This window comes from Pseudomonas tructae (genome assembly GCF_004214895.1).
GTDB lineage: Bacteria > Pseudomonadota > Gammaproteobacteria > Pseudomonadales > Pseudomonadaceae > Aquipseudomonas > Aquipseudomonas tructae.
In genome coordinates this window covers 968,453-1,026,123 of sequence record NZ_CP035952.1, presented here as the reverse complement: position 1 = coordinate 1,026,123, position 57,671 = coordinate 968,453, and the positions used below count along the sequence as shown (strand labels likewise).

The 57,671-nt window shown below is 63.4% G+C and carries 48 protein-coding genes and 1 pseudogene (2 of these 49 running past the window's edge); 27 read left to right on the top strand and 22 right to left on the bottom strand.

The window, feature by feature from the left end:
• Positions 1-1,030, bottom strand: partial view of an acetyl-CoA C-acetyltransferase gene (locus tag EXN22_RS04650; protein ID WP_130262967.1) — the 5' portion only. 248 nt of this gene lie to the left of the window's left edge; the window shows 1,030 of its 1,278 coding nt (coding positions 1-1,030); its start codon is at positions 1,028-1,030; the stop codon falls past the left edge of the window.
• A 116-nt stretch (positions 1,031-1,146) separates the two neighbouring features.
• Here EXN22_RS04650 and EXN22_RS04645 point away from each other — a divergent pair, with 116 nt between their 5' ends.
• The 7 genes from EXN22_RS04645 to EXN22_RS04615 all read left to right on the top strand — a co-directional run bounded on the left by EXN22_RS04645 (position 1,147) and on the right by EXN22_RS04615 (position 7,535).
• Entirely contained in the window at positions 1,147-2,499 is a 1,353-nt protein-coding gene (locus tag EXN22_RS04645; RefSeq protein ID WP_130262966.1) for a 3-oxoacyl-ACP reductase, read from the top strand.
• 1 nt (position 2,500) lies between these two features.
• Positions 2,501-3,355, top strand: a complete 855-nt coding sequence (locus EXN22_RS04640) for a MaoC family dehydratase (RefSeq protein WP_130262965.1) — start codon at positions 2,501-2,503, stop codon at positions 3,353-3,355.
• A gap of 61 nt (positions 3,356-3,416) precedes the next feature.
• A complete protein-coding gene (locus EXN22_RS04635; RefSeq protein WP_130262964.1) occupies positions 3,417-3,722 on the top strand; it encodes a MazG-like family protein in 306 nt (101 codons plus the stop codon).
• Complete coding sequence (locus tag EXN22_RS04630) at positions 3,719-4,468, top strand: methyltransferase domain-containing protein (RefSeq protein ID WP_130262963.1); 750 nt, start codon at positions 3,719-3,721, stop codon at positions 4,466-4,468. The genes EXN22_RS04635 and EXN22_RS04630 overlap by 4 nt, the downstream gene beginning before the upstream one ends.
• A gap of 23 nt (positions 4,469-4,491) precedes the next feature.
• Positions 4,492-5,127, top strand: a complete 636-nt coding sequence (locus tag EXN22_RS04625) for a DUF4136 domain-containing protein (protein WP_130262962.1) — start codon at positions 4,492-4,494, stop codon at positions 5,125-5,127.
• A 19-nt stretch (positions 5,128-5,146) separates the two neighbouring features.
• Complete coding sequence (locus EXN22_RS04620; RefSeq protein ID WP_130262961.1) at positions 5,147-5,707, top strand: DUF4136 domain-containing protein; 561 nt, start codon at positions 5,147-5,149, stop codon at positions 5,705-5,707.
• A 103-nt stretch (positions 5,708-5,810) separates the two neighbouring features.
• Positions 5,811-7,535: a pilus assembly protein TadG-related protein gene (locus EXN22_RS04615; RefSeq protein WP_130262960.1), complete on the top strand. Its 1,725-nt coding sequence runs from the start codon at positions 5,811-5,813 to the stop codon at positions 7,533-7,535.
• On the opposite strand, the gene EXN22_RS04610 is transcribed toward EXN22_RS04615, so the two are convergent.
• Positions 7,520-10,219: a PAS domain-containing sensor histidine kinase gene (locus EXN22_RS04610; protein WP_130262959.1), complete on the bottom strand. Its 2,700-nt coding sequence runs from the start codon at positions 10,217-10,219 to the stop codon at positions 7,520-7,522. The genes EXN22_RS04615 and EXN22_RS04610 overlap by 16 nt on opposite strands.
• Positions 10,216-10,659, bottom strand: a complete 444-nt coding sequence (locus EXN22_RS04605; RefSeq protein WP_130262958.1) for a TadE/TadG family type IV pilus assembly protein — start codon at positions 10,657-10,659, stop codon at positions 10,216-10,218. Before EXN22_RS04605 ends, EXN22_RS04610 begins: the two co-directional genes overlap by 4 nt.
• Before the next feature lie 75 nt (positions 10,660-10,734).
• Between EXN22_RS04605 and EXN22_RS04600 the strand changes: the two are divergent.
• Positions 10,735-11,204 (top strand): annotated as a pseudogene (locus EXN22_RS04600) (A24 family peptidase).
• Between the two features lie 136 nt (positions 11,205-11,340).
• Positions 11,341-12,123 carry a response regulator transcription factor gene (locus tag EXN22_RS04595; RefSeq protein WP_218567660.1) on the top strand — a complete coding sequence of 261 codons (783 nt, stop codon included), beginning with the start codon at positions 11,341-11,343 and terminating at the stop codon, positions 12,121-12,123.
• 10 nt (positions 12,124-12,133) lie between these two features.
• Here EXN22_RS04595 and EXN22_RS04590 read toward each other — a convergent pair whose 3' ends face one another.
• Genes EXN22_RS04590 through cpaB form a run of 8 tightly spaced genes read right to left on the bottom strand, consistent with a single transcriptional unit; the run spans position 12,134 to position 19,557 of the window.
• Entirely contained in the window at positions 12,134-12,394 is a 261-nt protein-coding gene (locus tag EXN22_RS04590) for a DUF3613 domain-containing protein (protein WP_130262956.1), read from the bottom strand.
• 7 nt (positions 12,395-12,401) lie between these two features.
• Complete coding sequence (locus tag EXN22_RS04585) at positions 12,402-13,118, bottom strand: tetratricopeptide repeat protein (RefSeq protein WP_130262955.1); 717 nt, start codon at positions 13,116-13,118, stop codon at positions 12,402-12,404.
• A gap of 13 nt (positions 13,119-13,131) precedes the next feature.
• Positions 13,132-14,019, bottom strand: a complete 888-nt coding sequence (locus EXN22_RS04580) for a type II secretion system F family protein (RefSeq protein ID WP_130262954.1) — start codon at positions 14,017-14,019, stop codon at positions 13,132-13,134.
• A 1-nt stretch (position 14,020) separates the two neighbouring features.
• Complete coding sequence (locus EXN22_RS04575) at positions 14,021-14,902, bottom strand: type II secretion system F family protein (protein ID WP_130262953.1); 882 nt, start codon at positions 14,900-14,902, stop codon at positions 14,021-14,023.
• Complete coding sequence (locus EXN22_RS04570) at positions 14,899-16,167, bottom strand: CpaF family protein (RefSeq protein ID WP_130266754.1); 1,269 nt, start codon at positions 16,165-16,167, stop codon at positions 14,899-14,901. The genes EXN22_RS04575 and EXN22_RS04570 overlap by 4 nt, the downstream gene beginning before the upstream one ends.
• The gene (locus EXN22_RS04565; protein WP_130262952.1) at positions 16,164-17,354 is read right to left on the bottom strand and encodes a pilus assembly protein; all 1,191 of its coding nucleotides are present in this window, start codon (positions 17,352-17,354) and stop codon (positions 16,164-16,166) included. The genes EXN22_RS04570 and EXN22_RS04565 overlap by 4 nt, the downstream gene beginning before the upstream one ends.
• Positions 17,351-18,607, bottom strand: a complete 1,257-nt coding sequence (locus tag EXN22_RS04560; RefSeq protein WP_130262951.1) for a type II and III secretion system protein family protein — start codon at positions 18,605-18,607, stop codon at positions 17,351-17,353. The genes EXN22_RS04565 and EXN22_RS04560 overlap by 4 nt, the downstream gene beginning before the upstream one ends.
• A 20-nt stretch (positions 18,608-18,627) precedes the next feature.
• Positions 18,628-19,557, bottom strand: a complete 930-nt coding sequence (gene cpaB, locus EXN22_RS04555) for a Flp pilus assembly protein CpaB (protein ID WP_130262950.1) — start codon at positions 19,555-19,557, stop codon at positions 18,628-18,630.
• A 317-nt stretch (positions 19,558-19,874) separates the two neighbouring features.
• Between cpaB and EXN22_RS04550 the strand changes: the two genes are divergently transcribed.
• On the top strand, positions 19,875-20,075 hold the full coding sequence (locus EXN22_RS04550) for a Flp family type IVb pilin (RefSeq protein ID WP_130262949.1): 201 nt from the start codon (positions 19,875-19,877) through the stop codon (positions 20,073-20,075).
• A gap of 63 nt (positions 20,076-20,138) precedes the next feature.
• A complete protein-coding gene (locus tag EXN22_RS04545; RefSeq protein ID WP_130262948.1) occupies positions 20,139-20,546 on the top strand; it encodes a response regulator in 408 nt (135 codons plus the stop codon).
• Between the two features lie 44 nt (positions 20,547-20,590).
• Here EXN22_RS04545 and EXN22_RS04540 read toward each other — a convergent pair whose 3' ends face one another.
• Together EXN22_RS04540 and pbpC are read right to left on the bottom strand one after the other, a co-directional pair.
• Positions 20,591-22,258: a ShlB/FhaC/HecB family hemolysin secretion/activation protein gene (locus EXN22_RS04540; protein WP_130262947.1), complete on the bottom strand. Its 1,668-nt coding sequence runs from the start codon at positions 22,256-22,258 to the stop codon at positions 20,591-20,593.
• A gap of 98 nt (positions 22,259-22,356) precedes the next feature.
• Positions 22,357-24,711 (bottom strand): peptidoglycan glycosyltransferase PbpC, encoded by a 2,355-nt coding sequence (gene pbpC / locus EXN22_RS04535; RefSeq protein WP_130262946.1) that lies wholly within the window; start codon positions 24,709-24,711, stop codon positions 22,357-22,359.
• Between the two features lie 104 nt (positions 24,712-24,815).
• Between pbpC and EXN22_RS04530 the strand changes: the two genes are divergently transcribed.
• Positions 24,816-25,109 (top strand): hypothetical protein, encoded by a 294-nt coding sequence (locus EXN22_RS04530; RefSeq protein WP_038997361.1) that lies wholly within the window; start codon positions 24,816-24,818, stop codon positions 25,107-25,109.
• Between the two features lie 82 nt (positions 25,110-25,191).
• On the opposite strand, the gene EXN22_RS04525 is transcribed toward EXN22_RS04530, so the two are convergent.
• Entirely contained in the window at positions 25,192-30,156 is a 4,965-nt protein-coding gene (locus EXN22_RS04525; RefSeq protein ID WP_130262945.1) for an alpha-2-macroglobulin family protein, read from the bottom strand.
• Between the two features lie 147 nt (positions 30,157-30,303).
• On the opposite strand from EXN22_RS04525, the gene EXN22_RS04520 reads away from it, so the two are divergent.
• Positions 30,304-31,647, top strand: a complete 1,344-nt coding sequence (locus tag EXN22_RS04520) for an MATE family efflux transporter (protein ID WP_130262944.1) — start codon at positions 30,304-30,306, stop codon at positions 31,645-31,647.
• Between the two features lie 64 nt (positions 31,648-31,711).
• Here EXN22_RS04520 and speA read toward each other — a convergent pair whose 3' ends face one another.
• The 4 genes from speA to EXN22_RS04500 form a co-directional block, all read right to left on the bottom strand.
• Positions 31,712-33,625, bottom strand: a complete 1,914-nt coding sequence (gene speA / locus EXN22_RS04515) for an arginine decarboxylase (protein ID WP_130262943.1) — start codon at positions 33,623-33,625, stop codon at positions 31,712-31,714.
• 153 nt (positions 33,626-33,778) lie between these two features.
• Positions 33,779-34,150: a translation initiation factor Sui1 gene (locus EXN22_RS04510; protein ID WP_130262942.1), complete on the bottom strand. Its 372-nt coding sequence runs from the start codon at positions 34,148-34,150 to the stop codon at positions 33,779-33,781.
• A gap of 193 nt (positions 34,151-34,343) precedes the next feature.
• Complete coding sequence (locus EXN22_RS04505; RefSeq protein ID WP_130262941.1) at positions 34,344-34,880, bottom strand: NUDIX hydrolase; 537 nt, start codon at positions 34,878-34,880, stop codon at positions 34,344-34,346.
• Between the two features lie 4 nt (positions 34,881-34,884).
• On the bottom strand, positions 34,885-35,958 hold the full coding sequence (locus EXN22_RS04500; RefSeq protein WP_130262940.1) for a DUF2333 family protein: 1,074 nt from the start codon (positions 35,956-35,958) through the stop codon (positions 34,885-34,887).
• 283 nt (positions 35,959-36,241) lie between these two features.
• On the opposite strand from EXN22_RS04500, the gene EXN22_RS04495 reads away from it, so the two are divergent.
• The 14 genes from EXN22_RS04495 (at position 36,242) to EXN22_RS04430 (ending at position 54,925) form a co-directional block, all read left to right on the top strand.
• Complete coding sequence (locus EXN22_RS04495; protein WP_130262939.1) at positions 36,242-37,858, top strand: response regulator; 1,617 nt, start codon at positions 36,242-36,244, stop codon at positions 37,856-37,858.
• A gap of 109 nt (positions 37,859-37,967) precedes the next feature.
• Positions 37,968-39,929: a methyl-accepting chemotaxis protein gene (locus EXN22_RS04490; protein WP_130262938.1), complete on the top strand. Its 1,962-nt coding sequence runs from the start codon at positions 37,968-37,970 to the stop codon at positions 39,927-39,929.
• Between the two features lie 129 nt (positions 39,930-40,058).
• Entirely contained in the window at positions 40,059-41,837 is a 1,779-nt protein-coding gene (locus EXN22_RS04485; RefSeq protein WP_130266753.1) for a protein-disulfide reductase DsbD, read from the top strand.
• Positions 41,838-42,008: 171 nt separating this feature from the next.
• Positions 42,009-42,461: a type II 3-dehydroquinate dehydratase gene (gene aroQ, locus EXN22_RS04480; protein WP_028945755.1), complete on the top strand. Its 453-nt coding sequence runs from the start codon at positions 42,009-42,011 to the stop codon at positions 42,459-42,461.
• A 99-nt stretch (positions 42,462-42,560) separates the two neighbouring features.
• Positions 42,561-43,019 carry an acetyl-CoA carboxylase biotin carboxyl carrier protein gene (gene accB / locus EXN22_RS04475; RefSeq protein WP_130262937.1) on the top strand — a complete coding sequence of 153 codons (459 nt, stop codon included), beginning with the start codon at positions 42,561-42,563 and terminating at the stop codon, positions 43,017-43,019.
• A gap of 17 nt (positions 43,020-43,036) precedes the next feature.
• Positions 43,037-44,392, top strand: a complete 1,356-nt coding sequence (gene accC / locus EXN22_RS04470; protein WP_130262936.1) for an acetyl-CoA carboxylase biotin carboxylase subunit — start codon at positions 43,037-43,039, stop codon at positions 44,390-44,392.
• A 153-nt stretch (positions 44,393-44,545) separates the two neighbouring features.
• Complete coding sequence (prmA, locus tag EXN22_RS04465) at positions 44,546-45,424, top strand: 50S ribosomal protein L11 methyltransferase (protein ID WP_130262935.1); 879 nt, start codon at positions 44,546-44,548, stop codon at positions 45,422-45,424.
• A gap of 40 nt (positions 45,425-45,464) precedes the next feature.
• Positions 45,465-46,730, top strand: a complete 1,266-nt coding sequence (locus EXN22_RS04460) for a DUF3426 domain-containing protein (RefSeq protein WP_130262934.1) — start codon at positions 45,465-45,467, stop codon at positions 46,728-46,730.
• A gap of 188 nt (positions 46,731-46,918) precedes the next feature.
• A complete protein-coding gene (gene dusB / locus EXN22_RS04455) occupies positions 46,919-47,932 on the top strand; it encodes a tRNA dihydrouridine synthase DusB (RefSeq protein WP_130262933.1) in 1,014 nt (337 codons plus the stop codon).
• Positions 47,929-48,249: a DNA-binding transcriptional regulator Fis gene (gene fis / locus EXN22_RS04450; RefSeq protein ID WP_003186237.1), complete on the top strand. Its 321-nt coding sequence runs from the start codon at positions 47,929-47,931 to the stop codon at positions 48,247-48,249. The genes dusB and fis overlap by 4 nt, the downstream gene beginning before the upstream one ends.
• Before the next feature lie 79 nt (positions 48,250-48,328).
• Positions 48,329-49,936, top strand: coding sequence for a bifunctional phosphoribosylaminoimidazolecarboxamide formyltransferase/IMP cyclohydrolase (purH, locus tag EXN22_RS04445; RefSeq protein WP_130262932.1), 1,608 nt, complete (start codon positions 48,329-48,331; stop codon positions 49,934-49,936).
• 145 nt (positions 49,937-50,081) lie between these two features.
• Positions 50,082-51,377 (top strand): phosphoribosylamine--glycine ligase, encoded by a 1,296-nt coding sequence (gene purD, locus EXN22_RS04440; protein ID WP_130262931.1) that lies wholly within the window; start codon positions 50,082-50,084, stop codon positions 51,375-51,377.
• A gap of 135 nt (positions 51,378-51,512) precedes the next feature.
• Positions 51,513-54,284: a hybrid sensor histidine kinase/response regulator gene (locus tag EXN22_RS04435; protein ID WP_130262930.1), complete on the top strand. Its 2,772-nt coding sequence runs from the start codon at positions 51,513-51,515 to the stop codon at positions 54,282-54,284.
• Between the two features lie 44 nt (positions 54,285-54,328).
• Positions 54,329-54,925 carry a MarC family protein gene (locus tag EXN22_RS04430; RefSeq protein ID WP_130262929.1) on the top strand — a complete coding sequence of 199 codons (597 nt, stop codon included), beginning with the start codon at positions 54,329-54,331 and terminating at the stop codon, positions 54,923-54,925.
• Here EXN22_RS04430 and EXN22_RS04425 read toward each other — a convergent pair.
• The 4 genes from EXN22_RS04425 to cobJ form a co-directional block, all read right to left on the bottom strand.
• Positions 54,922-55,545, bottom strand: coding sequence for a hypothetical protein (locus EXN22_RS04425; protein ID WP_130262928.1), 624 nt, complete (start codon positions 55,543-55,545; stop codon positions 54,922-54,924). The genes EXN22_RS04430 and EXN22_RS04425 overlap by 4 nt on opposite strands.
• Positions 55,538-56,221: a hypothetical protein gene (locus tag EXN22_RS04420; RefSeq protein ID WP_130262927.1), complete on the bottom strand. Its 684-nt coding sequence runs from the start codon at positions 56,219-56,221 to the stop codon at positions 55,538-55,540. Before EXN22_RS04420 ends, EXN22_RS04425 begins: the two co-directional genes overlap by 8 nt.
• A 60-nt stretch (positions 56,222-56,281) precedes the next feature.
• Positions 56,282-56,971 (bottom strand): hypothetical protein, encoded by a 690-nt coding sequence (locus tag EXN22_RS04415; protein WP_130262926.1) that lies wholly within the window; start codon positions 56,969-56,971, stop codon positions 56,282-56,284.
• 103 nt (positions 56,972-57,074) lie between these two features.
• Positions 57,075-57,671, bottom strand: partial view of a precorrin-3B C(17)-methyltransferase gene (gene cobJ, locus EXN22_RS04410; RefSeq protein ID WP_130262925.1) — the 3' end only. It continues 1,104 nt past the right edge of the window; the window shows 597 of its 1,701 coding nt (coding positions 1,105-1,701); its start codon lies beyond the right edge, outside the window — the gene reads right to left on this strand; the stop codon is at positions 57,075-57,077.

Below are 57,671 nucleotides of genomic sequence, written 5' to 3'. Positions count from 1 at the left end.
GGGTGCACAGCACCTGCGCGGCGAAAGCTTCGTGGATCTCGTAATAGTCGAAGTCCTGCAGGGTCAGGCCATTGCGGGCCAACAACCGCGGTACCGCGTAGGCCGGCGCCATCAACAGCCCTTCGTGACCTTTGACGAAATCCACCGCAGCCGTTTCGCCATCGACCAGGTAGGCCAGCACCGGCAAGCCCCGCTCGCGGGCCCAGTCTTCGCTGCCCAGCAGCACCACTGAAGCGCCGTCGGTGAGCGGGGTTGAGTTGCCCGGGGTCAGCGTACCTTTGTCGCTGCGTTCGAACACCGGCTTGAGGCTGGCGAGCTTCTCCAGGGTCAGCTCGGGGCGCAGGTTGTTGTCGCGGGTCAGGCCCATGAAGGGGGTCAGCAGGTCGTCATGCCAGCCGTCGGCAAAGGACGCCGCCAGGTTGTGGTGACTGAGCAGGGCCAGTTGGTCCTGATCCTGTCGCGCGATGTGCCAGGTCTGCGCCATCAGCTCGCAGTGCTGGCCCATGGACAGGCCCGTGCGCGCTTCACCATTGCGCGGCAACTCTGGTTTCAGATGCCCGGGGCGCAGGCGCAAAAAGGCCTTGAGTTTATCGGCGGTGGTGCTCGCCCGGTTGGCCTGGAGCAGGATCTGGCGCAGCCCTTCACTGACCGCGATGGGGGCATCGGAGGTGCTGTCGACACCCCCGGCGATGCCGCTGTCGATCTGCCCCAGGGCAATCTTGTTGGCCACCAGCAGCGCCGTTTCCAGCCCCGTGCCACAGGCCAGTTGCACATCATAGGCCGGTGTTTGCGGGGACAATCGCGAACCGAGCACGCTTTCACGGCTGATGTTCATGTCACGCGAATGCTTGAGCACAGCCCCGCCCACCACTTCGCCCAAGCGCAAGCCGTGCAAACCGTAGCGCTCGATAAGCCCTTCGAGGGCAGCAGTGAACATCACCTGGTTGCTGGCCTTGGCATAGGGGCCGTTGGAGCGGGAGAAAGGAATCCGATTACCGCCGATGATCGCGACCCGGCGCAATGAGCGCATACGTAACTTCCTCTTTCACGAAACGGTCCGCTACAGAGTAGGTGTTTTTTCCCCGGGCGAACGACCAATGGCCAATCATGGTCCACACTTTGAAGCTATTTCAGGGAGAACCGCATATGAGCGACCGCTATATCGACTTCGCCAACTCCGACCTTGGCCGCCGCCTGGTAGGCGCCGTCGGCCTGCCCAGCCCGGCCCGTCTGGAACGCTGGGCGGCCGGTCGCCTGCGGCCGATCGAGGGTGCTCTGTTGCTGGGCGGCGGGCCACTGGCCAGGACCATTGAACGCTTCGCCAAACGCCTCACCGACGAGCTCTACAGCTTTGCCAGCCCAGAGCTTGAAGCCAGCGAGTGGGTGGCCGGGCTTGGGCCGAAACTCAAGGCGGTGGTGTTCGACGCCAGCGAACTGGACGATATCGACCAGCTCAAGCAATTGCGCGAGTTCTTCCAGCCATTGTTGCGCAGCCTGGCCCCGAGCGCGCACCTGGTCATTCTCGGCCGCGCTCCGGAGCAGCTCGACGACCCGCTGGCGCGCGTCGCCCAGCGCGCCCTCGAAGGCTTCAGCCGCTCCCTGGCCAAGGAACTGCGCGCCGGCGGCACCTTGCAACTGCTGTATGTCAGCGAAGCGGCGCAAGACCAGCTCGAAGGCGCCTTGCGTTTCTTTCTGTCGCCTAAAAGTGCCTTCATCTCTGGCCAGGTACTGCGCCTGGAAGCCTGCGGCACCGTGGTCCAGGACTGGAGCCGGCCACTGGCCGGGCGCAAAGCGCTGGTCACCGGTGCGGCCCGGGGCATCGGTGCGGCGATTGCCGAAACCCTGGCCCGCGATGGCGCCGAGGTGATCCTCTTGGATGTGCCCCAGGCCAAGGCCGACCTCGAGGCGCTGGCCGCACGTCTGGGCGGTCGAAGCCTGGCCCTGGACATCTGCGCCGCCGATGCTCCGGCGCAACTGCTCGAAGGCCTGCCCGAAGGTATCGACATCGTCGTGCACAACGCCGGCATCACCCGGGACAAGACCCTCGCCAACATGACCCCGGAGTTCTGGGATTCGGTGCTCGCAGTCAACCTCAAGGCCCCGCAACTCTTGACCCAGGCACTGTTCGACAGCGGCGCCCTGCACGACAACGCACGCATCGTTCTGCTCGCCTCGATCAGCGGCATCGCCGGCAACCGCGGCCAGGCCAACTACGCCGCCAGCAAAGCCGGGCTGATCGGCCTGGCCCAGGCCTGGGCGCCAAAGCTGGCCGAGCGCGGCGCCAGCATCAATGCCGTGGCCCCCGGTTTCATCGAAACCCGCATGACTGCGGCCATCCCCTTCGCCCTGCGCGAAGCCGGCCGGCGCATGAGCTCACTGGGCCAGGGCGGCCTGCCCGAGGACGTCGCCGAAGCGGTGGCCTGGTTGGCGCAACCGGGCAGCGGTGCGGTCAATGGCCAGGTGCTGCGGGTCTGCGGTCAAGCCGTGATGGGGGCATGAGATGACGCGCAAATGGATCGAGGTGAGCCGTACTGCGGCACTCTCCGGGCTGTACCTGCGCGCCGCGCGCAAACGCAAGATCAGTGGCGACAGCCTGCCCAATAGCGGTTTGCGCTGCCAGCTGAGCGTCGATGCGCAGCAGTTGCAGGCATACCGCAAGCTCTGCCATTTCAGCGATGACGCAGCGCTGCCGACGACCTTTCCCCACGTCATGGCCTTCGCCCTGCAGATGCAGTTGCTGACAGCCGCCGACTTTCCCTTCCCGCTGCTGGGGATGGTGCACCTGCACAACCGCATTCGCGTACTGCGCCCGCTGGGCGGCATCAGCCGCCTGCGCTTCAGCGTGCATGTGGATAACCTGCAACCCCATGAAAAAGGCGCCACCTGCGACCTCGTCACCGAAGCCGAAGACGGTCTGGGCCTGCTCTGGTCCGAGACCAGCCGCATGCTCTGCCGGGGCCTGAAACTCGCTGGCGAACCGCCCGCAACCGAAGCGCCTGAAGCCCTGCCCTTGAGCGAACTGACGCGCTGGTACGCCGACAGCGATATCGGCCGGCGGTACGCCAAGGTCTGCGGCGACTACAACCCGATCCACCTGAGCGCCGCCAGCGCCAGGCTGTTCGGCTTCCCCACCGCCATTGCCCATGGCATGTGGAGCAAGGCCATGGCCCTGGCAGCGATGCGCAGCCACCTGCCGGTCAGTGGCTATGAGATCGAGGTGAGCTTCCTTAAACCGGTGCGCCTGCCCAGCGAGGTGATCCTCAATGCAAGCCCAGCTGCGGCCGAGGGCCAGTTGCAGCTCGACGGCCACGGGGAGCTGGTGCACATGCGCGGCGCCTGGCGCCCCTTGAGCTGACAGTGCCCTCTTGCGTTGCGACGGCGCCCGCCTGAAGCTATACCGCTTGAGGAGAGCCCTGATGAACCTGCAAGAACTGACCCAACGCCTGCACCACATCCGCGACAGCAATGACTGGCGCGGATTCCACAGCCCGAAAAACCTGGCCATGGCCGCCAGCGTCGAGATGGCCGAACTGGTGGAAATCTTCCAGTGGCTGAGCGAAGACCAGTCGCGCCAATTGCCACCCGAGCAACTGGAGCACGCCGGCCAGGAAGTCGGCGACATCGTCCTCTACCTGTTGTTGCTGTGCAGCGAACTGGGCCTGGACATGGAGCAGGTGGTGAACAGCAAACTGGCCGACAGCGAAAGGCGTTTTGGCAAATGAACGACCGTCATTTCGATGAACTGGCCACCCGCTTTGCCGAAAAAATCTACGGTGGCGCCAAGGGTGCGATCCGCCTGGCGGTGTTGCAGGCCGACCTCGCCGAAGCCTTGCCCGATCGCCCGCTGCGTGTCCTGGATATCGGCGCCGGCCTGGGCCACATGTCGCTGTGGCTGGCCCAGCGCGGGCACCAGGTGACCCTGGCCGAGCCTGCCGCACCGATGCTCGAAGGCGCCCGCGAGCGCTTTGCCGACGCCGGCCAGCAGGCCACGTTCATCCAGGCGCCCTGGCAGGAGCTGCTCGGCCAGCTGACCGAACCCTACGACCTGGTGCTGTGCCATGCAGTACTGGAATGGCTGGCCGAACCCGAGACCATCCTGCCGGTACTGCATCAGTTGACCCGCACCGACGGCCTGCTTTCGCTGGCGTTCTACAACCGTGACGCGCTGGTGTATCGCAACCTGCTCAAGGGCCATTTCCGCAAGTTGCGCAGCAATGAACTGGCCGGTGAAAAGCAGAGCCTGACCCCGCAAAAACCACTTGATCCACGCACGCTCAAGGCGCAACTTGAAGACTTGTGGCAGGTCGAAAGTGAAAGTGGCGTGCGGGTATTCCACGACTACATGCCGCGTGATTTCCAGGCCAAGGCCGAACTGCACGACCTGCTGGAAATGGAACTGGCACATCGTCGTCACCCAGCCTTTGCCGGGCTGGGCCGCTACCTGCACTGGATCTGTCGACCGCGCTGAACCATGCCCGCCGGGAGGGTGACATGCCGTACCGTTTGACCCTGGGCCTGCTCTGCCTGACCCTGGCCGCCTGCCAGGGCAGCAACCCTTATGTCGCCAGCTCCCGGCCATTGCCAGCGGCGCCGCCACACGCGGCCAACAGCTTCGATGCCAGCGCTTACCCCGCAGCCCCCCGCGACTACGGGCGCTATCGCAGTTGGGCCTGGCGCAACGACCAATTGCCGGCAGGCAGCAGCTATGCCGAACCTGCGCAACTGGCCGACGCGGTGAGCAATGCTCTGGACCAGCGTGGCCTGCGCCCGGCCCGCAACGGCCAGGCAGGCGACCTGCTGGTCAGTGCCGACCTGCGCCTGGAGCGGCGCTTGCGTCAGGTCCGCGAAGACGCTTACCCCTACGACAACTACCCCTACGGCGCGTATGGTGGCTACGGCAGTTACGGTCGTTACCACAACGGCTACGGGGTGTACGGCAGCGTGCCGCTGGTGCGCACCTACGAAGTCGAAGTGATGGTGGTGCGCGTCGACCTGTACGACGCCCGCGACGGCCAACCGGTGTGGAGCGCCAGCGCCGAGACCGCCAGCCAGGACTCCCAGGGCAAGCGCGCCGATGCCCTGCGCGAATCGGTGCAAAAAGCGCTGGCCAGCTATCCTCCCAGCTAAAGGTAAACGGAGAACCACCATGTTGCAGCGTCTCGCTTTACTCTCGCTCCTGTTGTTGCTCGGTGCTTGCCAGAGCAACAACGTCACCCAGGACTTCGATGCCAGCCGCGACTTTGCCGCCTACCGTAGCTGGGTCTGGCAGGAGCCAGGGTTGCAGTACCGTCCGGACGATCCGCGGATCAAGAGCGACCTCACCGAGCAACGCATCCGCCAGGCCGTGGCCAACCAGCTCGATCAACGCGGCCTGCGCCCGGCCCAGGGCAACAGCCGCGGTGACCTGAAGGTCCAGGCCTACCTGATCGTCGAGAATCGCCAGCAACAGGTGACCACCAACTATGGCGGCGCCTGGGGTGGGTACTGGGGCGGCTACTGGGGTGGGCCGATGTACAACGAAACCCGCAGTGTCGACTACAAGGTGGCAACCATTCAGGTCGACCTGTTCGACGGTCGCGACGGCAAGCTGGTGTGGCGCGGCAGCGCCGAACAGATCATGAACAACTACCCGCCAAGCCCGCAGGAACGCAACTCAGCGATCAACGACACCGTCGCCAAACTGATGGCCAACTACCCGCCACGCTAAGCCTCGCGTGCCAGTCGCCATACCGGCGACTGGCCATTATCTTGGCTACACTCCTTGGCACTGCTGCTGCCCCGCGCGGCCAACGGCCGGCAAAGGAGTGCTCGTGTCCTCTCGCTTTCCAGCACGGCAACGTGGCGCCATCGGCTTGATCGCCGCCCTGACCCTGGGCATGGCGTTACTGTTCGTGCTGATGGTGGTCGACAGCGGACGCTTGTTTCTGGAACAACGCAAACTGCAACGGGTAGCCGACATGGCGGCGCTGGAAGCCGTCAACGGCAAGGGCACCTGCCTGCCCAGCGGTCCTGGCGCCCAGGCACTGGCCAGCCGCGCCGCAACGCGCAATGACCACCCGCCCGGCGGCAACCGCAGCCTGCAAGTGGAATGCGGCAGCCTGCAGACCGGCGCAGGTAGCTTGCGGCAATTCAGCGTCGATGCCAGCAAGGCCGATGCGATCCGCGTGACAGCCGGCCTTACCCTGGACACCAGCCTTGCCGCCGGCATCCGCTCGCTGGTGGCCTCTGCCACCTTTGACCCCACCACCCGCCTCAGTGCCCAGGCCACCGCAGCCCAGCCCGGGCCGCCGCTGGCGCGCCTGAACATTCGCAGCACCTTGCTCAATATCGACTCTTCACGCTCGGCGCTGCTCAACTCATTGATGAGCAGCCTGCTCGGCGGCCAGGTCAACTTGAGCCTGGCCCAGTGGCAAGGCTTGTTGCAGGCCAACGTCAACCTGCTCAACTACCTCGACGCCCTGGCGATCAAGGCTCAGGTCAGCGCGGGCAACTACACCGAGCTGCTGAGCAAGACCCTCAATGTCGGCGAGGCCCTCGAGGTCATGGCCAAGGTAGCGGCGCAGAACAATCCGCTGGTGGATGTCAGCGGCCTGGCCCAGCTCAGTGTCCTGGCCCAGAATGCCGGAGGCATCGTCCTCGGCGATTTGCTCGATATCCACAATGGCGGCAGCAGTGCCGGGCTGGATGCAAAGTTGCAGGCCCTGCAACTGGTCCAGGGCATGGTGCAACTGGCCAACAGCGCCCATGGCGCCGAAGTCACCCTGCCGGTCAGCCTGCTGGGCCTGGCCAACATCTCGACCCGAATCAAGATCATCGAACCGCCGCAGTTTTCCGCAGTGGGCAATCCGGCCAAAGCCACGGCAAACCCGAAAGATCCCGAACAGATCTATGTACGCACTGCCCAGACACGCATCCTGATCAAGCTCGACCTGGGCCCGTTGCTGGGTGGTCTGAACCTGGGGATCATCCAGGTTTTGCCAAACCCCAGCCTCGATCTGGGCCTGGAAGTCGCCAGCGCCAGCAGTCACGTCACCGGCTACAACTGCGCCTCGGCCGCCAGCAAGAGCCTGACCGTGCGCAACGAGGCCGCGGCGGTCAAGGTGCTGATCGGCACGATCAACAGCAACAACTTCTTCTCTTCAAAAAGCCCGGTCGATGCCAGCCCGCTGGTGCTGCTCAGCGTGTTGGGCATCGACATAGGCCTGGGCGCCAACTCACCCGTGTTCAGCCAGAACGAGTCCTTCACCTACCTCAAGCCGCCGGAGCTGGAACAGGACTCGGCCAATCACCTGCTCAGCTCGAAAAACATCGTTGCCAGTGTCCGCGCCACCCTTGAAGGCCTGGAGCTGACGCCGCAGATTCCGCTGGTCAGCCTGCTGCTCAATACCGTTTCAGGGCTGATCGGCAGTTTGCTCGGTTCCCTGCTCGACCCGATCATCAACAACCTGCTGACCTTGCTGGGCATCGACCTGAACCAGGTGGAGATTGGCGCCAACCTCAGCTGTCACAGCGGGCGCGCTCAGCTGATGATCTGAGCCAGCGGCAAGGCGATGCAGAACCGCGCGCCCTGCTCGCCATTCTCGACACTCAGACAACCGCCCATGCTCTCGATGATGCCGTAGCTCACCGACAGCCCAAGGCCGGTACCAACACCTACTGGCTTGGTGGTGAAGAACGGCTCGAAGATGCGCTCGAGCAACCGCGGCTCGATACCGCCGCCGTTGTCCTCGATCAACAGGCGCACTTGCTGCGCATCCTGCTCCTGGCGCAGGGCGATCCAGGGCTGCAGTTCGCGCGAGTGCTCGCGGCGGGCCAGCAAGGCATCGCGGGCATTGACCATGAGGTTGATCAACACCTGCTCCAGCTGGTCCTGATGCCCGAATACCGGCACGCCTTGCTCCGGCGCCTGCACGCGTAGCTCCACACCCTTGCCGCGCAAGCCGTCAGCCAGCAACGACAAGGCGCCGTCCACCGCCTGCCAGGGTTCGAACAACTGCTGTTCAAGCTCCGAGCGTCGGCCGAACACACGCATGTGATCGACCACCCGGGAGGCGCGTAGTACCTGGGCATCGATACGTTTGAGCTTGTCTTGCAGGTAGTCGGCCTGAACATCACCGTTTTCCAGGCGCTTGAGCGTATTGACCACGGCCATGCGCATGACGTTGAGCGGCTGGTTGATCTCATGGGCAAGGCCGGTGGCCATTTCCCCGAGCGTGGCCATTTTCGCGCTCTGCAGCAGTTGCTGCTGGGTACGCCGGACTTGCGTGTTGTCGCGGCCCACCGCCTGGATTTCCTGCAGTTGCCCCTGCTCGTCGAACAATCCGCGATCAGACCACACCCACCAGGCATGCTCACGCCCCGGCAGCTGCAGGCAGATTTCGGCGCTGCTGACCGGCTGCTGCGGGGTCAAGCCTGCCAGACGCTCGACGAAGGCCTGGCGCTGGGCCTCGGACAACCACTGGCCAAGGTTCAGGCCGGCCAGTTGCGCCGCCGTACATTCCAGGTAATCGGCCAATGGCTGGTTGCCGAACACCAGGCTAAGGTCCGGTCGGTAGCGACAGATCATCGCTGGCGAATCCTCGACCAGCACACGGTAGCGCTCCTCGCTGCGGCGCACTTTCTCACTCGCTTCGGTCGCCTCGCTGATGTCCAGCCAGATCCCCACCACCTCGACCGGCAAGCCCAGGTCGTCACGCAGCAAACGCGCTTCATCGAGTACCCAGTGATAGCCCCCGTGCTGATCACGCAGGCGGTAGCGACTGCGGCTCTGACCTTCGCGCAGCAGCGTGCGGGTACGCTCCAGCCACAGCGGCTGGTCATCGGAGTGCAGCCACTGGCCAGGCTGCAGTGCCTCGTCCGCCAAAGGCGGCCAGCCGAGCATCGGTTGCAGGCTGGCGCTGAAGAACTCGGCCAGCAACGCGCCCTCGTGGTAGCGCTGGATATAGATCACGGCCGGTGAACTGGCGATCAGGTTTTCCAGGCGCGCCTGGGCGGCGCTGGCCTGCAGCTGTTGCACCTTGATATCGCTGATGTCGAGCATGAAGCCCTGGACCCGCCGCTGGCCACCACTGCCATGTACTTGGCCACACACGCGGTACCAGCGCGGCGACGCACTGCTGCTGTGATCCAGCAGGCGCAGGCTCAACTGCAAGGCACAGCCCTGGCGCTGCAGCTCGCCAAAGGCCAGTTGCGCCGCCTCGCGGTCGGCCGGGTGCACGCGGCTCAGCCATTGATTGACGGTCAGCGCGCAGGGTATGCCCAGGCTGCTGGCCAGTGCCGGGTCCAGGTGCACGTGCGGATCATCCAGACGCCATTGCCACCAGCCGGCCCCCAATTGCAGTTGCAGGCTGTCCAGTCGCTCGCTCTGTTGCTGTAGCTGATGAGCGACCAGGCGAGCGAGCAGCGGCTCGATGAACGCTGCCGCAACCAACAGGGCATCGGCAGGTTGCAGCACCTCCTGCGCTTCGATACAGATCAGCCAGGCCTGGTTGACCTGCCCTTGGGCATAGCCCAGCAGGTGCACAGACAATCCCGGCAACAGGGATTGCAACCCAGGCTCGGCGTCACTGCAAAGCATGCTGGCGGGCAGTTGGCGGTCCAGCAACGGGGCAAACTGCTCATCCCCCAGCCATTGCAAAGCATCGCCGCTGCTGGCGTAGGTCTGCCAGCCCTGCTCGGTTTGCACCAGCAAGCGCGCGCCCCTGGCACGCCAATGGCGTTGCAACCAGTTGAGCTGTTCTTCGGCCACCGCAGGCAAGTGTTCGATGCTGCACCCACGCAAGGCACACGCCAGGTGCGCGGTCAGGTGCTGCTGACGCTCGGCGGCCAGAGCCTGCTGGCGATGCTGCAGCAGGTCGCCGATATCGAACAACTGCAGCAACCAGCCTCCCTGTTGCGCCAGAAGCCAGCCGCGAGTATGCAAGGTATGGCCGCCAGCTGCCTTGAAGTCCAGCTCCAGCAGTTGCCCCTGCCAATCCGCCGGCTCGCCTTCAAGGGCCAGCAGGCTATAGGGCTGTACATAATCGTGCAGGCGCACGCCGGTCTGGGGCACCAGCGCCAGCGCCGCCCGCAAGGGACCGGCCAGGCGCAGCACTCGGCCGGCATCATCGAGCCACAGTTGCAGGCCCACCGCTGGCACGTCGGCCGCTGGCAGCAGGGGCACCTCGGCTGGCGTGGCACGCCCACGCCAGCGCTCGAACAGGCCCTGACCGCCGCTCACAGCTGCAGGCTCGCTTCGGCCTTGAGGCTCTCGGGCAAGCGCGGGACCTCACCGATACCCGGCAGGTCCAGCACCGGTAATACCGAGGTCAACTTGGCCTTGGCGTAATCGATCTTCACCGTCAGCAGTTTGCCGGGGCTGAGCGTGACACTGGCATCGCTGTTGACCTGGAAGTTCAACGACGCGGGCATCCACGCCAGCTGCTCACCGAGCACGCGCTTGGCCAGGGTGTTGACGTCAGCGTTGTAGGTTGCGCTGGCGGGGTCCAGGGCCACGCAACGGCGCACCGCTTCGCTGCTGGCCTGGTTGAACGATTGCAGCATCAGCATGGGCAAGCCGTAGCTGAGTACCCCGTAGAACACCGCGAAGAAGATCACGAAGACCATGACAAACTCGAGGGCTGCCGCGCCTTTTTGCTGCTTGCACAGGCTTGCTTTCATGATCGCGTCTACCCTGACAGTGACACCTGAAAGACAGCATAGAATCATTCACCACAAAGGGATGGCCTTTCGCCAATGCAAAGCATTGTTCTGTTGCTGTGGCTTGCCTTGTGCTCTGAACAAGATCTGCGCGAACGCCAGATCGCCAATACCCTGACCCTCGGCGCTGCCGCCTGCGCCCTGGCCTATCTGTTCGTTACCGGGCACACCTGGATAGGCGCCGACGCCAGTGAAGGTGGCTGGGCGCTGGCTTTGGTCATGCTGCTGACCCTGCCCGGCTATTTGCTCGGTCGTCTGGGCGCCGGCGACGTGAAACTGCTCGGGGCCCTGGCCCTGGCCACGGATCGCATGCACCTGCTGGGCACCTTTATCGGCGCCGGGGTGGCCGTCGTGGCCTGGCTGCTCAGCCGTCGTTGGTTGTGGTCCCTGTTAAGTCAGAAGGTTAAGAACCGTCTGAAGCAGTTGAGCGAAGAGTCGTCAAAAAAACAGCCCTTTGCCCCTTCCTGTTAGTCGGCTTCTTGTTGGCGGCCGTCTGGATTCATTAGTGGAATGACGTGAATAAAAGGGTGTACAAACCTTGTACATAGTCAAAAAGTGCGGCTATTTTCTAGGGTGCCGGGAATGGATCCAGGCTCAGCCTGGTACCGGTTACCTGAAGGCGAACAGAACAGGGAGTTGCGAGTGAACAAGCCAGTCAGTGAGCTCAAGGTGCTGGTCGTGGACGACCAGCCATTGATCGTCGAAGAGTTATGCGAGTTTCTCCAGAACAGTGGTTACCAGTGCGTGCCCTGCCAGTCCAGTACCCAGGCCATTGAACAGTTCAGCGCCGATCAGGAGATCGCCCTGGTGGTGTGCGACCTGCACATGCCCGACTGCGATGGCATCGAGTTGATGCGAGCGCTCAAGGCCATTGCCGGGTCACATCGGCTGTTCGAGGCCATCATGCTCACCGGGCGCGCCGACAAGCAGGATGTGATCCGCGCACTGCGCGAGGGTTTTGCCGACTACTACCAGAAACCCGTCGACCTGCAAGAGCTGCTCGAAGGCGTGCAACGCCAGGAAGTCGCTGTGCTTGAACGTCGCAAGAGCTACCAGCACCTGGGTGACCTGAACCAGAAGCTGCAGTTTCTCGCCGAATCGATCGACGACCTTTACCAGGACCTGGACAAAGCCCGCGGGCTCGGCGCACATCGGCGTGCTACCGACGTCGAGCCCGAAGCGCCCGACGATCAGATACCAGCCCTGTTCGACAAGCTTTCACCGCGCCAACTGGACGTAGCGCGGCTGGTCAGCAAGGGTAAGACCAACTACCAGATTGCCTGCGAGCTGGGCATCACCGAGAACACCGTCAAGCTTTACGTGTCGCAGGTGCTGCGCCTGACCCACATGCACAACCGCACCCAACTGGCCCTGGCGCTGTCCCCCGGCGCCTCTGTCCTGCACCAGCGAATCACGGCGCACTGAGTGCGCCTTGTCATTTGTTGGAAGAGCTGACCTTCTCCCAGCGGTAGAAGTCCGGGATCACATACTTGTAGCTGTCCAGCCAGCGCTGCATGCTCTGGTCACGCTCTTTGGGCGTGGCCGTCTGCGGGATCTTCGACGCCTCCAGGTTACGTGCCTGCAACTGCAGCCAGGCCTCGGTGGTCTGCTGGGCCTTGGACGAAGGCCCGGCTTCCAATGCCAGGGCCGTTAACGGCAGTACACTTAAAGCAAGCAGAAGCAGTGATCTGTGCATGGCGACCTCACTGTTGGCGGACGTTGGTATCCATGGGCTTCACCACAGCAACCTGGGCCGTTCTGCCGGCAGGTTGCTTCAACTGCTCGGCACGTGCCCGGGCTTCGCTGAACTGCGCCGGGGTCAGGTGCAAGCGGCTGACCAGGTCGGCGGCCTGTTGAAACCTGTCCTGGTACAGCAACAGGCTCACCAGGTTGACGGCCGCCAGGGTGTTGTTGTCCTTGAGTTCGATGGCGGTGAGGAACTCGAAGCGCGCCTGTTCGACATTACCGAGGTTGAGGTAAACCACGCCCAGGTCGTTACGCACCTTTTCATCGGTCGGCGCCAGGCGTACCGCCCGCAGCAGGTGGCGTTGAGCCTGGATATTGTCACCGCGAGCCGCCGCCAATTGCCCTAGCCCGTGCTCACCCTCGGCGGCCAGGCAGCCACCGAGCAGGCTGCGGTACAGCGGCTCGGCCTCGCTGCGCCCCAACAGGCGCGACACTTTTGCCTTGCGCAAGCGTACTTCGGCCATGTTCGCCGGCAAGGCTTCAAGATGCGCCAGGCTCGCATGCGGACGCCCCTCGGCGAGCATTTCGTCGGCCATGCTCAGGGCCAGTTGCTGGGTCGAGTCGGGCTTGGCACAACTGGCCGACACGCCGGGCAAGGCCAACCAGGGTCCCTCCCCTGGCGTCGCACAACCGCCGAGCAGCATCAGACCCATGACCACCATGACTGCTTTCATGCATTGCCTCCCTTCATGAACCCAATGCCCTGCCCAAGGCACTCAGGCCGGGACCGGCCAGCACAATCAGCAAGGCCGGAAACAGAAACACCATCATCACCATCGACATCTTCCCGGACATCTTCGAGATTCGCTCCTGCAGGTGTGTCAGGCGACGGTCATCGAGCAGTTGCTTGAGCGCCAGCAGCGACTTCATCGCGCCCCCGCCCTGGGTCAGCAGTTGCTGAAGAATCACGCAGGTGTCGCTGAACTCATCGACACCCAGCCGTTGCGCGGTTTTCTCAAGCTCCGGGGCCAAGGCCAGGCCCGAGTCAACCCGCACCAGGATGGTCCGCAATTCCTCACTCAACACCGGCAACAATTTTCGCGACTCCTGGCTCAGTACCCGCAGGGCCTGCTCAACCGCAAGGCCCGACTCGAAGAGAATCCGCAGCAAGGGGATGAAGGTCGAGACTTCGCGAGCGATCTGTTGCTGCCGACGCCCGGCGGCCAGCGCCAGCAGGCGTTTGGGCAACAGATAGCCCGCGCCCATGGCGCATATAGGCAACACCAGCCAGGGCACCTGGCTGGTGTGATACAGCGTCTGCTGCATCGCCACGCCCAAACCAAGGGCCAGCAATGGCACGCCGATCTGACAGGTGGCGAACACCGCGCGTTGCCGGCTGCGCCGCCAGCCAATGCGATCGAGCAGCAGGCGGGTCTCGCCGTCCAGGTTCAGCGCACGCTGGCCCAGACGGCTGCTGCCGACCTGCTGCAGCCAGTTGCCCAGGCGATTTTCATCGCCCAACCGGCCCTGCAGGCGCAAGGCAACCAGGCGCTGACGACGACGCTCGCGCAGCAACTGGCCGACCAACAAGGCAAAGGCGGCGAACAACAACAGGGCACAGAGCAGCAAGGCCATTTCAGATACTCCGCAACATGCGCCACAACACCAGACAGCCCACCATCTGCAGGACAAACGCCCCGAGCAGCAGGAACTGACCGTTACTGTCCTGCCACATCGCCAACAAATAGTTGGGGTTGCTGATCAGAAAGTAGCCGGCCATGCCCACCGGCAACAGGCCCAGAACGGTCGCGGTCATGCGTGTCTCACCGGTCATGGCGCGCAACTGGCGGCTACCCTGTTCGCGCTCGCGGATCAGCTTGATCAGGTTCTCCAGCAACTCGCTGGCGTTGCCGCCATAGCGATGATTGATACGCAGGCCCAAGGCGAACAGGCGCAGTTCGTCCTGTTCGTACAACTCGGCCAGGTCGCTCATTGCATCGTCCAGGCTGATGCCCATCTGCACATTGCGCCGCACCCGCTGCAATGCCCCGTGCAACGGGTCACGCGCAGCATCGATGGCACCAAGCACGGCGTCGCTCAAGGTTCGTCCGGCCTTGAGGCTGCGCACACTGTGATCAAGCAAGACCGGCAACTGCTCGATCATCCGCTGCACCCTGCGACGATAACGCCAGCCCAGGTACAGCCAGGTCAGCACAGGCGCCAGCAGCAACAACCCGAGGCCCGCCGCCCAGCCCAGAAGCCGGCCACCGAGCAGCGCGATCAGGGCACTGCCCAGCATCCACACCAGCAGCACATCCTTGCCCCGCTCGATACCGGCACGCTGCAGCCGGCGCTCCAGCCAGTCGCGGCCAGCGGGCGACAGCACCGGGCTGTCCTGGATCTGGCCAAGACGCTGGAGCACGCGCTCTTCGCCTGACTTGCGCATACCGCTGTAGAACAAGCCCGCCGACACCCCCAGCAACGCCAGGCAGACCAGGCCCAACACTACGGCGATCACGACTGCGGCTCCGAATGGTCCCGGCGCAATTTGTCCCCGGCCGGGTTCGGCGCCTCACGCAGAAAACCATCGCCGTTGCGCCGGTCAAGGCGAAACAGGGTGTTGGTGACATACACGTCATCACGCACCCCAACCACCTCCAGCACTTCACTGACACAGCGGCGGCCATCGGCCAGGCGGGTCAGTTGTATGACCACGTCCAGCGCCGCGCAGATCATCTGCCGCAGGGTTTTCTCGGCCACCTGGCGGCCGGTCAGGCCCACCAGGGTTTCCAGGCGCAGCAAGGCATCCTGGGCGGTGTTGGCATGCACGGTACTCATCGAGCCGTCATGACCGGTGTTCATCGCGGTGAGCACATCGAGCACTTCGACGCCACGAATCTCGCCGAGCAGGATGCGGTCGGGGCGCATCCGCAAGGCGTTGCGAATCAGCTCGCTGGCCTTGATCTCGCCATGCCCTTCGGCGTTCGGCGGGCGGGTCTCCAGGCGTACCACATGCGGGTGGTCGAGTTGCAGTTCGGCCACATCCTCGATGGTCACCAGCCGCTCATGGGGGGTGATCAACTGGCTGAGAATATTCAGCATCGTGGTCTTGCCAGTGCCGGTACCGCCACTGACGAGAATGTTGCAGCGCCGGGCGACAGCCAGCTGGATGAAATCGAGCATGCCTTGGTCGATGGTGCGAGTGGCCAGCAGGTCGGCACTCTTGAGCATGTCCTTGCGAAACTTGCGGATCGACAGGCACGGCCCGTCCAGCGCCACCGGCGGGATGATGGCATTGACCCGGCTGCCGTCAGGCATGCGCGCATCGACCATCGGCGAGGACTCATCCAGGCGCCTGCCCAGGGGCGCAAGAATCCGCTGCATGACCCGCTCGACATGGTGGGCATCGATAAAGCGCAAGTCGGTTTGTTGCAGCAGGCCGGCCCGCTCGATGAACACCCGGTGCGGGCCGTTGACCAGGATTTCGGTGACGCTGGCATCGCGCAGCAACACCTCCAGCGGGCCAAACCCGGTCAGTTCGTCGACGATTTCCTCGGCCAGGCGCTCCATCTCGTAACGCGACAGGGCCAGGTGCAGTCGAGCGATATAGTCACCCACCTGCTCCACCACAAACTGCGCCAGCGCCGGGCGCGAGCCTTCGAGCAGGTTGCGCCCGCTGTCTTCGATGGCATCGATGATATAGCGATGCAGGGCGCGCTTGAGCCCCTGCGGATCAGCGCCCAGGTTATGCCGGGGGCCGCCGAACAGCTCGTCGCCGCTCACTTGTGCGCCCACAGGCGGTTGAACCAGTTGGCGCTGGCTGGCGGCTTGTTCTCGGAGCGCCGTGCCAGGCGTTCACCCAGTGCCTTGAGGTGTTGAGTGAGCTCTTCGCGTGGAGCCAGTTCGAACAGGGTCAGGCCTTGGTTCTTGGCGTTCATGCGCACCTGCGGGCTGTAAGGCAGCACCCGCAAAACAGGTAAGGCGTAACGCTTGCCCAGGGCTTCGGAATCCGGTGCAACGCCACGCAGGTAACGGTCCACCAACAGGCTCGCGTGCTCGAGTTTCATGCCCTTCTCGCGCCACTGGGTCAGCACTTCAAGGTTACGCCGGCAATCGAGCACGTTCTGGTCGGTGTACCAGATCAGCTTGTCGCAGTGGCTGACGAACGTCCGCAAGGCTTCGCTGTCAGCCTGCCCGGTAAGGTTCACGACAATGTGCTGAAAATGCTGGCGCAGGGCGCTGAGCAGCATGTACAGCTCGGCGGCGCTGGTACGCTCCAGAGGCTCGTCGCTCTCGGCGTACGCCAGCAAGCGCAGGCCCGAACCTTCACGGGTGAAAGCACTGTCGATCAGGGTGTTATCCAGGCGACGCAGGTGGCGCAGGGCGTCACCGAAATGAAACGAGGCCTCCAGGCCAAGCAAGGCCAGACTGTCACCGCGCGGCAGGCCAAGGTCCAACAGCAAGGTTTGCTGGCCACTGGTCTGCACCACCCGCGCCATATGCGTGGTCAACAAGGCGCCATCGGCGGCCGACTGCGCCCCATACAGTACGGTAAGCCCGCCCAGGCTGGGGTTGCTGGCCACCGGTGGCAGGCGCTTGCTCAAACGCCGCACCAGGCCGGCAACTTCGCTTGAGCGTGAACCATAAGCCACGAAATCCCGCGCGCCGGCGCGCATGGCATTGAGCACCAACTGGTTGTCCATCCCGTCGCCCAGGGCAACGATGGCCAGCATCGGTTTGGCTTCCAGCACGCCCTCGATCAGAGCGCACTGATTGATCACCTGCTCGCGGTCCAGGCCGACGAACACCAGGTTGGCAAAGGTGACATCGACCAGCGCAAGCAATTCGTCGAGGCTGCCATTGCCGGCGCCGACCACCTGCCCCAGGGGCGCCAACGCCCCTTGCAACCACTGCAGGTCAGCGGTGTCGCGGGTGATGGCGAGGAAGGTCTGGCTCAGGCTTTCACTCATTGGGATAACCCGCTGCGACCTTCGAAGTCGCCGTTCTCCAGGAAAAACAAGCGCCCCCAGCTCGGGTCGAAGGTGCGTAAGCCTTCACCCGGCAGCGACGGCAACTGGGCATCGGCAGCCAGTGGCTGAACCAGATGCGGTGTGACGATCATCAGCAGTTCGGTTTCATCACGCACCAATGCCGACTGGCGAAAGAACGCACCAAGCACCGGAATGTTGCCCAGGCCCGGAAACTTGTCGACCGCCGAACGTGTCTGGCTGCTGATCAAGCCGCTGATGACGAAGCTTTCGCCATCGGCCAGGGAAATACTCGTATCGGTGCGCCGAACGGTCAGGCCCGGCACCAAGGTCCCGGCGATGTTCACCGCCTTGTTGTAGTCCAGTTCGCTGACTTCCGGAGCGACCTTGAGGGTAATGCGATTACGGCTGACCACGGTCGGCGATAGCGCCAAGCGAATACCGAACTCCTTGTACTCGATCGAGACGTTGTCGCTGCCACTGCTGGGTACCGGAATGGGGATCTCGCCACCGGCCAGAAAGCTGGCCGTCAGGCCACTGAGCACCACCAGGCTGGGGCGCGCCAGGGTGTAGGCAAAACCGCTGTTCTCCAGGGCATTGATCGCCGCCAGAAAGCGACTGCTACCGCCGCCCCAGATGATGTTGAACACACCGTTGTCCAGGGGAATGTTCGGCATGCCAGGCAAGGTAGGCACCTGGCCCGGGCTTACGGAGGTGTTCGGGACCGCGCCAGGGGAGCCGATCAAGGTGTTGTTCGAGCCCTTGAAGAACAACCGCGCCCCTGCCTCCTTGTACTTGGTGCGATTGACTTCAACGAAACGGATATCGGCCTGCACCTGGCTGGGCAGCAGTGGGTCCTCGGACGGCGGCCGCGCACTTTCAGCCATCTCGGTGCTGGCCACGCCCTTGATAAATAACATCGCCTGGCGCGGTGCCTGGGCGCAGGCGGTCCAGAGCATCAGGCTGGTGGCACCGGGGCCGACCGCCGTGAGTATCACGCCGTCATCACCACTGGCGTGCACATCGGCAATCTTCGGGTCGCCAATGGCTACCCGGGTGATCGCCACCGGCAAACGCAGCTCTTGCTGCAGGCCTTGATCGATTTCGATCACCGCAGGCATTTGCCCAAGCGTCGCGCAGCCCTTGGGCGCTGCCAGCGCCTTGGGCAGCAGCGGTGCACAGCACAACAGGACACAGAGTACCTGCTTGATCACCCGCTCGGAACGACTGCTCATTGAAGGGCATCCTTGCTTGGTCAGGGGGTTGGCGGGTTGGCTTGACTGCCGCGAATAATCTCCATGCCACGCGGCTGCGCGGCGCTGGCCAATGGTTGAACGGTGGGGGCCTGGGCCAATTGGCTGAAACGATAGAGTTGGCGATTGGCGCTTTCGATTTCCTTGCCACTGCTATTGGGGTCAGCCCAGTAGCGGGCCAGGCGCTGCTCTTCGGCACTGCGTACTGCCAGGCGCAAACTGCCGGCTCCAGCGGCAAGCAGCAAGCGGCTGGCCAATGCTTCGGGCACCGCAAGCACGACCGTACGCAGGGTGTTGGCCGGTTGTGGCGAGCGGTTTTTTTCATCCACCGGCGCCTGCACCGGCTGGCCGTCATTGCTCAGCCCCAACTGCTCGCCGACACTGAGCAGACGCAATGCGGGGAGCACCACTTGGGCTGAAGCTTGCGGATTACTGATGGTTTCGCGCAAAAACAGCAAGACATCCACATAGTCCCCCGGGCTCAGCTGCCCGGCAGCACCAATAACCTCGTCCACCGCCACCGCCACCGCCCGTTCATGGGGGTGGATCATCCGTGCCAGCGGGCCACCTGCTTCGAAGCTGTTCTGCGCAAGCCAGGTACCAGCACTCAAGGCCCGCCAACTGCTGCGGCCGATCACTTGGTCGAGGCTCTGGAAACTGCCGGCCGGAGCCACCTGCAAACGCTCGAGCAGCAGATCTTCGGCGGTAAGTGGCACCGCGGCGGCAACATCGCGACGCAGCACCACCACCGGCGTGCGCAACTCGTCAACCGCCTCTGCCGCGACGTGGCTGACCGGCGAGAGTGCGGGAGCGGCAATAGGTGTGGCGGGCGGCTCGCTCGGTGGCTGGCTCAGGACCAGGCCCCAGTAGCCGGCCAGCACTGCACCGAGCAGAAAGAAGCCCGCGAGGATGATGGTAATGCGACTGCTCATGCCGGCCCTCCCTCTCCCCACGCTGTCCTTCGGCCCTTTTGTGAGAGGGCCCACAGCACTGCAGTCGGAAACAACTATTTCGCTATTTGACGGTAGCGCAGCTAAGACAAAATGCCATTACCCGTCAGATTTTTTTCCGTCGCAAAGCCGTCACCCCCCTAAAACAGCTACTTATTGGCGTCGGTTTTCGACTTATCACTTTAGTATTAATGCTTTCTTACATTTGCCGAGTTTTGCCCTCTTGACGATGCTGTGATGGCAAAGGGGAATCATCCATAACCCCTGCCACCTGCGCCCCGAGCGCAAGGAGAAATGCCATGCGTCTTTCCCACGTCCTCAAAAGCTGCAAAGAGTTCTTCTACCGCAAGGATGGCGCCTCCGGCATCGAGTATGCGATTGCCGCGGCGATGGTAGCGGTAGTACTGACGGCCTTCATCACGCCCATTTCCGGTAGTGTGTCGTCCGTCATGACCAAGGTTCAGGGGGCCATGACCAAAGCGCAAAGCACCACGCCTTGAGGCGCCAGGCACTGCAGCGGTTACTCACACTTTCCCCAGTCAAGCCGTCTAAAGGACTACCCGATGCCGACCTCTTCCCCCCGGCAACAGCTACTTCTGGTAGATGACGAAGAGGACGCCTTGCTCGAACTTGCCGAACTGCTCGAGGGCGAGGGCTTTTGTTGCCACACGGCCACCTCGGTCAAACTCGCCCTGCAACAGCTCACTCGCCACCCGGACGTGGCACTGGTCATCACCGACCTGCGCATGCCGGAGGAAAGCGGTATTTCTCTGATCAGGCGCCTGCGCGAGCACACCGCCAGGCAACACCTGCCAGTGATCGTCACCTCCGGGCATGCCGACATGGATGACATCAGCGACCTGCTGCGCCTGCAGGTGCTGGACCTGTTCCGCAAGCCCATCTACCACACCCGCCTGCTGGAAACCCTGGACAACCTGTTCCCCAAGCCACGGATGCAGTTGGTGCAGTAAAGCTCCGTGGGCTTGTGGGAGCGGGCTTGTCCCGCGATAACGACCTACAACTGCACACTGAAACTCAAACTCACCCGCGGCTCCCGGTCAAAGCTGTCGAGGGCAACGTCTGATAGCGGCTTGGCCAGCTCCAGGGCGATGTTGTAGAAGCGCCCATCCCCAATACGCACCCCCAACGCCGCTGAAGACAGGCGCGAATCACGCAGGTCGACCTCATTGAACCAGGTCCGCGCAGTATCCAGTACGGCGTAGGGTTGCAGCAGTCTTACCCAGCGGCCATCGCCGTTGAAGCTGTAGTTGAGCTCATACGCCAGCCCCCAGCCTTTATCGCCCAGGGCCTGGTCTGCGGGATAACCACGGGCAAAGCTTTGCCCGCCAAACACCACCCGCTCACTGTCGGGGAGGCTGTCACCGCTCCAGTACAAGGCCGCCGAGGCCACCCCTTGCCAGTTGCCGAACAGTCGGTCGCTCTGCAACCCGGACAGACGCAAGCGCAGGAAGTCCAGGTCAAAGTCGCTGTTGGTTTTCGCCCCCAGGTAATCGAGGCCCTGGTAGGCACCGCCACTGACAATCCGCAACTGCTCGGCATCCGCCTTGCGCCATTCCCCTTCAAACCCCAGGGCGCGCACATCGGTGCGATTGCTCAGGCGCAAGGGGCCTTCGACTGCGCGGTACAACACGTCGTCATTGACCATGTAGAAGCGCGCGGCAACGTTGAGCGATTCACCGGGTGCCGCCAGCAGCACCTGGCTCAGGCCGGCCGAAAAGCGGTCGTTCTCACGATGGGCCTTGAGCTGGGTGCGGTCAGCGAGCAGCACCTGGGCACTGGGGTCGCTGTCGTAACGTGATGCCGACAGATGCAATTGGCTACCCTGATCGTCCAGGTACTGTGAGTAATCCAGGCGAAAGTAGCTTTCGTGATCCTCCCCGCGCGGCGCCAGGGCCGTAATACTGAATTGTTCGGCAAGCGCTGTCTGCGCGTTGCTGCTCAGGCTGAGCAACGCCTGAGGGTCGTCACGCGTGCCATCGGTAGCGGTCAGGGCGCCGCTGAACGGGCGACGTGTGGCCTCGACGATCAGGCGGCTGGTGCCATGGCCGGCCTGTGCAGGGGACAGTCGCGCCTGCAGGCTGAAGCCCGGCAGGCGACTCATCAAGGCGATATAACGCTCGAAAGTGGCGCGGGTCAGCGGCCGCTCGGCCTTGAGCCTGCCTACCAGCTTTTCCACATAGGCCACCGCCGGGCCCACTTCACCGTGCAGCTCAAGATCATCGATGTAGCCTTCGACCAACACCACCCGCACCCGGCCATCGGCAAAGTCCTGCTCGGGCAGATAGGCATGGGACAGCAGGTAGCCGTCCTGCTGATAGCGCTGGGTCAGCCGCTGGGTCGCATCGATCAGCTCGCCCAGGCTGACGTCGCGGTTGACCAGGCTTTGATAGTTGTCGCGCAGGTCACTCAACGGATAAATGCTGCCGCCTTCGAAACGCACCTTGCGCAGCAGGATCCGTGTGTCCCGTCGCAGCGGTTGGGCCTGGCTGACCGGAACGGGCACCAACACCTGCGGGTTGCTCGGCCGGTAGGCATCGGCCGGCAAATTGGCGGCAGGCAGGTTGCGTTCAATTTCGTGGCTGTCGAGAAAACGCGGCAGGGGTTCGCCAGTGGTCAGGCTCGCCCAGGACACCCCAACTATCGCGACAGCCAGCACACGCATCGGACACTCCATGATCCCGAACAGTACGAAGCCGCCAGGGCAGCGGCCTCGTCAATCCAAGCGTAGGTGCTGGCTCCGGCAACGTCTAATCGGCGCGGTCACTCATTGACCTGGAACTCGACCCGGGCCGTTTCGCCGCTTTCATCCAGGGCGCTCAATTCGAAGCGCCCGGCCTGGTCGAAGCTCGCCGTGAGGTTTTCCTGGCCCGTGGTTTCACCCAGTGGCGCGCCATTGAGGAACCACCAATGACGACCGTTACCGCCAAGGGCCGATACCTTGAATCGCAACGGCTCGCTGCTGGTGGCCGGGCGGCGTAACTGATCGCCCTGGCGCACCCCGACGATCGACAACGGCGGCGCACTGGACGGCACCTGCGGCGGGCACTGCGCATCGACCTTGGGCAGGCGCGCCTCACGGCGCTCCACCCGGGGCAACCAGGGCTCCAGGGGGGACGGCCACAGGGCAATGTCCCGGGCCTGGGCGCCGGCACAGGTGGCATCGACGCGCAAGCCCTGGGCATTGACCCAGACCATTTCGCGCAAGCCGACGCTCAGCGGCTGGTCCTGGGCCAACAAGGTCGGCGGCGTGGTGCCGTCCAGGGTCCAGGCGAAGCGCTGGCGCCGGCAGTTCGGGTCCTGCCGGGCCATGGGCTGCCCCAGCGGCCAGCAGATCGCCGCAACGCCCACGTTGGCCGGCACCGCCGCCACCGGTACAGCGATGCCGCGCTGGCTGTCGCGGTTGCTCAGCACATCATGCACCTGCAGCATCAACGGCGCCGCCGAAGCCAGGCCGAACTGCCCCGGCACCGGCGTGCCATCCGGGCGGCCGATCCAGATACCGATCAGGTAGCGCGGGCCCACACCGATCGACCAGGCATCACGAAAGCCATAGCTGGTGCCGGTCTTCCAGGCCAGTTGCGGACGCTGTACCAGCTCGGCATGAGGATCGCGATCCGGGCGGGCCTGACCGCTGAGGATACGCCGGATGATCCAGGCACTGCCCGGCGACAGCAGACGCCGCTCAAGCAATGGATCATCCGGTTGCAAGCGAATCGGCGCGCTCAAGCCATTGCGGGAAAACGCCGCGTAACCACCGACCAGGTCCTCCAGGCGGCTGCCCGCACCGCCAAGAATCAATGACAGGTTCGGCTCGGCCAGTGGCGGCAAGATCAGTGGCACGCCGCCGCTGCGCATCTGTGCGGCAAAGCGTTTCGGCCCGTAGGCTTCAAGCAGCTGTACTGCTGGCAGATTCAATGACAAGGCCAGGGCAGAACTGGCCGCCACCGGCCCGCTGAAGCCCATGGAGAAATTGCCCGGGCGGTAATCGCCATAACGCCGCGGCACATCCTGCAGCAATGACTCGGAATGGATCAGCCCCTCGTCCATGGCCATGCCAAAAAGGAAGGGTTTGAGGGTCGAACCCGGGGAACGCAGTGCGCTGATCATGTCGACATGACCAAAGCGGCGCTCATCATTGAGGTCGACCGAGCCCAGGTACGCGCGCACCGCCATGTTCTGCGCCTCGACCACCAGGATCGCCGCCGAGGTGCGTTCTGGCAGCCGCGCCCGCCAGCCCAGCAACAGGTCTTCCAGACGCCGTTGCAACGAGGCATCGAGGGTGGTGCGAATCAAGGGCGGGCTGTGTGGCCGGTTCAGGCGTCGCGCCAGCAAGGGTGCCAAGGCCGGCTCCTGCCGTGGCGCCAGCAACATGGGCTCTTCCTCAGCCTCGGCGACTCGCTGCTGCGGCCAGACCTGATACTCGGCCAGGCGCTGCAGTACCTTGTCCCGTGCAGCCTGGGCACGTTCGGGATGGCGGTCCGGGCGCAAACGGCTGGGCGCTTGCGGCAGTACTGCGAGCAAGGCCGCTTCTGAGGGTGTCAGGTGCATCGGCGACTTGCCAAGGTAGGCCCAGCTGGCTGCGGCGACGCCCTCCAAGGTACCGCCGAAGGGTGCGCGATTGAGGTAGATCTCAAGGATCTGCGCTTTCGACAGGTGCCACTCCAGCTGCGCGGTACGCCACAACTGGCGCAGCTTGCCAGGCAGTGTGCGCGAATGCGGATCGAGCAGGCGCGCCACCTGCATCGACAGGGTGCTGCCGCCAGACACCACCCGACCGCCGTGCAGGTTCTGCCAGGCCGCCCGCGCCAGCGCCAGCGGGTTGACCCCGGGATGGTGGTAGAACCAACGGTCCTCGTAAGTCAGCAACGCCTCCAGGTAATAGGGCGAAACCTGCTCGGCACTGACCGGGTAGCGCCACACCCCGTCGGCATCGGCGAAGCGCCACAGCGGCGTGCCGTCTTCGGCCAGCACCACACGGGCCAGATCATCGGCCGGCATCGGCAACGGCCAGAGACGGTCAGCGAGCCATAACAAGGCGACAAGCAGCAACGCGATGGCGAACAGCCGGCCCAGTGGTTTTCCGAGGGCGCCCCGCAGGCGAGCTAAGATGTGCATCAGGCCCTCTCGGTGTAACGGCTACGCAGGGAACCGAACCGGTTCGCGCACGGCCAAAGGCGTGGCAATGGCGCATTCGCCGAATTGATCATCAGGAAGCAACTATGCATGTAGAAGGTTTTTTCGAGTGGCTCGGCCAGGCGCTGGGCGCGGTGATCCGGTTTATCGTCGACGGCCTGAGCGGGCTGTTCAACCTGCTGGCCAACGCCGGTGGCAATTTCATCGAGGGCCTGTCACGCACCCTGGGCATGGACACTTCGCTGGTCAGCATCCTCGCCCTGATCATCGGCCTGATGCTGCTGTACTCGGCGATCCGCGCCTTTATGCGCGCCTCGATCATACTCGGCATCATCTGGCTGGTGCTGGGCTTGTGGGTGCTGAGCTGGATCATTCACTGATTTAAAGTGCGACGACCTGACTTGCTCCGCGATAGGGCCAGTGTGGCCTTATCGCGGGGCAAGCCCGCTCCTGCCGCTGCGGTCAGCGGCCTTTGACCACCAGCTCCGTAGGTGCTTCGCCCACCGCGTTGTAGTTGGGCCGGTACATCGACTCGACTTGCGGCGGTGGTACCTTGTAGGTCCCCGGGGTTACTGCCCGGGCCAGGTACAGCAAGTGGGTGGTGTAGTAGCCGTCGATGTTCAGCGCTGCTACGTAGCGGTCATCGCGAAACTCCTGATGCACCACGTTGGCGTTCTGCATCGATTCACGCCACTCCTTCACCGCACTGCTGGCGTTCTCAAGGCTGGCCGCGCTTTGTGCCAGGTTCTGGTTTTCCAGTTCCAGGCCCGCCGGCAGCAGGTCGACCACCAGCGCGTCCGGCACCTGGGTGTTGGCCGTCACCGCCAGGTGCACCAGCACCAGGTCACCGCTCTTGAGCGCCTTGATGTCCAGCGCCTGGCCATTCATGCCGAGGAACTCGCGGCGAATGGTCATGCCGCTGCCACGGGCAACCGGGGCCTGACGCGGATAACCGGACAGGGTCAGTTGCTGGAACAGCGTCTGGCTGCCTTCGTTCTGGATGGTCAGTGGCGAGGCCAGCAATGAGCCCTCGAGTTTCATCCCCGATTGCTCGGGATTGAACTCGCGCACTTCACCGGCGCTGTCCAGGCGCGCCGACCATTTGCTTTCCGGCTTGCCCAGCAGACCACGACCGGCAAGGAACAGCGCGTTACGCTCCTGGGTCGACAACCAGCGGTTGGCGGCCATCTGGTCAGCCAACTCGAACAGGCGGCCATCGATCTTGTCGCTGGCCAGGTTGTTCTCGGCCAGCAGCGAGAGGATCAGCGCCTGGTCCCGCACGGAGCTTCCGTAGTCGCCCATCCAGGTGTTGTCGCTACGCGTGACTGCCAGGCCCGCCTGCAGCGCCTGTTGCGCGCGTGGCTTGTCGCCCATCTTGTCCAGGGCGATCGCCAGTTGTACCAACGGCAGGCCCGAACGGGCATCGCTGCGCCGCTCGAACAGGCTGCGCAAGGCGCCCAGCGGCGCCTGTTGGGTACGTGCCAGCACCAGGGCAGCATACGACTGCACGGCGAAACGGCTGTGTTCGGAGTTCTGGCTGTAGTTGACCTCGATCAGGTTGCGCTCCTGCAGGTAACGCAGCAGGCGCTCGCTGGCCTTTTTCAGGGCCTCGGGCGGTACCGCATAACCCTGCTCGCGGGCACGCAGGAGGAAATCGGTGACATAGGCGCTCAGCCAGAACTCCTCCTGATCATCGGCACTCCACAGGCCAAAGCTGCCGTTGTAGCGCTGCATGCCCAGCAGGTGCTCGATGCCCATCTCGATCTTGCGCTTGCGTACATCCGCCGTTTCGCCCTTGATGCCAAGACGCTTGAGGGTCGCGGCATCGGCGTACAGCGATGGGTACAGACCGCTGGTGGTCTGCTCCAGGCAGCCATACGGATAAGCTTCGAGGGCGCGGATCTGTTCGGCCAGGTTCAGCGGCGGCCGGCTCGACAGCGCCAGAGAGGCTTCAAGCCCGGCAGGTTCGAACAACGCAAGGTCGGCGTCCGGCAGCGTCCATGGCTGGTCTTTGAGTGCCACCCGATAGTGCTGCAGCATCGCCGGATAAGCCGGGCGAACGCCCAGGGTCCAGTCGCGGCTGAACGCCGTGGCCGACTCGCCCGGCAGTTGCAGGCCCTGCACCTCGACCTTGACCTTGCCCTGGCCCAGGCCACCGGTGGCCTGTACCGGTACCAGCAGGGTGACGCGCTTGCCCTCGGTAAGGCTCAAGGTCTGCTGGGCTTCACCGAGCAGGTTCAACTGGCCTTCGGTGCTCAAGCGAACGGTAACGTTTTGCGCCTTGCCCGAGAGATTGGAGAGGTCCAGCGCCAGGGTGGTGCGATCGCCACCGGCGAGGAAACGCGGCGCCGATAGCTCGGCAATCAACGGCGCGGCGACCACGGTCTTGCCCTCGGCCATACCATAGCGTTCGTTGGTCCAGGCCTGGGCCATCAGGCGCAGCTCGCCGTTGAAGTCGGGAATATCGACCGTGGCTTCGCCCTCGCCCTTGTCATTGAGAACAACCGGCGCACTTTGCTTGGCGACGATGGTCACCGTGGTGTTGGGGCGCTTGCCGCCTTTGGCCATGGCTGCGTCACCACCGAAGGCCAGGCTGGCCAGGCGGCCCTGCCCGGCTTCGATCAACTGACCGTAGATGTCCAGTTGGTCAGCGCCATAAGCCTTGCGCCCGAACATACCGGTGAACGGATCGGGGGTGGCGAATTCGGTAATGTTGAGGATACCCACGTCCACCGCCGCCAGCAGCACATGCACCTGCTTAGGCACGCTACCGTCGGCATTGCGTGCCTGCACCTTGACGGTCAGCGGCTGCTTGGGACGCATTTTCTCAGGGGCAGTGAGGGTCACCGCCAGCTTGCGCTCGTGGCGATCGAGCGGCAGGTGCAGCACACCCACGGCGCGTTTCGGCGTGGCGTTGACCTTGCGCTCGCCGGGACGGATCACCAGGGCACTGACATACAGGTCGTGGCGCGCCCACTTCGGATCGAGCTTGACGGCGAAACTCTTGCCTTCGGCCGGCACGTCGATTTCTTCCCACCACAGCGGGCCTTCGCTGGACTCGACCATCAGGTAACCGGTACCTGCGGCAGGCGGCGTAACGGTGATGTTGGCGGTGGCACCATCGGCATAGGACGGTTTGTCCAGGGCCAGCTTGACCTGATCCGGGCGCACGGCGCCGCCATCGGCGTTGTCCTGGGCGCGGTAACCGGCCCAGAAGCGTCCGCTCGATACCAGGCCGGTCTGCGGGTCTTCGACCTCGACGCGGTACGGGCCCCAGTCAACCAGGAAGTTCACCCGTGCGGTGGAGCCGGCTTTGACATTGACCGTCTCTTCGTTCTGGATCAGGTACTTCTCGTTGTAGTTGTAGCTCCAACCGTCGCTCTGCGAGTAGTTCCAGTAGTAGTCGCGACGCTCGCGAATCAGCCGTACCTTGAGGTTGTTGACCGCCAACTTGTTGCCTTGGGGGTCGGCCACCAGCACCTCGAACTCCACTGGGCCTTCGCCGTCGGTCTCTTCACCTTCGAACAGGCCACGCAAGCCAGGCAGACGCGCGGCCGGCCAGATAGGTTGCTCCAGGCGACGGGTGATCGGCCGGCCACCGGACTCCTGCAGGCTGGCCTGCACGGTCAGTTGCAGCGGCGAACGGGCTTCGGACCATTTGCTTTCGATGTTCAGGGTGGTTTTACCCGAAGCATCGAGCGTGACTTCGTCCAGTTCCAGGTCCTGGCTCAGTTCCTCCTCGGTGATCGAGCCGAACTGGTAGCCCGGCAGTCCCGGTACCGCTTCACGCAGCGGGCGTACATAGGCCTGGCCGCTCAGGCGGTTACCCGAGGCCGGAGCACCGTACAAGTAGCGGCCATTGACCTTGATCTGCGCGGTTTGATCCGGGCTCAGCGGTTTGTCGCTGCCTTTGAGCTCCAGCGCCAGGCGCTCGGGCAGGAAGTCTTCGACGAGGAACTCGAACACCTGCTTCTTGCCGCCGCCGAGATCGAACAGCAACTGCCAGCGCCCGGTCGGCGCCTCGTCGGCCAGTTGCAGCTGGTACTGATAGAAACCATTGGCATCGGCTTCCCAGACGAACTTGCGGCTGATCTGCTCGTCCGGACGGCGCACTTCCACGGTCACCGGCTGCGGCTTGAGCGGGCGGCCATCCTGGTCGCGCAGCAAGCCATTGAGCAACACGATTTCACCCGGGCGGTAGAGATCGCGCGGGCCGAACACAAAGAACTGCAACGGGTTGGCCTGAGGGCCGGTGATGTCGAATTCGGCCAGGTCCAGGGCCGCACTGTTCAGGCGCAGCATGGTGGTGTGCACGCCCTGTTTGGCCAGCAGGGTTTCGGCTTTGGGTGGTGTCGGCAGTTGGGCATGACCGTCGCTGTCGGTCTTGGCCTGGGCCAGCACGCGGCCTTCACCGTCGAGCAGTTCCAGCTCGACAGCGCTCAGCGCCTTGCCACCTTCCAGGCCCTGGGTGAAGACGTCCAGGCGGTTCTGGTAACGGTGGGCCGAGACGCCGATGTCACTGAGGGTGAACAGCGTCGCCGGTTGCGAGTAGTCGTAGGTACCCGAAGCGCGCATCACCGCCAGGTACACGCCTGGTTCCTGCAGCGGCTTGATACCGGCGATCGGCAGCAGCACGGTTTCGCGGGTGTTCTTTGCCGGGTTGAGGTCGAAGCGGCCGCCGTAGACCAGGTCGGCCATGTCCAGGGTTTCCTTGGACTGGTAGTAGTAAAGGCTGCTATTGCGACCCCAGGCGGCGAGGAACGGCGACAGTTTTTCAGGTTTGATGCGGAAGAACTCGACATCGACCTTGTTGACGTTCAGGGCGATCACCGGCAAGCCTTCGGCCAGACGGGTCGGCAACAACGAACCGCGACTGGCGAAGCCGATGGTCGACTGCATGTCGCGGGTTTCCAGGCGGCTGATCGACTCGGCGGGCAGGCGCTTGCCATTGACCGCGAGCAGGCCGGCGTCGATGGTCAGCACCAGCTTGCGCTGCGGCTCCAGGTGGCGCAAGCGCAGCTCCATCTTGTTGGCAGAGAGTTCCCAGGCACCGTCAACCTTGCCTTTGACGGTATCGACCAGGTGCACCTTGTCAGCGAAGTTCTGCTGGTCATCCAGCGGGACCGAGAAGGTCAGGGCCAGGGCGCTGGCGCCATCGACCTGCACTTCCGAGACATCCACCACGCTCAGTTCGCGGCCCGCATAGCGCTTGGCCTGGGTCGCGGCATCGTCCTTGGCTTCTGCGGGTTTTTCCGCTTGCGGTTGCGCTGCCGGTGCAGCCGGTTCGGCCGGAGCCGGAGCTGCGGGTTGGTCCTGGGTCTGCGCAGGCGGTTCGGCGGGTGCCGAGGCCGGTTTGTCCGGGGCAGACGAATCGCAGGCACTGAGCAAGGCCAGCGCGCAGGCCAGCAACAATCCTTTGTTGAGCATGGGAGTAGTAACTCTCGGGCAGCGGAATCTTAGGGGTGCACTATATATCAACCGCGTCGCAACGGTGATAGGGCGCGCGGATGTGAGACCGCCTTCGCACGATTTAGTGCCCGCAGCGGCTACAATGCCGGCTCGCCAGGAGCCTCCATGTCCCGTTTGCTGACCGACTGGCGCGACCGCCCGACCCACATCAAGGTCTGGGCGCTGGCCGCGCCGATGATACTTTCAAATATTTCCGTGCCCCTGGTGGCCCTGGTCGATAGCGCCGTGATCGGCCATCTGCCCCATGCCCATCAGCTTGGCGCAGTGGCGGTGGGCGCCAGCCTGTATACCTTCCTGGCCTGGGTCATGGGCTTTCTGCGCATGGGTTCGACCGGCTTCGCCGCCCAGGCGGCGGGGCGCGCCGACGGCGCAGGATTACGCCAGGTGTTGCTGCAAGGCCTGCTGCTGGCGCTGTTGTTTGCTCTGCTGCTGGGTTTACTGGCACTGCCATTGAGCCACCTGGCGCTGCAACTGATGCAGCCCACGGCGGCGCTGGAGCAATCCACTCACGACTTCTTCCAGACCCGCCTGCTGGGCCTGCCGGCGGCGCTGGCCAGCTTTGCCCTGGTCGGCTGGTTCCTCGGCACCCAGAACGCCAAGGCGCCACTGGCGATCCTGTTGACCACCAACCTGCTCAACATCGCCCTCAACCTGTGGTTCGTGCTCGGCCTGGACTGGGGCGTGATCGGTTCGGCGCGCGCCTCAGTGATTGCCGAATGGAGCGCCGCCCTGCTCGGCCTGGCCCTGACCCGCCCGGCCCTGCGCGCCTTTCCCGGGAAGATTGCCTGGGCGCGACTGGCGCGCTGGCAAAGCTGGCGGCCGCTGCTCAGTGTCAACCGCGACATCTTTATCCGCAGCCTGGCACTGCAGGCAGTGTTCTTCCTGATCACCGTGCAAGGCACTCGCCTGGGTGAAGCCACCGTGGCAGCCAACGCCCTGCTGCTCAACGGCCTGCTGCTTACCGCTTATGCCCTGGATGGCCTGGCCCATGCGGTGGAGGCGCTGTGCGGGCATGCCATCGGCGCCGGTGATCGCCAGGCGCTGCGGCGTTCGCTGACCGTCGCCTGCGGCTGGTCGCTGCTGGCCAGCAGCGGTTTTGCGGTGTTGTTCCTGCTGGGGGGGCATCTGTTCATCAACATGCAGACCGATATCGTCAACGTACGCGATACCGCTTACCAGTACCTGCCTTACCTGGCACTGTTGCCGTTGATTGCGGTGTGGAGTTATCTACTGGATGGTTTGTTCATCGGCGCCACGCGGGCGCGGGAGATGCGCAATGCGATGCTGCTCAGCGTGGTCATAGCCCTGCCGTTCGCCTATGTCGCCCGGGACCTGGGCAACCACGGCCTGTGGCTGGGGTTTCTGCTGTTCATGGCGTTGCGCGGGGTGACGCTGGGGGTGATGGGCTGGCGGTTGCAGCGGCGTGATGGGTGGTTCGGGCGGCGATAGTCTAGAAGCATCGCGGGGCAAGCCCGCTCCCACAATGTGGGAGCGGGCTTGCCCCGCGATGGCATCAGCTCGACAGGTAAGACGAGCGGGTCAGCCCCAGACGCAGCGCGTCGAGGAACTGGGTCTTTTCACGGGCCGTGATCTTGGCGCTGGCGCACTTGTCGCGGTAGTGAGTCATCAACTCCTCCGGCGACAAGTGCACGTAGCGCAGCATGTCTTCGATGGTGTCATGGGTCTCGATCCCGGCGTGGTACACGCTGCCGTTCGGATTCTGGTAGATGTTCACCGAGTCGGTGTCACCGAACAGGTTGTGCATGTCACCGAGGATTTCCTGGTAGGCACCGACCAGGAAGATCCCCAGCAGGTAGTCTTCGCCCTCGTTGATGGCGTGCACTGGCAGGCTGGTCTCGATGCTCTGCTCGTCGACGTACTGGTTGATCTTGCCGTCCGAATCGCAGGTCAAATCTTGCAGCACGGCGCGGCGCAGCGGCTCTTCGTCCAGCCGGTGCAGCGGCAGGATCGGCAGGACCTGGCCGATCGCCCAGGTATCGGGCAGGCTCTGGAACACCGAGAAGTTGCAGATGTACTTGTCGGCCAGCTTGTCGTTGAGTTCGTCGAGCACCTGGCGGTGCGAGCGCTGACGGGCCTTGAGCGAGTTGTGCAGGCGCCGGCAAACGGCAAAGTAGCACTGCTCGGCCAGGGCTTTCTCGGCCAGGGTGATCTTGCCGTCGGCGTACTGGGCAGCCACGTCGCTCATGTAGTGGGTGGCGCGCCAGTAGGTCTCGGTGACCATCTCGATATCGGTCGGGCCCAAGAGGTCAACCAGCCACTGCACGGTCTCGGGCAGGCTTTGCTTGTTGTCGATCACCGGCACTTCGTCGTTGTGCTTCTCGACGTCGGTCACCTGCACCACCAGCATGGCATGGTGCGCAGTCAGCGCACGGCCGCTCTCGGAGAAGATGTGCGGATGCGGCAGGCCCTGGGCATCGCAGAACTCCTTGAGCATACCAACCACGACACCGGCGTAGTCGTCCATGTCGTAGTTGATCGAGCTGGCGTTGCGCGAGTGGGTACCGTCGTAGTCCACGCCCAGGCCGCCGCCGACGTCGATATGATCGACCGGCAGGCCCAACGCACGCAGTTCACCGTAGTAACGGATGGCTTCCTTGAAACCGTGCTGGTAGTCGGCCAGGTTGGCGATCTGCGAGCCCATGTGGAAGTGCAGCAGGCGGATGCCCTGGTCCAGGCCGGCATCGCGGAAGCGCTGGACCACCGAGATCAATTGTGCCGCCGACAGGCCGAACTTGGACTTCTCGCCACCGGTATCGGCCCACTTGCTCGACGCCAACGACGACAGGCGCACGCGCAGGCCAACCTGTGGCTTGACCTTGAGCTCGGCTGCCTCCTCGATCACCAGCGCCACTTCCGACTCTTTCTCGATGACGATGAAAACGTTGTGCCCCAGCTTCTGGCCCATCAGCGCCAGGCGGATGAACTCGCGGTCCTTGTAGCCGTTGCAGACGATGGTGCCGCCCTTCGGCGCCAGCGCCAGCACGGCCAGCAGCTCAGGCTTGGAACCGGCTTCCAGGCCAATGGAGACGTTCTGGGTGGCGATGATGTTCTCCACCACCGCTTCTTGCTGGTTGACCTTGATCGGGTACAGGGCGGTGTACTGGCTCTGGTACTCCAGGCGCGCGATGTTGGCATCGAAGGCGCCGGTCAGCTGGCGCACGCGGTCCTGGAGGATGTCCGGGAAACGAACCAGCAGCGGCAGCGACAGGCCGCTCTTGCGCAGTTCGTCAACCTGTTCGAACAGGTCGATCGGCGCACTGCCTGGCCCGTTCGGGCGGACTTCGACGCGCCCGGCCTCGTTGATTGCGAAGTAACCGGCCCCCCAATGGCGAATGCCGTAAACACTGCGGCTGTCCGCAACTGTCCATTGGCTGCCATCGTCTTTGCGTGTGCGTCGTACGGACATTGAAGTCCCCTATATAGAAAGTCGAAAAACACCGGCCGGCATGGGGCGGGCGCAGTGTAAAACCTGAAAGTGACGATTATCCGTGTTCAGGGATAGACCCTGGCGACGGGAACGAGTTTAGAAAGCCAATGGCAAAAAATCGCGTTGCAGCGTTCAGCCGCCGGATTTTTTCGCTTTGAAGCCCTGTTTGATCAGTTCGGCCAGTAACAGCTCGACATGATCGCCCTGGATTTCGATGACCCCGTCTTTCAACGCGCCGCCGGTTCCGCAGCGACGCTTGAGCGTGCCGGCCAGATCCTTGAGCTGTTCCAGGGGCAGCGGCACGCCGCTGATGGTCGTCACCGTCTTGCCGCCACGGCCCTTGCTTTCGCGACGCACGCGAGCAATGCCATCGCCTTCGGGGATGAGCGTCTGTTTGCAGATGCAGGCATCTATGGGTTTGCTGCAGTCCGGGCAATGCCGACCTGCATCGGTGGAGAACACCAGGCCACCGAGGGCGGCGAATGATGCGGCTTTCTTGGCCACGTTTGATCCTCTACGGTGAGGATAAAAACTGGTCGACGCCCCTGGCGGGGTACCGACCGCGAAGCCCCACTCTGGCAGGGGCAGCGCAACTGCCGCATGGAGCGTGCGGCAGCCTTGAAGGCCGCGCAGTGTAACGATAAATGTCGCGAATGCTAAGTACAAAACTGCGCCATTTTGTATGTGATTCGCGACGTCAGGCTTGACGGTCGATGTAGCGCTGCAACGCCGCCAGCGAATCAGGGCAATATGGCTGTTGCCGGCTGTCGGCCAGGGCCTGCTCGACGGGGATGAAGCGCGCTTCGCTGACCTCTTCCGGTTGCAGGCGCAAAGGCCCGTCCCAGACCGCCGAGAACACTGCGCACCAGAGCCGGTTGCCCGGTTGATCAAAGAAAAAGCACTCGTGGGCGGTGAGCTCGACCCCGCTTACTCCCAGTTCTTCTTCCAGTTCGCGGGCTGCCGACTTGGCAAAGCTCTCGTCGGCCTGGACCATGCCACCGGCTGCCACATCCCAGTACCCCGGGTAGATCGCCTTGCTTTCGGTACGCCGATGCACGCATAACTCACCGGCGCAGTTGAACAGCAGGATGTAGGTACCACGACCGATCAGGCCGCGTTCGCGCAGTTCGCCACGGGGCAAGGCGCCGAGCAACTGATCGTCTTTGTCGACCCAGGCAATCAGTTCGAGGTCGGAGGCGGCGCGGTGCGCCGCTTCCTGCTTGGAGATAGACACCGGATCAGCCCTGGGTCAGCAGTTGACGCAGGTCGATCACCGCAGCGTTGGCCCGCGAGATGTAGTTGGCCATGACCAGCGAGTGGTTGGCCCACATGCCAAAACCGCTGCCGTTGAGCACCATCGGGCTCCACAGTGGCTCCTGCGAGGCTTCCAGTTCACGGATGATCTGCCGCACGCTGACCGTGGCGTTCTTCTTCGCCAGCACGTCGGCGAAGTCGACCTCGATGGCGCGCAGCAGGTGCGACAGCGCCCAGGCCTGGCCGCGGGCTTCATAGAAGACGTTGTCGATCTGCAGCCACGGGGTTTCCACCACTTCCTCGTCAAGCTGCGGCACCTGCCCCGGGACCACCGACTCGGTCTTCAGGGTGCTGTTGAGCTTGACCCGGCCAACACTGGCCGACAGCCGCTGCGACAGCGAGCCCAGGCGAGTGGCGACGTCGCCCAGCCAGTTGTTGAGGTTGTCGGCGCGGGTGTAGAACAGCGCGCCCTGCTGTTCCGGCGAGGCCAGGCGGTTCTGGTAGCGGGTCAGCGAATTGATGCCTTCCTGGAACTCGGATTCGCTCGACGGCAGGATCCAGCTCTTGTTGTCGAAGTTGAAACGTGGCTCGGCCTTGGCCAGGTCAGCGTCTTCGGTGGACTGCGACTGCGAGCGGGCAAAGTCCTTGCGCAGGGCGCGGCTCAGGTCGCGCACCTGGACCAGCACGCCGTATTCCCAACTGGGCATGTTGTCCATCCACAGGCCTGGCGGGAAACGGTCGTTGGAAATGTAGCCGCCGGGCTTGTTGAGCAGCGTACCGGCCACGGTCTTGAGGGTTTCGATGGTTGTGTAGCCGACCACCATCTGCTTGCCGGTTTTTTCCGCGGCGGCCTGGGCGTTCTGCTGCACCGGGAACAGGTCGGGCTCTTCGCTCCAGTACCAACCCAGGCCCACGCACACCAGCAGGTACAGGCCGATCAGCGAACCCAGGGCGCGGCTGAACATCAACCCGCCGAAATAGCTGCGGGTGGCGGCGGTGCGCGGCTCGACCCGCTCACGCGCCTCGGCTTTGCCTGTACGGTTTTTCCAATCCAGCATGGCGTTGTCCTTTGTGTCACGTCGGTTCAAGGGGTTCGACCGCAACCCCCGGGCTTCGTGCCAGCGCGATGGGCTTTTTGTGCCGAGCGCCACCTGCCGGGGTCGGCAAGTATCGTTGCACTATAAATCAAGCCAGCAGGATCGCATAAGCGACTCTTGAGTCAGCAATTGAATAAACAGACTTGTACAGTTAATTGATACAAGGCACTCGATTGCCGGGAAAGTGGTGCTAGCATAGAGCCATCACTCGAACTCAGCCTCACCCCTTATAAGTAGTCAGGACATGACCGAGCCAGAAGACCCGAATCGTGAGCGCCTCAAGCAACACTTTGCCCAACGGGTCATTCATCAGGCCCGGCAAATCCTCGAGATCTGGCAGCGCCTGCAGCGCAGCGAGTGGTCGACCGGCGACCTTGGCGAGCTGTGCGAAGCCAACCTGCGCCTGCAGCGCTATGCCGAGCGCTTCGAGCAACCCGAGCACAGCCAGTTGGCCGAAGCCATCGGCCAGGCGCTGGAGGCGGTCGAGGCCAACAGTGCGCGGCTGAGCAGCCAACTGATCAGTGAACTCAACCGGCTGATGCAGCGCCTGTCACGCACCGGCCTGCGCCAGGGCGACCAGCTTGAGCAAGTGCCGCTGCCGCCCTTGCGCAAGCCGGTGTACATCATGCTCCAGGACCACGACCGCGCCGAACGCCTGGCCCAGCAACTGGAGTTTTTCGGCTTGGGTGTACAAGCCTTGTACAGCGCCGCTGCATTCCAGTCGACCATGAGCGAACGGCTGCCCTCGGCAATCGTCATGGACGTCGACTTCACCGGCCCCGGTGTTGGCCTGCAACTGGCCGCACAGGCCCAGCAGGGGCTTGAACAGCGCATACCTTTGCTGTTCTTCAGTCTGCACGAAACCGACACCCCGACCCGCCTGGCCGCCGTACGCGCGGGCGGTCAGGAGTTCCTTACCGGCACCCTGGAAGCCTCGATCCTGCTGGAAAAAGTCGAGCTGTTGACCAGCGTCACCCAGTACGAACCCTTCAAGGTGCTGATCATTGACGATTCGCGGGCCCAGGCCCTGCACACCGAACGCCTGCTCAACAGCGCCGGGATCGTCACCCGCACCCTGATCGATCCGATCCAGACCATGGCCGAGCTTGCCGACTTCCAGCCCGACCTGATCATCCTCGACATGTACATGCCAGCCTGCAACGGCACCGAGTTGGCCAAGGTGATCCGTCACAATGACCGTTATGTCAGCGTGCCGATCATCTACCTGTCGGCCGAGGACGACCTCGACAAGCAGCTCGATGCCATGAGCGAGGGCGGTGATGACTTCTTGACCAAGCCGATACGCTCGCGCCACTTGATCACCACCGTGCGCAACCGCGCCGCGCGCGCGCGCAACCTCAAGGCACGCATGGTCCGCGACAGCCTGACCGGGCTGTACAACCACACCCACATTCTGCAACTGCTGGAAGACTGCAGCTTTCGTGCGCGTCGCGAAGAGCAGCCACTGAGCTTCGCCATGCTCGATATCGACCATTTCAAGAAGGTCAACGACAGCCACGGCCACCCCATGGGCGACCGGGTGATCAAGAGCCTGGCACTGTTTCTCAAGCAGCGCTTGCGCAAGACCGATTTCATTGGCCGCTATGGTGGCGAAGAATTTGCCATCGTCATGCCCAACACCGACCTGGGCGCGGCGCACAAGGTGCTCGACGAAATCCGTCGGCGCTTTGCCGAAATCCACTACCCGGCCCAGCCACGTGACCTTTCCTGCACCTTCAGTGCCGGCGTGGTGCAACTGAGCGAAGGCCTGGATGCCCTGAGCATGGCCACCGCCGCCGACGAAGCGCTATACCGGGCCAAAGGCGCCGGACGCAACTGCGTACAGCGGGTGGACGCGTAAAGGCCAAGTGCCAGCTTTTTTTCAGCAGTTGGCCTGCCTCGTCATAACCCGGTCATGAAAACGCAATAACTTCAGGCGCTTACCATTCGGCCGTTGGTAGACACCGGACATGCGCCTGAAGCTGCTCACCAATCTCAATACCCTGTTACTGGTCACCGTGTGCATCGCTCTGGGCGCGACCCTGTGGTGGTCGCAGCGCGCTCTTGAGCGCCCCTATCAATTGATGGAGCGCTACCTGGCGCTGTCGCAGCAGTTCCAGAACCAGGCAGCGCGCAATATCCAGGACTACCTGAGCAGCGGCGACGCCTTGCTCCACGCCACGGCCGTGCAGGCCACCGCGGCCCTTGAAAGCGAGCTCGAGCAACTGCCAACGGCGCTTGCCACGACCCTGCGCCCGAGCCTGGAAAGCCTGCAGCGCTTCACCCGCAACGAACTGCTCGGCGCCGGCAAGCTGGCCGGTGATCCCCAGGCCCTGTTGCTGCAAGCAGAACGCGAGTTGGGCGCCAGCCTCGAACAACTGGCCAGCTATGCCCAGAGCAGCACCAGCACTAGCGCTGCGGCCTATGCGCCAGCGCTGTTCAGCGCGTCATTGCACCTGTCCCGCTTATCGCTTGCCCGGGACAAGCTGGTCAGCAGCGGACGCAGCGAACTGGCCGATGAAGTCGAACGTGAGCTGCAACAGATCACCGCCCAGGCCCAGATACTTGAGCAACTGCCCCTGCTCGGGGTGACGGCGGCCAGCGAATCCAGCGCCGATGACTTTGCCGCTCTGATGGGCCTGCAAGCCCAGGCCAGCGCTGGCCCTGAAGATCAGGGCATCGCCCTCAAGCGTGAACTCAACAGCCTGATCAAGCGCTATCCCGGCGAACTGCAACGCACCCGCGAACAGATCAAGCAGCGCGCCGAACTGGCCGCCAGCACCCATCAACGCATAGCCGCCGTGCAGCAGGCCATCGCAGAGCTCGAACCCGGTGTACGCAGCCAGCACGCCACCCTTCAAGGTGAGGTGCGCATTATTCAGGGCTTGATGATCGGCCTGATCCTGCTCATCGCCCTGCTCATCGACACCCTGCAGCGGCGCTTGGCCCGGGTGTTGAGCAACCTTGCACCGGCCTTGTCGCGCTGGGCCGAGGGTGACTTTAGCCAGGCCATCACCCTGGGCAGGAGCAACCGTGAGATGCACGACATCCAGGATTCGCTCAACCGCCTGCGGGTCTATCTGGTCGAACTGGTCGGCACCCTGCGCCACAACGCAGAGCAAGTCGCCGGCAGCAGCCACGCCCTGGCCGGCATGAGCAGCGCCCTGCACGACGGCGCTGAACGCCAGGCCGGCGATACCGCACAGATCCGCGACGCCCTGGGCGAACTGGAAGCCACCATCCTCCAGGTAGCCGGTGATGCCAGCCAGGCTGCCGACGCCAGCCATGATGCCGGGCGGGCGGTGGAACAAGGCCAGGCGGTGATCGGCCAGAGCCTGACCGGGCTGCGGGCGCTGGTCGATGAGGTGCAAGGCAACGCGCAGATGATCGAGCAACTGGCTGAAGAGTCGGCGACCATTGGCGGTGTATTGACAGTGATCCGCTCGATTGCCGAGCAGACCAACCTGCTGGCTCTCAATGCCGCGATCGAGGCAGCGCGGGCCGGGGAAATGGGCCGTGGCTTTGCCGTGGTTGCCGAAGAAGTACGCTCACTGGCCCAACGCACCACCGGCGCCACCGGCGAGATCCAGACCCTGATCGGGCGCTTGCAGCAGGCGGCGCGCGACTCGGTCGAAGGCATGCGCACCCAGCTAGAGCATGCCGAAGCCACCGCTGATCAGGCCCAGGCCGCCGACGGCGCACTGGATGAAATTGTCGCGGCGATCCAGACCATCTCCGCCACCGCCGTACGCATTGCCGATGTCACCGCCCAGCAAAGCGGCGCGGTGAGCGAGATTCGCGATCACAGCGAGCGGATTCATGACCTGGGTGAAGACAATCTGCAGCGCATTGGTGAAGGTCGTGAGCAGGGTGAACAGTTGCTTCGGCTTGGCGCAGAGCTGAACACGGCGGTGCGGGCGTTTCGCCTGTGAGAATGTGTCGCGGCCATCGCGGGGCAAGCCCGCTCCCACAAGTCTTGTAGGAGCGGGCTTGCCCCGCGATGGCCGCGAATAAGCCCAAAGTCCGTTATCATGCAGGCACTTTTGCACAGCGAGATCGTCATGCGCCGCCTGCTTTGCCTTCTGTTTCTGTTCCTGGCCTTGCCCGCCGTCGGCGCCGGCCTGCTCGACAATCGCCCCAGTGCCACCCTGGGCGCCGCGTCGCTGAGCAACAGCGCCGAGTTCCTGCCGGTGCACGAAGCCTTCAAACTGAGCCTGGTGCAGGATGAGGGGCAAACCCTGAAGCTGCGCTTCGTCGCTGCCGACGGCTACTACCTGTATCGCCACCGTTTCCAGTTTCGCAGCGAACCTGCCGACATCACCCTGGGCACGGCGCAGATCCCGCCCGGTGAAGCCAAGCACGACGAGTTCTTCGGTGACGTCGAGGTCTACCACGGCATCCTCGACATCGAGATTCCCCGCCCGGCCAACGAAACACGCGCCTACACCCTGCTGGTCGGTTACCAGGGCTGCGCCGACAAGGGCCTGTGCTACCCGCCAGAAACCGCACGACTGAGCATCGACGGCGTCACCAGCAAGACGCCAGCAAGCACCGAGGCCGGCTGGGACTGGAAAGGCTTGCTGCTGTTCTTCCTCGCAGGCGTCGGCCTGACTTTCACGCCTTGCGTGCTACCCATGCTGCCGATCCTCTCCGGCGTTGTCTTGCGCGGCCAGGTCGGCGGCCTGCGCGGCTTCGCTCTGTCGCTGGCCTATGTGCTGCCGATGGCCGCCTGTTTCGCCCTGCTCGGCGCCTTGATGGGCCTGTTCGGCGCAGGCCTGAACCTGCAGGCGCGCCTGCAGTCGGCCTGGGTGCTGGTGCCGTTCGCGCTGTTCTTCGTGCTGTTCGCCCTGGCCATGTTCGGCCTGTTCGAGCTCAAACTGCCTCATGCTCTGAGCAGCCGCCTGGAGCGCCTGGTTGGCCAGACCAAAGGCGGCTCGCTGATCGGTGCGGCAATCCTCGGGGTGTTTTCCAGCCTGCTGGTGTCACCCTGCGTGTCGGCCCCCCTGGCCGGCGCCTTGCTATACATCAGTGCCAGCGGTGATGCCCTGGGCGGTGCGCTGAAGCTGTTCGCCCTGGGCCTGGGCATGGGCGCACCACTGCTGCTGATCGCCACCGGTGGCGCGGCCTGGTTGCCGAAAAGCGGGCCGTGGCTGGTGACCGTGAAAAACGCCATCGGTGTGTTGCTGCTGGGCCTGGCCATCGGCCTGCTCAGCCGTGTGTTGCCGGGCCAGGTCACGCTGTTGCTGGTCGGCCTGCTGGCGGCCGGTACCGCCGTGTTCCTCGGCGCTCTGGAGTTCACTGTAAAAACCAGCCGCCAGCGCCTGGCACAACTGCTCGGCCTGGCCCTGCTGTTCTATGCTCTGGCCTGCTGGTATGGCGCCCTCAGCGGCCAGAGCGATCCGCTGCGTCCGCTGCCCCAGGCCAACATCGCCGGCAGCGCTGGCACTACCCAGGCCGGCAGCACCAGCGACTGGCGGACCATCAGCACACCTGCGGCGCTCGATGGCGCCCTGGCCGCCGCCAAGGCTGCCGGCCAGCCGGTGCTGCTGGACTGGTACGCCGACTGGTGCATCAGTTGCAAGGTGATCGAGCACGAAGTGCTCAATGCCCCAGCCGTGCAACCGCAACTCAAGGATTACAAGCTGCTGCGCTTCGATATCACCCAGAGCAACGCCGAGCAGCGCGCCCTGCTCGACCGCTACCAGCTGTTCGGGCCACCCGCGCTGCTGTTCTTTGCTGCGAACGGTAGCGAAATCAGGGCTGATCGCCTGGTTGGCGAGATAAACGCCGGCGAATTTGCCGCACATCTGACGCGCATTCGCGCCGATCTGGGTCTATAACTTCCTCTGGCCGTTAAATAGCCGGTTTCGATGACCGAAATTAATAAATTAGTCACATATTTAGCGTGAATATCGGTCATCGTGCTGGCTACTGTCGGCAACTGGACAGTGCCTGCCGGTTTACGGCATAGTCGCCGCGCAAAGTTTCCTAACGATAAAAAGGAACCATAGATGGCAACGCTACTGGTACTGCACGGCCCCAATCTGAACCTGCTCGGGACCCGCGAGCCGGGTGTCTATGGCGCCGTGACCCTGGCCCAGATCAACCAGGATCTGGAGCAGCGCGCCCGCGCCGCCGGCCATCACCTGCAGTACCTGCAAAGCAATGCCGAGTACGAATTGATCGACCGCATCCATGCTGCGCGCAGCGAAGGCGTGGATTTCATCCTGATCAATCCGGCGGCTTTTACGCACACAAGTGTCGCATTACGTGACGCATTGCTGGCGGTGAGCATCCCATTCATCGAAGTGCATCTGTCCAACGTGCACAAACGCGAACCTTTTCGCCATCACTCCTACTTCTCTGATGTCGCCGTAGGGGTGATTTGCGGCCTGGGCGCCAGCGGTTACCGCCTGGCCCTGGAGTCTGCCCTGGAACACCTGGCTGCTAACGCAAAGCCCTGATGACGAGAACCTGGCCTTGTTGGCCAGGGCTCACAAGAAACGTTTGCTAACACGTTTTTATATTTACGCCCCTGACCGAACCTTGGGAGTTGCTGATTAATGGATATCCGTAAAGTCAAGAAACTGATCGAACTGCTGGAAGAGTCTGGCATCGACGAGCTGGAGATCAAGGAAGGCGAGGAATCCGTCCGGATCAGCCGCAACAGCAAGACTCCAGCCCAGCAGTACTACGCGCCGGCTCCAGTCGCCGCGCCTGTTGCCGCACCGGCCGCCGCCCCTGTTGCTGCCGCAGCGCCTGCCGAAGCCGCCGCTCCGAAGCTCAACGGCACCGTTGCCCGTTCGCCAATGGTCGGTACCTTCTACCGCAAAGCCTCGCCTACTTCGCCCTCCTTCGTTGAAGTCGGCCAGACCGTGAAGAAAGGCGACACCCTGTGCATCGTCGAAGCCATGAAGATGATGAACCACATCGAAGCTGAAACCAGCGGTGTGATCGAATCCATCCTGGTAGAAGACGGTCAGCCGGTTGAGTTCGACCAGCCGCTGTTCACCATCGTTTGACCTGCGGAGAGCCAACGATGTCTGCGAAGCTGGAAAAAGTCCTGATTGCCAACCGCGGGGAAATTGCCCTGCGGATCCTGCGTGCCTGTAAAGAGCTGGGCATCAAGACCGTCGCCGTACACTCCACGGCTGACCGCGAACTGATGCACCTGGGCCTGGCCGACGAGTCTGTGTGCATCGGCCCGGCTTCGGCCAGCCAGTCCTACCTGCACATCCCGGCGATCATCGCCGCAGCTGAAGTGACCGGCGCTACCGCCATTCACCCAGGCTACGGTTTCCTTGCGGAAAACGCCGATTTCGCCGAGCAGGTCGAGAACTCCGGTTTTGCCTTCATTGGTCCGAAAGCTGACACCATTCGCCTGATGGGCGACAAGGTCTCGGCCAAGGACGCAATGATCAAAGCCGGCGTTCCTACCGTACCGGGCTCCGACGGCCCGCTGCCCGAAGACGAAGAAGAAGCCCTGCGCATTGGCCGTGAAGTCGGCTATCCGGTGATCATCAAGGCCGCCGGTGGCGGTGGTGGTCGCGGTATGCGCGTGGTGCACAAGGAAGAAGACCTGATCGCTTCGGCCATCCTGACCCGCAGCGAAGCCGGTGCGGCCTTCGGCAACCCGATGGTCTACCTCGAGAAGTTCCTGACCAACCCGCGCCACGTGGAAGTTCAGGTCCTGTCCGACGGCCAGGGCAACGCCGTACACCTGGGTGACCGTGACTGCTCGCTGCAGCGCCGCCACCAGAAAGTACTGGAAGAAGCACCGGCCCCGGGCATCGACGAGAAGGCTCGCCAGGAAGTCTTCGCACGCTGCGTCAAGGCGTGTATCGACATCGGCTATCGTGGCGCTGGCACCTTCGAGTTCCTCTATGAAAACGGTGCGTTCTACTTCATCGAAATGAACACCCGTGTTCAGGTCGAGCACCCGGTTTCGGAGATGGTGACTGGTATCGACATCGTCAAGGAGATGCTCAGCATCGCCGCTGGCAACAAGCTGTCGTTCAGCCAGGATGACGTAGTGATTCGCGGCCACTCGCTGGAGTGCCGGATCAACGCCGAAGACCCGAAGAAGTTCATCCCAAGCCCTGGTACCGTCAAGCACTTCCACGCCCCAGGCGGCAACGGCGTTCGCGTCGATTCGCACCTGTACAGTGGTTATGCGGTGCCGCCGAACTACGATTCGCTGATCGGCAAGCTGATCACCTACGGCAAGGACCGCGACGAAGCCATGGCGCGCATGCGCAATGCCCTGGACGAAATCGTCGTCGACGGCATCAAGACCAACATCCCGCTGCACCGCGACCTGGTGCGCGATGAAGGTTTCTGCAAAGGTGGCGTCAACATTCACTATCTGGAACACAAACTGGCTAACCAGGAGTGATTCGGCAGTGAAGTGAAAAAGACCCCGGCCCAATGGCCGGGGTCTTTTTTTTGGCCTGCTGTGGGATCCCACAAACCCCTCGTACTCAAGTAAACTGGCGGGCTTCTCGCAGCCTCGGGCTGCCCCTGTAGAATTTTTCCAAAGGTGCCCGCCATGCCTTGGCTGCAAGTACGTCTGGCCATCAGCCCGGAACAAGCCGAAACCTATGAAGATGCCCTGCTCGAAGTAGGCGCCGTTTCGGTCACCTTCATGGATGCCGAAGATCAGCCGATCTTCGAACCGGACCTCAACACCACACCACTGTGGTCGCATACCCACCTGCTGGCGTTGTTCGAAGCCGATACCGACGCCAGCGCGGTGTTCGCCCACCTGCAGCTTTTGACCGGCGCCACGCTGCCGGAGCATCAGGCTGAAGTCATCGAAGACCAGGACTGGGAACGCAGTTGGATGGACAATTTCCAGCCGATGCGTTTCGGTCAGCGCCTGTGGATTGTGCCAAGCTGGCATACTGCGCCAGAGCCTGAGGCAGTCAACCTGCTGCTCGATCCGGGCCTGGCCTTCGGCACCGGCACCCACCCGACCACCGCCCTGTGCCTGGAATGGCTCGACGGCCAGGCACTCAAAGGCACCCAGGTGCTCGATTTCGGTTGCGGCTCGGGCATCCTCGCCATCGCCGCGCTGCTGCTCGGTGCCCGCGAAGCGGTCGGTACCGACATCGACGTGCAGGCCCTGGAAGCTTCGCGCGACAACGCCGGGCGCAACGGCATCGCCGAAGAGAAATTCGCCCTGTACCTGCCCGAGCACATGCCGGCCATGCAGGCCGACGTGCTGGTCGCCAACATCCTGGCCGGCCCGCTGGTGTCCCTGGCCCCGCAGCTGTCCGCACTGGTGCGTCCGGGTGGCCTGCTGGCGCTGTCGGGGATTCTCGCAGAGCAAGGCGATGAAGTCGCCGCGGCCTACGCCAAGGACTTCGACCTCGACCCGATCACCGTACGCGATGGCTGGGTACGCATCAGTGGTCGACGCCGCTAAGTGCGCCTAGAATAACCTTCTGCATAACCCGGACCGCCGCATGACCGACAGTTTCGTCACCCAGTGCCCGCATTGCCAGACCAGCTTTCGCGTCAGCCACAATCAGTTGAGCGTGGCCCGCGGCGTGGTGCGTTGCGGCGCCTGCCTGCAGGTATTCAACGCCGCCAAGCAACTGCTGGAGCAAAACGCGGCGCAGAACCCTCCTGTACCGTCGGCGCCGGTCGAGCCGCAGGTGGCGCCTGCGCAGCCGCCCATCCAGCATGAGTGGAGCGCAGCCGAGCTTGACCTCGACCAGCTCGACCTGGACCAGGAACTGGCGCGCTTGGAACAGCGCGAAATCCAGCCAACCACCGAATTCAAGGCCGTGGCAGCGCGCGAAGACAGCCTCAGCGCGCACCGCGACAGCCCGGAGCAGGACGACCAGCACTGGCCCGACAGCCTGTTCAGCAGCCCGGCCGCAGAGCGCGACTCACTGGCCGACGAGCTGGACGAGCCACAACCGCCACTGATCGAACAGGAAGCCCTGGACCTTGCGCCAGCACCGGGCGAGCGCACCGAGCCGTCTTTGTCGCTCGATGTGCTCGACGACGACCTCGACACAGTGGTGCCGCCGGCGCACTCGCTGCGCGCCGATGACGACGAACTGCCAGGCGAGCGCCTGTCAGCGCGCGAGCCTGACGACGAACTGGACAGCCCCGAACCTGAGCTGGACGAGCGCCGCGAACCCGGCCTGGGCCCGGTCAGCAGCCGTCCGGCCCGCAAGGAGCCGCTGCTCGACCTGGTCGACGACCCGATCCAGCTGGGCTGGCAGAAACCCAAGGTCAACTGGGGCAAGCGCCTGCTGTGGATCCTGCTGGTCCTGTTCGCCGCAGCAGCGCTGGCCGGCCAGTACATCTGGTACCAGTTCGACGAACTGGCCCGCCAGGATCGCTACCGCCCCTGGTTCCAGACCCTCTGCCCGAGCGTCGGTTGCCAGGTACCGTCACGGGTCGACATTGCCCGGATCAAGAGCAGCAACCTGGTCGTGCGCAGTCACCCGGACTTCAATGGCGCCTTGATCGTCGATGCGATCATCTACAACCGTGCGCCCTTCTCCCAGCCGTTCCCGCTGCTGGAGCTGCGCTTCGCCGACCTCAATGGCCAACTGATCGCCAGCCGCCGCTTCAAGCCCACCGAGTACCTCAGCGGTGAGCTGGCCGGCAAGGGCGAAATGCCCAGCCAGACGCCAATCCACATCGCCCTGGACATCCTCGATCCGGGCCCCAAGGCGGTCAACTACAGCCTGAGCTTCCGCTCGCCGGAATAGCCCTGCCAACTGGCGCCGGGTTCTCTGGCGCCAGCCGGCTGGCACCTGTCCCGGCAATCAAACCTCAGGCTATAACGCCACAACTGTTCAGATTTTATCCAAATCCTTCTTTATCCGGTCACCGAGAGCGGGTATCATGCCCACCCTTTTTCGAACTCTAAGATCGGCCCCCACAACAGGGAACTCCTATGTCGGCGGTACGCATCGGCCCATACACACTGCAGAACGCCCTGATCCTCGCCCCGATGGCCGGGGTCACGGACCAGCCATTTCGTCAGCTATGCCGACGAATGGGTGCAGGCCTGGTGGTGTCGGAGATGGTCAGCAGCGACATGAGCCTGTGGAACAGCCGCAAGTCGCGCCTGCGCATGATTCACCAGGGTGATCCCGAGCCGCGCTCGGTACAGATCGCCGGCGGTGACGCGCAGATGCTCGCAGCGGCAGCCCGGGCCAACGTCGAGGCTGGCGCGCAGATCATCGACATCAACATGGGCTGCCCGGCAAAAAAAGTCTGCAACAAGGCTGCAGGCTCTGCTTTATTGAAAGATGAGGCGCTGGTCAGCGAAATCCTCCACGCGGTGGTTGCCGCGGTGGACGTGCCGGTCACACTGAAGATCCGCACGGGGTGGGACAGGGCCAACAAGAACGGCCTGACAGTGGCGAGAATCGCCGAGCAGGCCGGTATCCAGGCACTGGCTGTACATGGACGCACACGTGCCGACCTCTACACCGGCGAAGCCGAGTACGACACCATCGCGGCGATCAAGCAGGCGGTGTCGATCCCGGTCTTTGCCAATGGCGATATCACTTCGCCCGAAAAGGCTCGCTCGGTGCTGGATGCCACCGGAGCCGACGGCCTGCTGATTGGCCGGGCTGCCCAGGGGCGGCCATGGATCTTTCGCGAGATCGAGCATTACCTGCGTACTGGCGAGAAACTGCCGGCACCGCAGCTGGACGAAGTGGAACGAATTCTGCTGGAGCACCTGACCGCGTTGCACGCCTTTTACGGCGATGTGATGGGCGTACGTATCGCCCGCAAGCACGTCGGCTGGTACCTGGCAACGCTACCGGGCGCCAAGGAGTTTCGCGCCCGGTTCAATCGTTTGGAAGACACGCAAGCGCAGTGCGCCAACGTTCGCGGCTTTTTCAGCGAACGTGAACAGAGCCTTGAGACAGAGGACGGACAAGGGGTGGCCGCATGACGATGATGACCGAGACTTTAGTGAGTGGAACAACGCCCGTGAGCGACAACGTCAACCTGAAACAGCACCTGAATACGCCGAGCGAAGAGGGTCAGACCCTTCGCGGCAGTGTGGAAAAGGCGCTGCACAACTATTTCGCCCATCTGGAGGGCGCGGCCGTCACGGACGTGTACAACCTGGTGCTCTCGGAAGTCGAAGCGCCGTTGCTCGAAAGCGTAATGAACTACGTCAAGGGCAACCAGACCAAGGCCAGCGAGCTGCTCGGACTCAACCGCGGCACCTTGCGCAAGAAACTCAAGCAGTACGACTTGCTGTAACACGAATCCAATCCAGAAAAGGCGGCTCCCATTCGATGAGGTCGCCTTTTTTTGACTTCACCGCGTTATGGAATCTGAAATGACCGACCAGACTACCCGCCTGCCGATCCGCCGCGCCTTGATCAGCGTCTCCGACAAGACCGGGATCCTTGAATTCGCCCGTGAGCTGCAGCAGCTCGGCGTCGAGATCCTGTCCACCGGTGGCACCTTCAAGTTGCTCCAGGACAATGGCGTTGCCGCGGTGGAAGTTGCCGATTACACCGGCTTCGCCGAAATGATGGACGGCCGGGTCAAAACCCTGCACCCGAAAATCCACGGCGGCATCCTCGGCCGTCGCGGTACCGACGACGCCATCATGGCCGAGCACGGGATCAAGCCGATCGATCTGGTCGCGGTCAACCTCTACCCGTTTGAAGCCACCATCTCAAAGCCGGGCTGTGACCTGCCGACCGCCATCGAGAACATCGACATCGGCGGCCCGACCATGGTCCGCTCGGCGGCCAAGAACCACAAAGACGTCGCTATCGTGGTCAACGCCAGCGACTACGGCCAGGTGCTGGACAACCTCAAGGCCGGCGGCCTGACCTACGCCCAGCGCTTCGACCTGATGCTCAAGGCCTTCGAGCACACCGCCGCCTACGACGGCATGATCGCCAACTACATGGGCACCGTGAACCAGGCCGCCGACACCCTCAGCACTGAGAGCCGCAGCGAATTCCCGCGCACGTTCAACAGCCAGTTCATCAAGGCCCAGGAAATGCGCTACGGCGAGAACCCGCACCAGAGCGCGGCGTTCTATGTCGAGGCCAAGCCGGCCGAAGCCGGTATCGCCACCGCCGTGCAGTTGCAGGGCAAGGAGCTGTCGTACAACAACGTGGCGGACACCGATGCCGCGCTGGAATGTGTGAAGAGCTTCGTCAAGCCGGCCTGCGTCATCGTCAAGCACGCCAACCCGTGCGGCGTGGCGGTCAGCCCGGACGCCGAAGGCGGCATCCGCCAGGCCTACGAACTGGCTTACGCAACCGATACCGAGTCGGCCTTCGGCGGCATCATTGCCTTCAACCGCGAGCTGGACGCTGAAACCGCCAAGGCTATCGTCGAGCGTCAGTTCGTCGAAGTCATCATCGCCCCGAGCGTCAGCGACGCAGCTCGCGCCGTCGTCGCGGCCAAGGCCAACGTACGCCTGCTGACCTGCGGCGAGTGGTCGGCTGAGCGCGCCGCTGCCTGGGACTTCAAGCGGGTCACCGGCGGCCTGCTGGTGCAGAGCCGCGACATCGGCATGATCACCGCAGGCGATCTGAAAGTGGTTACCCAGCGCGCGCCGAGCGAGCAGGAAATCAACGACCTGATCTTCGCCTGGAAAGTGGCCAAGTTCGTCAAGTCCAACGCCATCGTCTACGCCAAGAACCGTCAGACCATCGGTGTCGGCGCCGGCCAGATGAGCCGCGTCAACTCCGCCCGCATTGCCGCGATCAAGGCCGAGCATGCCGGCCTGCAGGTACAGGGCGCGGTCATGGCTTCGGATGCGTTCTTCCCGTTCCGTGATGGCATCGATAACGCAGCCAAGGTCGGAATCACCGCGGTGATCCAGCCAGGTGGTTCGATGCGTGACGCCGAAGTCATCGCTGCCGCCGACGAGGCCGGCATCGCCATGGTCTTCACCGGCATGCGTCACTTCCGTCACTGATCCCAGGACCTGGTGCCAGGCTCTGTGGGGGCGGGCTTGACCCGCGATTGCGATCGGTCAGTTACAGCGCATCGCGGGGCAAGCCCGCTCCCACAAGAGCCCCGCCTACCAGCATTATCCGAATTAGCTTCATCGAGGTTTTGACATGAAAGTTTTGATTATCGGTAGCGGCGGTCGTGAACACGCCCTGGCCTGGAAAGTCGCCCAGGACCCTCGGGTCGAGAAAGTCTTCGTGGCCCCAGGCAACGCCGGCACCGCCACCGAAGCCAAGTGCGAGAACGTCGACATCGACGTCAGCGCCCTGGAGCAACTGGCCGATTTCGCCGAGAACAATGTCGCCCTGACCATCGTCGGCCCTGAAGGCCCGCTGGTTGCCGGTGTCGTCGACCTGTTCCGCAGCCGCGGCCTGGACTGCTTTGGCCCGACCAAGGGCGCTGCCCAGCTGGAAGGCTCCAAGGCGTTCACCAAGGACTTCCTGGCCCGCCACAAGATCCCGACCGCCGACTACCAGAACTTCACCGAGATCGAGCCGGCCCTGGCTTATCTGCGTGAAAAAGGCGCGCCGATCGTAATCAAGGCCGACGGTCTGGCCGCCGGTAAAGGCGTGATCGTTGCCATGACCCTGGCCGAAGCCGAAGAGGCCGTGCGCGACATGCTCGCCGGCAACGCCTTCGGTGAGGCTGGTTCGCGCGTGGTGATCGAGGAGTTCCTCGACGGCGAAGAAGCCAGCTTCATCGTCATGGTCGACGGTCACAATGTCCTGCCAATGGCCACCAGCCAGGATCACAAGCGCGTCGGCGACGGCGACAGCGGCCCCAACACCGGCGGCATGGGCGCTTACTCGCCGGCGCCAGTGGTCACCGCCGACGTGCATCAGCGCGTCATGGACCTGGTGATCTGGCCAACCGTGCGCGGCATGGCTGAAGAAGGCAACGTTTACACCGGCTTCCTCTATGCAGGCCTGATGATCGACAAGGCCGGCAACCCGAAAGTCATCGAGTTCAACTGCCGCTTTGGCGACCCGGAAACCCAACCGGTCATGCTGCGCCTGGAATCGAGCCTGGTGCTGCTGATCGAAGCGGCCTTTGCCAAGGCCCTGGACAAGGTCGAAGCACAGTGGGATCCGCGTCCAAGCCTGGGCGTGGTCCTGGCTGCCGGCGGCTACCCTGGCGACTACAGCAAGGGCGCTGCGATCAACGGCCTGGACGCTGCCGCAAAGCTCGAAGGCAAGGTCTTCCACGCCGGTACCGCACTCAAGGACGGCGCGGTGGTTGCCACCGGTGGCCGCGTACTGTGCGCCACGGCCATGGGCAGCACTGTCGAATCCGCCCAGCAACAAGCCTACCGCCTGGCTGCCCAGATCAACTGGCAAGGCAGCTTCTACCGCAAGGACATCGGCTACCGTGCCATTGCCCGCGAGCGCGGTGAACATCAGCAGTAAAATGGCGCCTGTGGGCAGCGACGCGGCAAGCGTCCTGCCCCCGGCTCGTCGACAGGGCCCGCCATGGGCCTTGCCTTCGGCTTGGCGCGCCGCGCATAGTTATCATCCGGCATTTAGCTAAGAAGGGATTTCGTCGTGCGTTGGCTCAGGATCGCCATTGGCCTTACCGTCAGCTTGCTGACCCTGCTCTGCTTGTTCCCGGCTGCGGCCGAACAAGGCAGTGGCTGGGCAGTTTTGCTCGACGAGCAGGCCAGCCTGCAACTGAGCGACATCCGTTCCGAGCGCTACCGCAACCAGTTCAGCCCCCTCGAACTCAACGAACTCAACGCCGCCACGCCCGACCAGGCGCTGTGGCTGCACTATCGGCTGGAGCCCGGGCAGCAGGAAAAACTGCTGCGGGTCTTTGCCCCCGACCTGTCGCGCCTTGACCTCTATGCCCTTGAAGGCGACCGGCTGATCAAGCAGATCCACAGTGGTCGGCAGAACGACAGCGACACCCCGTACCTGCGCAGCAGTGACCATGTTCTGGCGCTGCCCAATAGCCCGACAACCCTGGACGTCTACCTGCGCCTGGTCTCGGAGCATCAGTTGCGCCCGGCCATCAGCCTGGAATCCGCTGCCCATGCCGCCGCCGACCAGCGCCAGCCACTGTTCTTCGGCCTACTGTTTGGCTGCCTGCTGATGCTGATGCTGCACAACCTGATCCGCTATGCCTACTCGCGTTCGAGCACCAGCCTGGCGCTGGCGGCCTATCACGGGCTGATGCTGCTCAGTGCGCTGATCCTGCTCAACCTCAGCGGCCCCTGGTGGAGCCTCTGGCATTCAGCGCAAACACCGGCGGCCTACCTCACCGCCTTGCTGGCGTCACTGGCCGGCCTGACCTTCACCCTGCGCTTCTTCAAGCCTTGTGAACAACCGCGCCTGAGCCGCCTGCTGCAAGTGGAAATGCTGGTGGTGGCGCTGTGCGGCCTGTTGCTGCTGTTCGTCGACACCCTGCCACTGAACCTGATGACCTACGGCTTGATGGCCCTGAGTACCCTGAGCATGCTGCTGGCGGCCAGCTACCACTGGTACAAGGGTTACGCCCCGGCGCGGCTGTTCGCCCTGGCAATGCTGGCGTTCAATTTCGGCTGCCTGCTGGTGTTGCCGGCCCTGCTCGGTCTGACCCGCACACCGACCCAATGGCTGTTGTTCATTCTACTGGGCCTAACCAGCGTCAGTGGCCTGCTGCTCAACCTTGCGGTCAGCGAGCGCCTGCGGCGCATCAGCGAAGAGCGCTTCAGCGCCAGCCGCGAACTGGCGGCCAGCAACGCCGAAATCAACGCCAAAGCCGAGTTCCTGGCCAAGATCAGCCATGAGATCCGCACGCCCATGAACGGTGTCCTGGGCATGACCGAACTGCTGCTTGGCACGCCACTGTCGGTCAAGCAACGCGACTACGTGCAGACCATCCACAGCGCCGGCAACGAGCTGCTGACCCTGATCAACGAGATCCTCGACATCTCCAAGCTCGAATCCGGGCAGATCGAGCTGGACGATGTGCAGTTCGACCTCAATGCCCTGATCGAAGATTGCCTGAACATCTTCCGGGCCAAGGCCGAACAGCAGAACATCGAACTGATCAGCTTCACCCAGCCGCAGGTGCCGCGCGTCATCAGCGGCGACCCGACTCGCCTGCGCCAGGCCTTGTTGAGCCTGCTGGAAAACGCCCTGAAGAAGACCGACCACGGCGAGATTCTGCTGGTGGTCGCCCTCGACCAGCGCGGTGACAGCCCACGGCTACGCATTGCCGTGCAGGACAGTGGCGAGCCGATTGCCCCGGGCGAGCGTGAAGCGCTGTTGCAGGCCGAACTGCACAGCAAGCATTTCCTCTCCAGCAACAAGCTCGGCGGCCACCTGGGGCTGGTGATCGCCAAGCAGTTGATCACGCTGATGCAGGGCGAGTTCGGCATCAAGACCAGCCACAGCATGGGCAACACCCTGTGGATGACCCTGCCGCTCGACGCCCAGCGCCTCGAACAGCCGCCCACCGATCTCGACGGCCCGCTGCGCGGCGCCCGGGTGCTGGTGGTGGACGACAACGACACCTGCCGCAAGGTCCTGGTGCAGCAGTGCAGCGCCTGGGGCATGAACGTCAGCGCCGTACCGTCGGGCAAGGAGGCCCTGGCCCTGCTACGCACCAAGGCGCACCTGCGCGACTATTTCGATGCCGTGCTGCTCGACCAGAACATGCCCGGCATGACCGGCATGCAACTGGCAGCGAAGATCAAGGAAGACCCGAGCCTCAACCACGACATCCTGCTGGTCATGCTCACCGGCATCAGCAATGCGCCGAGCAAGGTCATCGCGCGCAATGCCGGGGTCAAGCGCATCCTCGCCAAGCCCGTGGCCGGATACACCCTCAAGACCACCCTGGCCGAAGAGCTCGCCCAACGCAGCAAAGGCCAACCGAGCATCCCGCTGCAGGCCAACCTGTCGACGCCGCTGAACCTGCCCAGCGACTTCCGCATTCTGGTCGCCGAAGACAACAGCATTTCGACCAAGGTCATTCGCGGCATGCTGGGCAAACTCAGCCTGGAGCCAGACACCGCCAGCAATGGCGAAGAGGCCTTGCAGGCGATGAAGGCCAACCATTACGACCTGGTCCTGATGGACTGCGAAATGCCGGTGCTCGATGGTTTCTCGGCCACCCAGCAACTGCGCATCTGGGAAGTCAGTAACCAGCGCCGGCGCACGCCGGTGGTCGCCCTCACCGCGCACATCCTCGCCGAACACAAGGAGCGCGCGCGCCTGGCTGGCATGGATGGACACATGTCCAAGCCGGTAGAGTTGTCACAATTGCGCGAATTGATCGAACATTGGGTGGCACGCCGCGAAGCCCAATCAAGTCAGATTCCCACCCAGTAATTCGCATACACTTGCCTCACTCCCCTTAGACGCGAGCCTCGACCATGCTCCATGAGTTGTTCAGCGTGTACCTGAAAATGCTCGTGCTCTACAGCCCGTTCTTTGTGCTTTCCTGCTTTATCAGCCTGACCCGCGGCTACTCCAGCAAGGAGCGCAAGCAACTGGCCTGGCGTGTCGCGATCGCCGTGCTAGTGGCCAGCATCCTGCTGTACCTGTTCGGCAGAGCGATCTTCGGCATCTTCGGGATTACCGTCGACGCCTTTCGCATTGGCGCCGGCAGTGTGCTGTTCATCTCCGCGCTGGGCATGGCCCAGGGCAAATCGGCGGTGCAGACCGACAACGTCCAGCAGGACGTGACCATCGTGCCGCTGACCATCCCCCTGACGGTCGGCCCCGGCACCATCGGTGCACTGCTGGTAATGGGCGTGGGGCAGCCGCACTGGGACGACAAGCTGCTGGCCATCGTCAGTATCGCCCTGGCCAGCTTTACCGTGGGCCTGGTGCTGTACCTGTCGAACCGCATCGAGCGGATTCTCGGTGACCAGGGCTTGCAGATCGTCAGTCGGCTGATGGGGCTGTTTGTCTGTGCCCTGGCGGCGCAGATCATTTTCACCGGCATCAAGGGTTACCTGGTGCCCTAGATCTTCAACTCAAGGATTTCCCGCACGCTGACCGCCTGCAGGCTGCGTTGCACCTTGCTTCTGAACTGTTGATCGAACAATCGGGTGTTGAAACGCACCAGTTCGGCCGTTACCCGCTGTTGCCTGCGCTTGCGGAACAGAAAACCTGCACTGACCTGCGACTGCTCCAGCACCTCGTGATACAGCACCATGTCCACCCGACCGTTTCTGGCCGGTGCGCACGGCAACAGCTGAAACACCCCATACTGGCGTGTTCGTTGTTCAAAATGCAGCAAGGCCCGGGTGTCTCGCTTGAGCGCCTGCAATGCCAGCTCGGTCGACTGCGCATATTGGCTGCCAGCGACAGCCGAGATGGCCTTGAGTGCGCTATCGACTATCTCCGATCGCTCGTTACCCGGCCAATGCACCTCGCTGGGTGGTACCGCGTCCCACCCATAATATTTCAGCTTGTTCTTGTAGTAGCTGTACCAGTCTTCAACCTGGCCCTGCTCATGAACGAACTGCGTTTCCCGCTCGGCTTGCAGCACTGCCAGCGTCACCGAACTGCGCTGCGCCGGCGTCAGGCCGGGCATGAACGACATAAGGCCTGCACCAACCACTGCCGCCTGCTGGTTACTCATGATCACCTCCTTGTACATCGCCAGGGTTGGACAGGTAGAGCTGTTCTTGCTGCTTGCGTTCAATCAGCACTCGCAACTGGGCACGTCGCGGTTCGAACTGCTGCTCATCCAGCTGCGCCGACAGACCCTTGACGAGAATTTCCCCCTGCAGCGCTCCAGCAAGCAATGGCCGCTCGATGCCGACCTGCTCCAGCGCTGCCGAGGTCTGCAAGGCAATACTGCACAAGTGGACCTGCGGACCGGGCTGAACCAGGCCAATCTCCAGGGCAACCCGTGTGCCACACGCATGCCCCTGGAAAGTAAAACGGCGAAAGGCGTCCAGGCTGCTCGGCACGCCCTGCAAGGTGGCCAGGCCCCGCTCGATGATGCTGTCAGCGCCTGCGTACTGACTGTCCAGCCACAGCCGCAACGGCTGGCTTGGCGCCAGCACCGAGCGTGCGCTGGCAGACTCTGCATCATGAAAGAACTGGGTAATGAGCCAGCCACAGGCTGACAGCTCCTTGCGGTATTGCCCATACCATGACGGATACAGCAAAAAGCGCGAACCCACGACCTTATTGGCCCGCAACTGCGAATACAACAGTGAATCGAGTACCGCCTGCCGTTGCAAAGGGGGTACTGCGGGAGCGAACAGCAGCAGAGTACCTCCGGCCGTCCATACCGAGTAGTCGTCCATTTCCATCATCCTTGTTGCTGAAATGGCAGGGTGGCTCGACGAGCGAGCCACTCTGAGTGGTCAGACCTCGTAGTCCAGTACGTTATTGATTGCGCGCTCGCCGAGCTTTTCCTCAATCGTGGCGCGCACACGCTCATACACCGACTTGTTGAACGAGAGTGCCGCCGTACCGGTGTAGAACTGGGCAGAACTGCTGTTCCATTCCAGCACGAAGACGTCCAGGTCCTTGGCGGACGCGTCCGAATGCATGCAGCTCATGGCCAGGACGACTTCGCCTTCGGAGGTTTCGATGCAAGAGGCAAGACCGATGTTGGCGGTCTTTTTGCTCTTTACGTTGCGGTCGAACAGTTTCTGCGCCTGATCGACCTGACCCAGCTTGGCCATCGCGTTGACGGCCAACTTGTTCAGCGCCAAGCCAACTGCGCCACCCATCACCGCAGTCCCCACAGCACTCAGCGCCTTGGCGGCGATAGCGCCGACAGTCAGTGTCTTGGAAGAAGTGAATTCGCGTTCATAGCTGCGACGTGCGGTGACCCAGCCACAATCCTGCAGGACTTTCAGAAACTGTTTGAACCAGGCCTCACCCTGACCTTCCTGGTCATATAGCTTGCTGGCGACCAGGGATGCAAACTGGTACGAGTTCTTCACATCGGTGCGGCTTTTCAGCGACATGCCGGCACCGAACGCCATCAGCGATTGTTCCAGCACTGCGGCGGTATTGGTGCTCAGGATTTCTGTAGTGTCGTTCATCTTGAAGCGTCCTTTTCGTGACAAGCCCGCGCGTCATTGGCGGGGGCTTTACACTAATGGGGACATCCTCGTTGATCAGGATCGAAAGCCTTCCCTGACAGACTCAGTCCTGTGCCGGATACCAGCGCGGGGTGTAGATCCACTGCCCCCCATCGGCACGGGCAAAGCCGCAGGTCGTCGAAGAGCCGACCAGCACCATGGTGCGCATATCGACCATCTCCGGCTGCAGTTCGCCGAGCGTGACCACCCTCAGCGTCTGCCCCGGCCTACCGATGTCACGGCCAAGGACTACAGGCGTCTGCTCAGTACGGTGCTGGCGCACGATCTCCAGGGCCCGGCCCAACTGCCAGGGTCGCGAGCGTGAGATCGGGTTATAGAAAGCCAGGGCCAGATCGGCCTGGCAAGCCAGGTCCAGGCGCTTCTCGATAATCGACCAGGGCTTGAGGTTGTCCGACAGCGACAGTACGCAGAAGTCGTGACCCAAAGGTGCTCCGGCCTGTGCCGCGGTCGCCAGGGAGGCTGACACACCGGGCAGCATCTCCAGCTCCACCGCATGCCAGTGCAGATCCGTTGATTCGTGCAGCGCTTCGAGCACCGCAGCAGCCATGGCGAACACACCGGGGTCGCCCGAGGAGACCACCACCACCGAGCGCCCCTGCGCCGCCAGCTCGAAGGCATGCCGAGCGCGCTGCATTTCCTC

What these genes read in the sequence shown, in the direction of transcription:
- EXN22_RS04495 (WP_130262939.1), top strand. Translation starts at nt 36,242, where the DNA reads ATGACCGAGCCAGAAGACCCGAATCGTGAGCGCCTCAAGCAACACTTT.
- EXN22_RS04485 (WP_130266753.1), top strand. Translation starts at nt 40,059, where the DNA reads ATGCGCCGCCTGCTTTGCCTTCTGTTTCTGTTCCTGGCCTTGCCCGCC.
- accB (WP_130262937.1), top strand. Translation starts at nt 42,561, where the DNA reads ATGGATATCCGTAAAGTCAAGAAACTGATCGAACTGCTGGAAGAGTCT.
- EXN22_RS04605 (WP_130262958.1), bottom strand. Translation starts at nt 10,659, where the DNA reads ATGAAAGCAAGCCTGTGCAAGCAGCAAAAAGGCGCGGCAGCCCTCGAG.
- EXN22_RS04420 (WP_130262927.1), bottom strand. Translation starts at nt 56,221, where the DNA reads ATGGACGACTACTCGGTATGGACGGCCGGAGGTACTCTGCTGCTGTTC.
- EXN22_RS04430 (WP_130262929.1), top strand. Translation starts at nt 54,329, where the DNA reads ATGCTCCATGAGTTGTTCAGCGTGTACCTGAAAATGCTCGTGCTCTAC.
- EXN22_RS04460 (WP_130262934.1), top strand. Translation starts at nt 45,465, where the DNA reads ATGACCGACAGTTTCGTCACCCAGTGCCCGCATTGCCAGACCAGCTTT.
- EXN22_RS04635 (WP_130262964.1), top strand. Translation starts at nt 3,417, where the DNA reads ATGAACCTGCAAGAACTGACCCAACGCCTGCACCACATCCGCGACAGC.
- EXN22_RS04565 (WP_130262952.1), bottom strand. Translation starts at nt 17,354, where the DNA reads ATGAGTGAAAGCCTGAGCCAGACCTTCCTCGCCATCACCCGCGACACC.
- speA (WP_130262943.1), bottom strand. Translation starts at nt 33,625, where the DNA reads ATGTCCGTACGACGCACACGCAAAGACGATGGCAGCCAATGGACAGTT.
- accC (WP_130262936.1), top strand. Translation starts at nt 43,037, where the DNA reads ATGTCTGCGAAGCTGGAAAAAGTCCTGATTGCCAACCGCGGGGAAATT.
- EXN22_RS04520 (WP_130262944.1), top strand. Translation starts at nt 30,304, where the DNA reads ATGTCCCGTTTGCTGACCGACTGGCGCGACCGCCCGACCCACATCAAG.
- pbpC (WP_130262946.1), bottom strand. Translation starts at nt 24,711, where the DNA reads ATGCACATCTTAGCTCGCCTGCGGGGCGCCCTCGGAAAACCACTGGGC.
- EXN22_RS04500 (WP_130262940.1), bottom strand. Translation starts at nt 35,958, where the DNA reads ATGCTGGATTGGAAAAACCGTACAGGCAAAGCCGAGGCGCGTGAGCGG.
- EXN22_RS04620 (WP_130262961.1), top strand. Translation starts at nt 5,147, where the DNA reads ATGTTGCAGCGTCTCGCTTTACTCTCGCTCCTGTTGTTGCTCGGTGCT.
- EXN22_RS04630 (WP_130262963.1), top strand. Translation starts at nt 3,719, where the DNA reads ATGAACGACCGTCATTTCGATGAACTGGCCACCCGCTTTGCCGAAAAA.
- EXN22_RS04585 (WP_130262955.1), bottom strand. Translation starts at nt 13,118, where the DNA reads ATGAAAGCAGTCATGGTGGTCATGGGTCTGATGCTGCTCGGCGGTTGT.
- EXN22_RS04530 (WP_038997361.1), top strand. Translation starts at nt 24,816, where the DNA reads ATGCATGTAGAAGGTTTTTTCGAGTGGCTCGGCCAGGCGCTGGGCGCG.
- purD (WP_130262931.1), top strand. Translation starts at nt 50,082, where the DNA reads ATGAAAGTTTTGATTATCGGTAGCGGCGGTCGTGAACACGCCCTGGCC.
- aroQ (WP_028945755.1), top strand. Translation starts at nt 42,009, where the DNA reads ATGGCAACGCTACTGGTACTGCACGGCCCCAATCTGAACCTGCTCGGG.
- prmA (WP_130262935.1), top strand. Translation starts at nt 44,546, where the DNA reads ATGCCTTGGCTGCAAGTACGTCTGGCCATCAGCCCGGAACAAGCCGAA.
- EXN22_RS04590 (WP_130262956.1), bottom strand. Translation starts at nt 12,394, where the DNA reads ATGCACAGATCACTGCTTCTGCTTGCTTTAAGTGTACTGCCGTTAACG.
- EXN22_RS04540 (WP_130262947.1), bottom strand. Translation starts at nt 22,258, where the DNA reads ATGCGTGTGCTGGCTGTCGCGATAGTTGGGGTGTCCTGGGCGAGCCTG.
- EXN22_RS04425 (WP_130262928.1), bottom strand. Translation starts at nt 55,545, where the DNA reads ATGAGTAACCAGCAGGCGGCAGTGGTTGGTGCAGGCCTTATGTCGTTC.
- EXN22_RS04545 (WP_130262948.1), top strand. Translation starts at nt 20,139, where the DNA reads ATGCCGACCTCTTCCCCCCGGCAACAGCTACTTCTGGTAGATGACGAA.
- EXN22_RS04625 (WP_130262962.1), top strand. Translation starts at nt 4,492, where the DNA reads ATGCCGTACCGTTTGACCCTGGGCCTGCTCTGCCTGACCCTGGCCGCC.
- EXN22_RS04415 (WP_130262926.1), bottom strand. Translation starts at nt 56,971, where the DNA reads ATGAACGACACTACAGAAATCCTGAGCACCAATACCGCCGCAGTGCTG.
- EXN22_RS04550 (WP_130262949.1), top strand. Translation starts at nt 19,875, where the DNA reads ATGCGTCTTTCCCACGTCCTCAAAAGCTGCAAAGAGTTCTTCTACCGC.
- EXN22_RS04580 (WP_130262954.1), bottom strand. Translation starts at nt 14,019, where the DNA reads ATGGCCTTGCTGCTCTGTGCCCTGTTGTTGTTCGCCGCCTTTGCCTTG.
- cpaB (WP_130262950.1), bottom strand. Translation starts at nt 19,557, where the DNA reads ATGAGCAGTCGCATTACCATCATCCTCGCGGGCTTCTTTCTGCTCGGT.
- EXN22_RS04490 (WP_130262938.1), top strand. Translation starts at nt 37,968, where the DNA reads ATGCGCCTGAAGCTGCTCACCAATCTCAATACCCTGTTACTGGTCACC.
- EXN22_RS04645 (WP_130262966.1), top strand. Translation starts at nt 1,147, where the DNA reads ATGAGCGACCGCTATATCGACTTCGCCAACTCCGACCTTGGCCGCCGC.
- EXN22_RS04560 (WP_130262951.1), bottom strand. Translation starts at nt 18,607, where the DNA reads ATGAGCAGTCGTTCCGAGCGGGTGATCAAGCAGGTACTCTGTGTCCTG.
- dusB (WP_130262933.1), top strand. Translation starts at nt 46,919, where the DNA reads ATGTCGGCGGTACGCATCGGCCCATACACACTGCAGAACGCCCTGATC.
- EXN22_RS04640 (WP_130262965.1), top strand. Translation starts at nt 2,501, where the DNA reads ATGACGCGCAAATGGATCGAGGTGAGCCGTACTGCGGCACTCTCCGGG.
- purH (WP_130262932.1), top strand. Translation starts at nt 48,329, where the DNA reads ATGACCGACCAGACTACCCGCCTGCCGATCCGCCGCGCCTTGATCAGC.
- EXN22_RS04525 (WP_130262945.1), bottom strand. Translation starts at nt 30,156, where the DNA reads ATGCTCAACAAAGGATTGTTGCTGGCCTGCGCGCTGGCCTTGCTCAGT.
- fis (WP_003186237.1), top strand. Translation starts at nt 47,929, where the DNA reads ATGACGATGATGACCGAGACTTTAGTGAGTGGAACAACGCCCGTGAGC.